We start from the raw sequence: 57,671 nt of genomic DNA on the forward strand, positions 1-57,671 counted from the left end.
TTCGCGCTACTCGACCAGCGTGGGTCTCGATACGCGCTTCGCGCTACTCGACCAGCGTGGCGCATCGCGCTGCTCGACCAGCGTCAGATCGAGTAGTCGACGACGACAGGGGTGTGATCCGACCATCGCTCGGCGTGCGACGCTGCCCGGTCGACCGAGTAGGCGGTGACCCGCTCGGCGAGGGCGGGCGTCGCGACCTGGTAGTCGATGCGCCAGCCGCTGTCGTTGTCGAACGCCTGACCGCGCCACGACCACCACGTGTACGGCCCGTCGACCTCGCCCGCGTGGCGGCGCCCCACGTCGACCCAGCCGAGGCCGGGGCCCGTCGAGCCGTCGACGCCCTCGACCGTGCTGCCGGCCTCGCCGAAGAATCGGTCGAAGTAGGCCCGCTCGCGGGGCAGAAACCCGGCGCGCTTGACGTTGCCCTTCCAGTTCTTGATGTCGAGCGGTCTGTGACCCACGTTGAGGTCGCCGACGACCACCGCGAACTCGCTGTGCTCGGTGATCTCGGGCAGCCGCTTCTCCATGCCGTCGAGAAACTTGTACTTCTCCACCTGTTTGGGCGTGCCGTCTTCGCCCGAGTGCACGTAGGCGCTCACGACGGTGACGATCTGCCCGTTGACCTCGTAGTCGGCCTCGAGCCAGCGCCCGGCGCTGTCGAACTCCTCGTCGCCGATGGTGACCCGGTGGATGTTCGCCCGGTCGCGCGACGCGATCGCCACCCCCGCACGACCCTTCGCCGTGGCGGCGTCGTGCAGAATGTTCCATTCGGGCCCGAGCAGCTGCTCGAGGTCTTCGGTCGACGCCCGCACCTCCTGCAGCGCGAGGATGTCGACACCGCGCCCGTCGAGCCACCCGGCCATGCCCTTGCGGAACGCGGCGCGCACGCCGTTCACGTTGACAGAGGCGACGCGCAGATTCTTGGAGCCGGAGACCATGCCCTCCACATTACCGGCCGCGGCCGACACTCTACTTCGGCGGCGGGGTGGCCGAGGAGGGGTCGATGACGGGCTCCTGCGGCTCGCGGGCGAGCTCGCGGTCGATGCGCCTGATCGCCCGCCGCAGGGTGCCCTTGCGCAGCCCGTGGGCGCGTTCCAGCTCGGTCGCCATCTGGGTGCGCTGGGCGAGAAGGGCCGTTCGGTGCGCTTCGGCTTCGGCCTGCAGGGCTTCGGCCTCTGCCTCTTCGGGGGTGAGGTTGCGCGGGTCGATGTGGGCATCCATCATGCTGACCTCGATCCACGAGGCGAAGATCAGCAGCACCTGGCAGATCAGGTTGAACCAGATCAGGATGCCGATGATCACGGCGAAGGAGGCGAGCAGCGGGTTGGAGGTCGCGCCGCCGAGCAGCGCCGAGCCCAGCACCTTCAGGATGCCCATCACGACGGCCCCGAGGGCGGCGCCCGGGGCGAGCTGCCGGAACGGAATCGGCACGCCCGACAACACCCGGTACACCCCGGCCAGCACCAGCGTGTCGAAGATGTACACCACCACGAGGCCGACGATGCGTGCGATGACCTGGCCGGCGACCGACGTCTGATCCCAGCCGAACAGGCCGAACACGAACCCGAGCGCCGAGCTCGAGGCGATCGACATCGCCGCCGAGATCAGCAGCAGAATGGCGAACGCGATGGCGAGGCCGAAGTCTTTCAGCTTCAGCAGCACGAAGTTGGTCTTCGGCCCGGGCAGGTTGAAGATCAGCCTGATCGCGCTGCGCGTCGACCCGAGAAAGCCCACGGCGGTGAAGATCAGGCCGGCGATGGCGATGACACCGGTCCAGCCGAGGGCGGGAGTTGCGCTGGTCAGGGCATCCGGTTTGATCGCGCCGTCGGGGCCGATCAGCCCCGGCACGCTCGTGTTCAACTGGGCGATGATGGCGTCTTGCAGCTGCGGGTTCGAGGCCAGCGCGAGACCGAAGATGGAGAACACGGCGGCGAGTGCCGCGAAGATCGCGAAGACCGCCTGGTAGCTCATGCCCGAGGCGAGCAGCGGCCCGCCGTTGGCGCCGTAGTTCTGAAAGACCCGCACCGGCTTCGAGTGCAGCACCCAGTCGATCAGGCCCTTGATGCCGGTGGGCTTCGTCGCGCGCTTCGCCTCGGCGTCTTCGGTCGCGACCTCGACGGCCTCGCTCGGCTTGGGGTCTTTGGCACTCTTCACAGGCGTTGTGCTCACGCCCTCAGCCTAGAGCCGGCCGGCCCCGGGCGTGCAGAAGGGCCGCACGGGTTGCGTGCGGCCCTTCTGGTGTGCAAATGTCAGCGCTTGCCGAACATGATGGCCTGCTTGACCTCGGCGATGGCCTGGGTCACCTGGATGCCTCGGGGGCACGCCTCAGAGCAGTTGAAGGTCGTACGGCAGCGCCACACGCCCTCTTTGTCGTTCAGAATGTCGAGACGCACCGACGAGGCCTCGTCGCGGGAGTCGAAGATGAAGCGGTGCGCGTTCACGATGGCCGCCGGGCCGAAGTACTGCCCGTCGGTCCAGAACACGGGGCACGACGAGGTGCACGCGGCGCACAGGATGCACTTGGTGGTGTCGTCGAAACGAGCGCGGTCGCTGGCCGACTGGATGCGCTCCTTCTCGGGCTTGTCTGACGCGATCAAGAAGGGCTGCACCTCGCGGTAGGAGGCGAAGAACGGCTCCATGTCGACCACGAGGTCTTTCTCGAGCGGCAGGCCCTTGATGGCCTCGACGTACACGGGCTTCGTGATGTCGAGGTCTTTCATGAGGGTCTTGCAGGCGAGACGGTTGCGGCCGTTGATGCGCATCGCATCCGAGCCGCAGACGCCGTGCGCGCACGAGCGACGGAAGGTCAGCGAACCGTCTTGTTCCCACTTGATCTTGTGCAGGGCATCCAGCACCCGGTCGGTGGGGTAGAGCTCGACGTCGAAGTCCTCCCAGCGCGGCTCTTCGTCGACCTCGGGGTTGAACCGGCGCACCATCATGGTGACGGTGAAGGTCGGGATGGGCGCCTCGGCCGGAGCCGGGGGAGAGTCCAGGGTTGCCGTACTCATGATTAGTACTTCCTCTCCATGGGCTGGTAGCGGGTGACCACTACCGGCTTCGTGTCTAGCTTGATGTGGTCGCCCGCATCGGTCGAGTGTGCGTCGCCGGTGAGGTAGGCCATCGTGTGCAGCATGTAGTTCTCGTCGTCGCGCTTCGGGAAGTCTTCGCGGAAGTGTCCGCCGCGACTCTCCTTGCGGTACATCGCCGAATAGACGAGCACCTCGGCCAGGTCGAGCAGGAAGCCGAGCTCGATGGCCTCGAGCAGGTCGGTGTTGAACCGCTTGCCCTTGTCTTGCACCATGACGTTCTTGTAGCGCTCGCGCAGGTCGGCGATGACCTTCGTCACCTCGATGAGCGAGGTCTCGGTGCGGTAGACCTGTGCATTGCGGTCCATCGAATCCTGCAGCTCCTTCCGCATGGTCGACATGCGCTCGGTGCCGTTCGAGGTGCGCAGCATCTCGACCAGGTCGCGGATGGGCTTCGCCGGGTCGTCGGGCAGCGGAACGAACTCCGCCGTCGCCGCGTACTCGACCGCATTGTTGCCGGCGCGCTTGCCGAAGACGTTGATGTCGAGCAGCGAGTTGGTGCCGAGGCGGTTCGAGCCGTGCACCGAGACGCAGGCGCACTCGCCGGCGGCGTAGAGGCCGGGCACGACGGTCGTGTTGTCGCTCAGCACTTCGGCGGCCACGTTGGTCGGGATGCCGCCCATCGCGTAGTGCGCGGTCGGCAGCACGGGCACGGGCTCGGTGTAGGGCTCGACGCCGAGATAGGTGCGGGCGAACTCGGTGATGTCGGGCAGCTTGGCGTCGATGACGGCCGGCTCGAGGTGGGTGATGTCGAGGTAGACGTAGTCTTTGTTCGGCCCGCCGCCCCGGCCTTCGCGGATCTCGGTGGCCATGCAGCGCGCGACGATGTCACGCGGGGCGAGGTCTTTGATGGTGGGGGCGTAGCGCTCCATGAAGCGCTCGCCCTCGCTGTTGCGCAGAATGGCGCCCTCACCACGTGCCGCTTCAGACAACAGGATGCCGAGGCCCGCCAGCCCCGTCGGGTGGAACTGGAAGAACTCCATGTCTTCGAGCGGCAGGCCCTTGCGCCAGATGATGCCGACGCCGTCGCCGGTCAGTGTGTGGGCGTTCGACGTGGTCTTGAAGATCTTGCCGAACCCGCCGGTCGCGAACACGATCGACTTGCCCTGGAAGACGTGCAGGTCGCCGGTGGCGAGCCCGTAGGCGACGACGGCCGAGGGGCGCTTGACGCCGTCGACCTCGACCATGACGAGGTCGAGCACGTAGTACTCGTTGAAGAAGTTGATGCCGTGCTTCACACAGTTCTGGTACAGGGTCTGCAGAATCATGTGGCCCGTGCGGTCGGCCGCGTAGCAGGCCCGGCGAACGGGCGCCTTGCCGTGGTCGCGGGTGTGCCCGCCGAAGCGGCGCTGGTCGATCTTGCCCTCGGGCGTGCGGTTGAACGGCAGGCCCATGTTCTCGAGGTCGTAGATCGCCTCGATGGCCTCTTTCGCCAGAATCTCCGCGGCATCCTGGTCGACCAGGTAGTCGCCGCCCTTGACGGTGTCGAAGGTGTGCCACTCCCAGTTGTCTTCTTCGACGTTCGCGAGGGCGGCGGCCATGCCGCCCTGCGCCGCGCCCGTGTGCGAGCGGGTGGGGTAGAGCTTGGAGATGACGGCGGTGCGCGCCTTCGGGCCGGCCTCGATGGCCGCCCGCATTCCGGCGCCACCGGCACCGACGATCACCACGTCGTGCTGGTGGTAGGTCACGCCGTCGACGACGGTGCCATCTGCATAGTCAGTCACTGGATCTGGTTCCTTGCGGTTGTGAGAACGTGCTTCGGTGCGTGTCGTTACGGCACGGGGCAGAACGAGAGAGCCTGGTCTGCCGGGATGAGGGTGCTGCACGGGTCGAAGGTGAAGACCACGAGCGTGCCGAGCACGATCAAGACGACGGCGGCGACGAGGATGCCCCCGAGCAGCACCCGGCGAACGACGCGGTTCGACGCGTAGTCGTTCACGATGGTGCGCATACCGTTCGAACCGTGGATCATCGCGAGCCACAGCATCACGACATCCCACCACTGCCAGAACGGCGTGGCGTACTTGCCGGCGACGAACGCGAAGTCGATCTCTTTGATGCCCTGGCCGAGAACCAGGTTCACGAAGAGGTGGCCGAAGATGAGGATGAGCAGCAGCACGCCGGAGAGGCGCATGTACAGCCAGCCCCACTTCTCCCAGTTGACGCGGCCCTTGCTGGAACGTACCCGCGGTGAGCGCGGTGCCTCGATGATCGTCGACATCACTGCCCCTCGGTGAAGACGTTGTGCAGGTGGATGGGAGCGAACCCGGCGGTGCCGATGACCCAGAGCGCGATGACGATCCAGAACATGACGCGCTGGTACTTCGCGCCCTTGCTCCAGAAGTCGATCAGGATGATGCGGATGCCGTTGAACGCGTGGAACATGATCGCGATCACGAGCGCCGTCTCGCCGAGGCCCATCAGCGGGTTCTTGTACGTGCTCATCACCGAGTCGTACGCCTCCGGGCTCACCCGGATCATCGCCGTGTCGAGAACGTGCACGAGCAGGAAGAAGTAGATGGCCACACCGGTGATGCGATGCAGAACCCACGACCACATGCCCGTGTTGCCGCGGTACAGCGTGCCGGCCGGCCGTTTCGACGAGCTTCTGGCGGTGGTGAGTGTCGATGCCGCTTCATTGGGCACGAGCAACCCCCTTTGGTTAAGGATGGGTTCGCTACCTGGCGCACATGCGCCGCGCCCGGTGCGAAATCTTCTTCAGCATAGTGTTCGCATCGTGAAATGTCTTGTAAGGGTGACCTAACTAAAACGAAGGCTAGCCTTTCTAGAGACGGGCCCGAGCCGTCCGTCTCGTGTCCAGTGTAGGCACGTCGAGCACCGACTCGTAGTGCTTGACCAACTCGCCGCAGACACTCGTCCACGTGCGCCCGAGCACCGCCCGCCGGCCTGCTTCGCCCATCCGCCGCCGCAGCGTGGGGCTCACCGCGAGGTCGGCCACCAGGTCGCGCATCTCGTCGGGGTCGTCGGGGTCGAAGAGGTAGCCGTTCTCGCCGTCGGCCACGAGGTCGATCGGTCCACCCGCGCGGGGCGCGATCACGGGCAGTCCGGCCGCGTGCGCCTCCTGCAGGGTCTGGCCGAAGGTCTCTTCTGTGCCGGTATGCAGAAAGACGTCGAAGCTCGCATAGGCCGCCGAGAGCGCGGCGCCGCCCAGACGACCGAGAAAGGTCACGGGCATCCCTTCTGTCACCGCCTTCACCTGGGCGAGCGCGGGCCCGTCGCCGACGAGGGCGATGTGGATGCCCGGCATGCCCCGAAGGGCGGCGAACCGTTCGAGCTGCTTCTCTGGCGCGATACGGCCCACGTACCCCACGACGATCTCGCCCCGGGGGCTGAGGCGCTCACGCAGCGCCTGTGCCTCGGGCAGGGCGCGGTTGCGCGGGTGGAAGGCCTCGAGGTCGACCCCCCTCGCCCAGTGCCGCAGGTGCTTGACGCCGAGCTTCTGCAGGTCATCCATCGACGCCGTCGACGGAACGAGAGTGAGCGTCGCCCCGTCGTGCACCCACTTGACGAAACGCCAGGCCAGCTTGGTGGCCGGGCCGAGGTGGTTTCGGCGCGCGTAGCCGGCGACGTCGGTCTGGAAGACGGCGACGGAGGGCACGCCCAGCCGGTTGGCCGACGCGATGCCCTGGGCGCCGAGCATGAAGGGGGAGGCGGCGTGCACCACGTCAGGAGCGAAGTCGGCGAGGATGCGCAGCACCTGCAGGTTCGGCAGGCCGACGGGAAACTCGCGGTAGGCGATGGCGGCGACCTGGTGCACGGTGAAGCCGCGGTAGTGCGGCGGGTTGCCCGAAGAGGGGCAGATGACGATGGCCTGGTGGCCGTTCGCGTGCAGGTGGTCGAGCACCTTGCAGACACTGTTGGTGACTCCGTTGACGGTGGGCAGAAAGCTCTCGGTGACAATCGCAACCCTCATGCTCGCCACGCTACGAAGGCACCATGAACGGGCGGTGACGTGACCACGTCGAAGGACAGAACAGCGAACGCATATAGGGTGGGTCGCATGCGCCAAGAGAACGATCTGATCGACCGTTACTACAGTGTGATTCCTGCCGGCGGCATCGGATCGCGACTGTGGCCCCTCTCCCGGGCCGACGCCCCGAAGTTCCTGCACGACCTCAGCGGTTCGGGCCAGAGCCTGCTGCGCGACACCTGGGACAGGCTGGCCCCGCTCGCCGGCGACCAGCGCATCATGGTCGTCACCGGCCGTGCCCACCGCGCCGCCGTCGAGAAGCAGCTGCCCGGTCTCACCGACGCGAACATCGTGCTCGAGAGCGAGCCGCGCGAGTCGACGGCCGCCATCGGGCTGGCCGCCGCCATTCTCGAGCGCCGCCAGCCGGGCGTCATCATCGGCTCGTTCGCGGCCGACCACGTGATCGGCGACCCGCAGCACTTCCGCCGGGTGGTGCGCCAGGCCCTCGTCACCGCCGACGCCGGGTACATCACCACCATCGGCATCATGCCCACCGAACCCGCCATCGGCTTCGGCTACATCCACGCCACCCGGCCGCTCGGCGTCGAGGGCGCCCCCGACGCGTGCTTCGTCGACAGCTTCGTCGAGAAGCCCGACCTCGAGACGGCTGAGACCTACCTCGCCGACGGCGGTTACATGTGGAACGCCGGCATGTTCATCTCGCGCGCCGACGTGCTGCTCGAGCAGATCGGCCGCTCGCGCCCCGAGCTGCTCGCCGGGCTGCTCGAACTCGCCGAGGCGTGGGACACCCCGCGCCGCGGCGTGGTGGTCGACCACGTGTGGCCCGAACTCGAGAAGATCGCGATCGACTACACCGTGGCCGAGCCGAGCGCCCTCGAAGGCAAGCTCGCCGTCGTTCCCGGCACCTTCACGTGGGACGACGTCGGCGACTTCGCCTCGATCGCCAAGCTGCACTCGGGTGGCCGCAAGTCGGAGCTCGCCATTCTCGGCAAGAACGCGCGCATCCTCTCCGACTCGTCGAGCGGGGTCGTCGTCTCGCACAGCGACCGGGTGATCAGCCTGATCGGCGTCGAAGACATCATCGTGGTCGACACCCCCGACGCGCTGCTGGTGACGACCAGTGCGCATGCCCAGCGGGTGAAGGCGGTCGTGGATGCCCTGCGGCTGTCGGGCTCGGGCGACGTACTGTAGGGCCCTCTCGCTACGCCCGCTTCAGCGCCGCTGGTTGAGTAGCGTGGCGCAGCCACGCGTATCGAAACCCGCGTCACGCGTATCGAAACCTGCGTCACGCCTATCGAAACCTGCGTCTCGCGCACGATTTTCGCGTGGACATTTCCGCGACATTTCGTGGCATCCCGTCTTTGTAACGCTTCGGGTGCAAACTCATTGTGGATACTCGGCGCGCACGTAACTTTCGGTAACGTGTACCTCCAACAGCACCTGACCCCCCAGGGCAGGGCAGCACTTTGGAGGACATCTTGAGCATCACCAAACGTCGTGTCGCCGCAGGCGGCCTGGCTACGGTCGCCAGCCTGGCGCTTCTCGCCGGCTGCGCGTCGGCGCCCGCCGCATCGACTGCAACGCCCACCGCATCGGCCGTCGCAGGCTTCAAGCCCTGCATGGTCTCCGACCTCGGCGGCTTCGACGACAAGTCGTTCAACCAGCTGGGCTACGAGGGCCTGCAGGAGGCCTCGGCCGCCCTCGGCGTCAAGCCGATCACGGTTCAGTCGAACGCAGAGACCGACTACGCGCCGAACATCGACAGCCTGATCTCGCAGAACTGCTCGCTGATCATCACGGTGGGCTTCGCCCTCTCGGCCGCCACCGTCACCGCTGCGCTGGCCAACCCCACCGTCGACTTCGCCATCATCGACGACGCGGCCGACAACGACTTCGACGGCAAGACCGACGCCCCGAACATCAAGCCGATCCTCTTCAACACCGCCCAAGCCGCATTCCTCGCGGGTTACGCCTCGGCCGACTACTCGACCGCCGGCAAGGTCGCCACCTACGGCGGCATGAACTACCCGACCGTCACCATCTTCATGGACGGCTTCGCGCAGGGCGTCGACTACTACAACAAGCAGAAGTCGAAGTCGGTGCAGGTGCTCGGCTACGACGAGGCCAACCCCGACGCCGCGACCTTCACCGGTGGCTTCGAGGCCAACGACACCGCCAAGACCACCGCGCAGAACTTCATCGACCAGGGTGCAGACGTTCTGCTGCCCGTCGGTGGCCCGATCTTCCAGAGCGCGGGCGCGGCGATCACCGACTCCGGCAAGACGGTCGCCCTGCTGGGTGCCGACGCCGACGTCTACGACACCTTCCCGACCTACGACAGCCTCTACTTCACCTCGGTGGAGAAGGGCATCAAGCAGGCCACCGCAGCGGTCGTGCAGAACGCCGGTACCGCGACCACGTTCGACACCACCACGTACATCGGTGACCTGTCGAACGACGGCGTCGGAATCGCCCCGTTCCACGACTTCCAGAGCAAGGTCAGCTCGGGTCTGCAGGGTGAACTCGACACGATCAAGGCCGGCATCATCGACGGCTCGATCCCGGTCAAGTCGTACCTCGCACCGTAACGCGCACCGGGCACGCACGCGCCCATGACACGAAACCGGGGGGCCAGTCGATCTGGCTCCCCGGCTTTCGTTAAGCGGCACGCTCGTCTCCCTGCCAACCCCTCAAGTAGATTGACACTATGAAGCTCGAACTGCGCGGCATCACCAAGCGTTTCGGGTCGCTCGTCGCGAACGACCACATCGACCTTGTTGTGAAGCCGGGTGAGATCCATGCCCTTCTCGGCGAGAACGGCGCGGGCAAATCCACCCTGATGAATGTCTTGTACGGCCTGTACCAGGCCGACGACGGCGAGATCCTCCTCGATGACGAGGTGCAGCATTTCGCCGGCCCCGGTGACGCGATGAACGCCGGCATCGGCATGGTGCACCAGCACTTCATGCTCATCCCGGTGTTCACCGTCGCCGAGAACGTGATGCTCGGCCACGAGCAGACGAAGGGCCTCGGCCGACTCGACCTGGCGGCCGCCCGCGCGAAGGTGCGCGAGATCGGTTCGCAGTTCGGGTTCGACGTCGACCCCGACGCCCTCGTCGAAGACCTGCCGGTTGGGGTGCAGCAGCGCGTCGAGATCATCAAGGCTCTCTCGCGCAACGCGCAGGTGCTCGTCTTCGACGAACCGACCGCCGTGCTCACGCCGCAGGAGACCGACGAGCTGATGGTCATCATGGGCCAGCTGCGCGACGCGGGCACCTCGATCGTGTTCATCACGCACAAGCTGCGCGAGGTGCGCGAGATCGCCGATCGCATCACGATCATCCGTCTCGGCAAGGTCGTCGGCGAGGCCGAGCCCACCGCCACCAACGCAGAACTCGCCTCGCTGATGGTCGGCCGCGCGGTCGAGCTCACCGTGCACAAGGAGATCGCCACCCCCGGTGAGCCAGCCCTGGTGGTGAAAGACCTGTCGGTGGTGGATGCCGTCGGCCAGCTCGTGGTCAACTCGGTGTCGTTCGAGGTGCGCCGCGGCGAGATCCTCGCCATCGCGGGCGTTCAGGGCAACGGGCAGACCGAGCTCTCCGAGGCCATCATCGGGCTGCAGGACGACGTGCGCGGCACCATCACGCTCGACGGCCGGTCGCTCGTGGGCCTCAGCGTGTCGAAGGTGCTCGACGCCGGCGTCGGGTTCGTTCCCGAAGACCGCAACGTCGACGGGCTCGTCGGGGAGTTCACGATCGCCGAGAACCTGATGCTCGACCGCAGTGACAACGAGCCGTTCGTGAAACGCGGGTCACTGCAGCTGACCTACCTCAACCAGTTCGCCGAAGAGAAGGCGAAGGAGTTCGATGTGCGTTCGCAGGGTATCCAGACCCCCGTCGGCCGCCTCTCGGGCGGCAACCAGCAGAAGGTCGTGCTGGCGCGCGAGCTGAGCCGCGACCTGCGGCTGTTCCTCGCCGCGCAGCCGACCCGCGGCATCGACGTCGGGTCGATCGAGTTCGTGCACAAGCGCATCGTCGAGACACGCGATGCCGGCGTACCCGTGATCGTCGTGTCGACCGAGCTCGACGAGGTCACCGCGCTCGCCGACCGCATCGCCGTGATGTACCGCGGCAGCATCGTGGGCATCGTGCCGGGCAACACCTCGCGCGACGTGCTCGGCCTGATGATGACGGGCGAAGTGCCCGCAGAGATCACCACCACAGACGAAATCGAAGGAGCCCTGCTGTGAGCAGCACTGCAGTAGCGTCGCCGGCCGCGCCGGGTTCGGGTTCGGGCTCACCGGCGTCGACCGCGGTGCCGCCGGCCCCCCGGTCGAACCAGATTCTGCGCGACATCATGGGTGGCAGCGTCGTCATCTCGATCCTCGCGGTGCTGCTCGCTCTCGTGGTGGGCGGCATTCTCATCGCCCTCACCGACGAGAACGTGCAGACCGCCTCGGTGTACTTCTTCTCGCGGCCCGGTGACACGTTCAACGCGATCTGGGTCGCTGTCTCGGGGGCCTACGGTGCACTGTTCCAGGGCGCCGTCTACAACTTCGGCGGCAACACCTTCGTCAAGCAGATCAAGCCCATCACCGACACCCTCACGTTCGCGACGCCGCTGATCGTCGCCGGTCTCGGCGTGGGCCTGGCGTTCCGCGCCGGCATGTTCAACATCGGCGGCCAGGGGCAGATGCTCATCGCGGCGGCCTGCTCGGGCTGGGTGGCCTACTCCTTTCCGCTGCCGTACGGCATCCACCTGCTCGCGGCGGTCGCCGCGGGCGTGGTGGGCGGCGCCGTGTGGGGCGGCATCGTCGGCGTGCTGAAGGCCCGCACCGGTGCGCACGAGGTCATCGTGACGATCATGCTGAACTACATCGCCGTGGGGCTCATCGCCTACCTGCTGCGCACCCCGGGGGCGCTGCAGGCCCCTGGCTCGTCGAACCCGAAGACCCCGGCCGACCTGCCCACCGCCGTCTACCCCGACCTGCTGGGCGGCGATTTCAACCTGCACGCCGGGCTGCTCGTGTCGATCGCCGCGACGGTGTTCGTGTGGTGGCTGCTGTCACGGTCGAGCCTCGGCTTCAAGTTCCGCGCGGTCGGCGTCAACCCGAACGCGGCACGGGTCGCCGGCATCAACGTCAAGCGCAGCTACATCTACGTCATGCTGCTCTCGGGCGGCCTCGTCGGCCTCGCGGGTGTGGCGCAGGTGCTCGGCACCGTCACATCGGGCTTCAGTTCGGGTATCGACGCGGGCATCGGCTTCGACGCCATCACGGTGGCGCTGCTCGGGCGCTCGAAGCCGTGGGGCATCTTCGTCGCGGGCATCCTGTTCGGCGCCTTCAAGGCCGGCGGGTTCGCCATGCAGGCCGGCCAGGGCATCCCGGTCGACATCGTGCTGGTGGTGCAGTCGCTGATCGTGCTCTTCATCGCCGCGCCGCCGCTGGTGCGCGCGGTGTTCCGCCTGCCGACGCCGGGGGTGGCCAAGAAGCCGAAGCCGCCCAAGACGCCCGCCGCGGCACCATCGGCCCCGACGGCCCAGGCGGCAGGGGCGGTGGCAAAATGAGCGGCACCGTCAACACTGGCCCCGGCGGCGCCGACACCGGCGTGCCGAACGTGACCCAGACGCTCGACGCCGGCGGGCCGCCCACAGCGACCCAGCACGAGCATCCCGACAGCTCGAACGGCCTCGAGACCACCATCGTCAAGAGCTGGAAGGCGCCCATCGGGTACGCCGTCTTCACGCTGATCGCGCTCGTGCTGTTCGTGATTCTGGGGCGCGACGGAACGTCGACGTTCTCACTGTCGACCGACAGCGACGCCATCCAGTTGCCCGACATCACGGTGCCGGCCAGGGCCACGGGCATCGTGGTGACCGTGCTGCTGCTGCTGATCACGGCCGCCGGATTCGCGCTTGTGCGAGCCAACCGCCGGGTGCCGTTGTGGCTCACCGCCATCCTCGGTGTGCTCTTCCTCGTCGCCTTCCTCACCTGGGTCGATGCGGGTGCGTCGCTGCCGGTGCAGGTGCCGGGGCTGCTCGTCGGAACCGTGTCGCTGTCGGTGCCGCTCATCTTCGGCGCGCTCGGCGGGGTCATCTCCGAGCGGGTCGGCGTGGTCAACGTGGCGATCGAGGGCCAGCTGCTCGGCGGCGCGTTCGTCGCGGCCGTGGTGGCGTCGATCACCGGCCTGCCGGTGGTCGGGCTGGTGGCAGCCGCGGTCGCCGGGGCGGTCGTGTCGTTCGTGCTGGCCGCGTTCGCGATCAAGTACCTCGTCGACCAGGTCATCGTGGGTGTCGTGCTCAACGTGCTCGTCATCGGGCTGACGAACTTCTTGTACTCGCAGGTGCTGTCGAAGAACGCCGAGCTGCTGAACTCTCCGCCGCGGTTCGACCGCATCAACATCCCCATCCTGAGCGAGATCCCGATCATCGGGCCGACCCTGTTCCGGCAGACGATCATCGTGTACCTGATGTACATCGCGGTGGCGGCGGTGTACTTCGCCCTGTTCCACACCAAGTGGGGGCTGCGCGTGCGGGCTGTGGGCGAGCATCCGCAGGCCGCCGACACCGTCGGCATCAGGGTCAACCCGACCAGGTTCTGGAACGTGCTGCTCGCCGGCGCGATCACCGGCCTCGGCGGGGCGTACTTCACGCTCGGTTCGGTGGGTGCGTTCAACAAGGAGATGACGGCTGGCGCCGGGTACATCGCCCTGGCGGCGGTGATCTTCGGGCAGTGGGATCCGATTCGGGCGACGCTCGCCGCCCTGCTGTTCGGCTTCGCGTCGAACCTGCAGAACGCGCTCGGCATCATCGGTTCGCCGGTGCCCAGCGAGTTCATGCTGATGCTGCCGTACCTGCTCACCATCTTCGCCGTCGCCGGCCTCGTCGGTCGTTCGCGCGGGCCCGCCGCCTCTGGCCGCCCCTACATAAAATCGTGACGAATGGAGTTGTGATGCTGGCCAGTGATGTCGACTGGGATGACCTGCGAGCCGTGGCGCTGCAGGCGATGTCGCACGCGTATGTGCCTTACTCGAAGTTTCCGGTGGGAGTTGCCGCGATCGTCGACGACGGCCGCATCATCTCGGGCTGCAACGTCGAGAACGCCTCGTACGGCCTGACGCTCTGCGCCGAGTGCGCCCTCGTGTCGGCCCTGCACATGACGGGCGGCGGCAAGCTCGTCGCCTTCACGTGCGTCGACGGGCAGGGCGGCGCCCTGATGCCGTGCGGGCGCTGCCGCCAGCTGCTCTACGAACACTCGGCCGAGGGGATGCTGCTCGAGACGGTCTCGGGCATCCGCACCATCGACGAGGTCATCCCCGACGCCTTCGGCCCGCGCACGCTCGTCGAGTACGCCGAGGCGACCGAGGGCGTCGCGTGAGCGCCGAAGCGCACGACATCATCGACCTGATCCGCACGAAGCGCGACAAGGGCATCCTGACCACGTCGCAGATCGACTGGATGATCGACGCCTACACGCGCGGCTACGTCGAAGACGCGCAGATGGCGGCCATGGCGATGGCCATCGTGCTGAACGGCATGGAGCGCCGCGAGGTGCGCGACCTGACCCTCGCGATGATCGCGAGCGGCGAGACCATGAGCTTCGACGGCCTCGGCAAGACCACGGTCGACAAGCACTCCACCGGCGGCGTGGGCGACAAGATCACCCTGCCGCTGATGCCCCTCGTGGCGTCGTTCGGCGTGGCCGTGCCGCAACTGTCGGGGCGTGGGCTCGGGCACACCGGCGGCACGCTCGACAAGCTCGAGAGCATCCCGGGCTGGCGCGCCGAGATCTCGAACGACGAGATGTTCGCCCAGCTGCGCGACGTCGGAGGCGTCATCTGCGCCGCCGGCAGCGGGCTGGCGCCAGCCGACAAGAAGCTCTACGCGCTGCGCGACATCACCGGCACGGTCGAGGCGATTCCGCTGATCGCGTCGTCGATCATGTCGAAGAAGATCGCCGAAGGCACGTCTGCCCTCGTGCTCGACGTGAAGTTCGGCTCGGGCGCCTTCATGCAAGACATCACGAAGTCGCGCGAGCTGGCGCAGACCATGGTCGACCTCGGCAACGACGCCGGGGTTCGAACCTCGGCGCTGCTCACCGACATGCACCGGCCGCTCGGCCTCGCCATCGGCAACGCAAACGAGGTGCGCGAGTCGGTGGAGGTGCTGGCCGGCGGAGGCCCGGCCGACATCGTCGAGCTGACCCTCGCGCTCGCCCGCGAGATGCTCGCCCAGGCGGGGCAGCCCGACGCCGACGTCGAGGGCGCGCTCGCCTCGGGGCGCGCGATGGACACCTGGCGCGCGGTGATCCGGGCGCAGGGCGGTGATCCCGACGCCGCACTGCCGGTGCCCCGCGAGACGCAGACGATCTACGCCGACTCGTCGGGGGTGCTGCTCGAGCAGCTGGCGCTGCCGTTCGGTATCGCGGCCTGGCGGCTCGGGGCGGGGCGGGCGCGGGCATCCGACCCGGTGCAGCACGCCGCGGGCATCGACCTGCACGCCAAGGCGGGTGACACTGTCGAGGCCGGCCAGCCGCTGTTCACCCTGAGCGCTGACGAGCCGGCACGGTTCGAGCGTGCACTCGAGGCCCTCGACGGCGCGTACGCCATCGGCCCGGCCGACGAGTACCGCCCCCGCGGCCCCCTCGTGGCCGAGCGCATCTCGTAACCGGCCGCCGCCGGTTGAGTAGCCCGCGCAGCGAGCGTATCGAAACCCGACGTCGGCGACCCGGCGCTGGTCGAGTAACCCGCACAGCAAGCATATCGAAGCCCGAGGCCGGCGGCGGGGTTTCGATACGCCCCTTCGGGGCTACTCAACCGGCGGCGGGGGTGCCGATGCGCTTCAGGGCGTCGACGATGAGGGCCCAGAACCGCGGATGATCGAGGGCGGTCGCGACCTGGCTGGTGCACCCCGGCGGCGCGGGGGCGCGGAAGTCGGCCACGGTCATCCCGAGCGTCAGCGTGCCGGTGAGTTCGACGTCGAGCGGGGTCTTGCGCACGCTCATCACGCTCGGGTCGATGACGTAGGCCACCGCGCACGGGTCGTGCACCGGGGGATACTCGAAGCCCTGGTGGTGCCGGTAGGTCTCGCCGAAGAACTCGAGCAGCTCGCCCACGAACCGGGCCGGGGGTGTGCCGACGGCCTCGATCGCCTCGACCACCTCGGGCGTCGCGAGGGCCTGGTGGGTGAGATCGAGCCCGACCATGGTGAGCGGCCAGGCCTCGTTGAAGACGATGTGCGCCGCCTCGGGGTCGATGATGATGTTGAACTCGCTCGTGGCGCTCCAGTTGCCGCCGGCGTACGCTCCGCCCATCAGCACCACCTCGCGCACCCGTTCGGCGATGCGCGGCTCTTTGCGCACGGCCATCGCGATGTTCGTGAGACCACCGGTGGGCACCAGCGTCACCTCGCCGGGCTCGTGCGCCATCACCGTGTCGATGATGAGGTCGATCGCATGCCGCGGGTCGAGGGCCAGCGTGGGCTCAGGCAGCACAGGCCCATCGAGGCCGGAGTCGCCGTGGATGTCGCCGGCGACCTCGATCGGCCGCACCAGGGGGCGGGATGCGCCCGCCGCGAACGGCACGCCGGTGATGCCGGCGACCCGCGCCACCGAGAGCGCGTTGCGCGTCACCTTCTCGAGCGTCTGATTGCCCACCACCGTGGTGACGGCGAGCAGGTCGATGTCGGGGCTGCCGTGCGCCAGCAGCAGGGCGATCGCATCGTCGTGGCCGGGGTCGCAGTCGAGAATGATCTTGCGTGACATTCAGCAAGCGTAAGGGGCGTTCCGATAGATTGTGTGAGGCACAGCACCTGCGCCGCGAAGAGGCTGTCGGCCTCGCTTTATGGAGGTTCTCCCGATGTCTGCAGCCGAAGAATACTTTCTCTCCTCGACCGATGTGAGCATCAGCGGGCTGCCGAAGATCTCGCTGCACGACCACCTCGACGGTGGCCTCCGCCCCGGCACCATCATCGAACTGGCCGACGCCATCGGGCTCGAACTGCCCGAGACCGACGAGGGCGCGCTCGCCGACTGGTTCGAGAACAGCGCCGACTCGGGGTCGCTGGTGTCGTACCTGAAGACGTTCGATGTCACCACCGCCGTCATGCAGACCCGCGAGGGGCTGAGCAGGGTCGCCCGCGAATTCGTTCTCGACCTCGCCCTCGACGGGGTGATCTACGGCGAGGTGCGCTGGGCGCCCGAGCAGCACCTGGCCGGCGGTCTGACGCTCGACGAGGTCGTCGACGCCGTGCAGGCGGGCATCGAGGAGGGCATCGACCAGGCCCAGGCTGGCGGCTACGGGCCCGCGGGGCAGATCATCCGGGTCGGCCAGCTGGTCACCGCGATGCGGCACGCCGACAGGGCCCTCGAGATCGCCGAACTGGCCGTGCGGCACCGCGAACGCGGCGTGGTCGGGTTCGACATCGCCGGGGCCGAGCTCGGCTTTCCGGCCGGCAACCACCGCGCCGCGTTCGACTACCTCGCCCAGAACTACCTGCCCACGACGGTGCACGCCGGCGAGGCAGACGGGCTCGAGAGCATCCGGGGCGCGTTGTTCGACGGCCGCGCGCTGCGGCTCGGGCACGGGGTGCGCCTCGCCGAAGACATCACGATCGCGCGGCAAGACGACGAGAACACCTACGTGACGCTGGGTCGCCTGTCGCAGTGGGTGAAAGATCGCGAGATCGCCCTCGAACTCTCGCCGTCGTCGAACCTGCAGACGGGGGCCATCTCGGCCTGGGGCGATGAGCTGGGCGATCATCCGTTCGACCTGCTCTACCAGCTGGGCTTCAAGGTCACCGTGAACACCGACAACCGGCTGATGAGCAACACCAGCATCAGCCGCGAACTCGCGCTGCTCGCCGACACGTTCGACTACGAGCTCTCAGACCTCGAAGTCTTTCAGCAGAACGCCGCGGCGGCCGCCTTCCTGCCGCTCGAAGACCGTGAGGAGCTCGCCGAGATCATCTCGGAGGGCTTCGAAGACGCGTAGACGGGCAGCCGGATGCTCGACCTCCCCGAATCGGCGATCACCCTCGGCGCCACCGCCGTCGACTGGCGGCAGGCCGTGCTGCTCGCCGGCGACGCCCTGGTGGCCTCGGGCGCGGCGACCGCGTCGTACGGCGAACGCATGGTGGCCATGGTCGAAGAGTTCGGTGCCTACATCGTCATTGCGCCGGGGCTTGCGCTCGCACACGCACGACCGGGCGACGACGTTCTGAAGGCGGGGATGGCGGTGGTGACGCTGGCCGAACCGGTGGTCTTCGGGCATCCGTACAACGACCCGGTGTCGGTGGTGCTGGGGCTCGCGGTTCTGACCGCCGACGAGCACGTGACCGGAATCGCCGAGCTGGCGAACATCTTCAACGACTCGAGTGTGATCTCGACGATCGCGGCCGCCACGAGCGCCGGCGAGGTTCGGGCGGCGTTCGGCATCGAGGGGGCGTCGTGAAGATCGTGGCGATCTGCGGGGCCGGGGTGGGAACATCCGGAATCCTCAAGGTGAACGCCGAGCGCGCTCTCGCGCGACTCGACATCGAGGCCGACGTGACGGCGACCGACCTGGCGAGCCTGCCCGTGGCGGGGGCCGACGCGCAGGTGATTCTCACGTCGCCCGAGTTCGTCGAGGCGATCGGCAAGACGAACGCCGACGTCGTGGTGGTTCAGAACTACTTCGATGTCGACGAGCTCGAGGCGAAGCTCGAGGCCGCGCTGGGCTGAGCGGGCGGCGGTGGCGCGTGCCGGGGCCCGGGTGGGCCCGCGCTGGGTGCCCCGCCGGTGCGCGCAGGGCTGGATGCCCGGCCTACTGCGCGCGCTGGGCTGGATGCCCGGCCTACTGCGCGCGCTGGGCGATGGCCAGGTCGGTCTCGATGTGGGCGGCGGTGGCCTGCAGAGCGGGCAGGCAGGTCGCGCGCAGCGACGCGCTGGTGCCCGATGAGGCCGCGGTCGACACGTTGACGGCCGCGACCACCGTTCCAGCGGCGTCGTGGATGGGCGCGGCGATCGAGCGCAGCCCGGGTTCGAGCTCCTGGTCGGCCAGCGCCCAGCCCTGGGCGCGCACGCGGTCGAGCTCGGCGAGCAGGGCCTGCTCCGACCCGACGGTGCGGCTGGTGAGTGCCTGCAGCTTCAGGTCGTGCAGATAGTCGGCGAGGGCGTCGGGGGCGAGGCCGGCGAGCAGTACCCGGCCCATCGAGGTGGCGTAGGCCGGCAGCCGGGTGCCGAGGTTGATGCCGACCGTCATGATGCGGTGGGTCGGCACGCGCACCACGTACACGATGTCTGACCCGTCGAGAATGGCGGCCGACGTCGACTCGCCGATCTGCCGAGACAGGTCTTCGAGCAGCGGCTGCGCGATCTGCGGCAGGGTCAGGCCCGACAGGTAACTGAAGCCGAGCTCGAGCACGCGGGCCGTGAGCGCGAAGGTCTTGCCGTCGGTGCGCACGTAGCCCAGTTCGATGAGGGTCATCAGAAAGCGCCGGGTGGTCGCCCGGGTCAGGCCGCTGGCCCGCGCGATGTCGCTCAGCGTCATCACCGGGTTGTCTTCGCCGAACACGCGGATGACCGCCAGCCCCCGCGCGAGCGACTGCACGAATCCGCTGCTCGGGCCGGGCAGGGCGTCGCTCACGAGACCAGCTCGCGCATGCCGGCCTCCAGGGCGGCGAGGCGGCCCGCGACGGCTTTCTTGCGCTTCGCCAGCGACCCTTTCGTGCTCGACACATCGATGTACACCTTCAGCTTCGGCTCGGTGCCGCTCGGGCGAACCATCACGCGGTCGCCGTCGACGGTGCGGATGCGCAGGATGTTGCTCGGCGGCAGGCCGGTCGGCCCGGCCGACCCCGCGGCGAGGTCGTCGACGCTCGCGACGGCGATGCCGCCGATGGCGGCCGGGGGCGAGGAGCGCAGGGCCGCCATGAGGGCGCGGATGCGGCCGAGGTCGGTGACCCGCAGGGAGACCTGAGTCGAGTCGAAGTGCCCGAACCGTTCGCTGAACCGGTCGAGCTGGTCGGCGATCGTGTAGCCGTCGACGGCGAGGTCGCTTGCCAGTGAGAGAAAGGCGATGGCGGCCGAGATGCCGTCTTTGTCGCGCACGGTGCCGGGGTTCACGAGGTAGCCCAGGGCCTCCTCGTAGCCGAAGATCAGGCCGGGCACCCGCGACACCCACTTGAAGCCGGTGAGCGTCTCGCGAAAGCCGAGCCCATAGGCGGCGGCGACGGCCGCCAGCGCCGGCGACGACACCACCGAGCAGGCCAGCGTCGGGCGCGCTGTCGTGCGGGCGGTATCTCCCAGCCGCGCCGCCCCGGGCGTGGTCGCAGCCTCGGCCGCGCGCCAGCCCAGCAGCATGCCCACCTGGTTGCCTGTGAGGCGGCGGTAGCCCTCTGGCCGGGTCGTGTCGGGGATGGCGATGGCCAGACGGTCGGCGTCGGGATCGTTGGCGATGATGAGGTGGGCTCCCACCGACCGCGCCGTCTCGTAGGCGAGGTCGAGAGCCCCAGGCTCCTCGGGGTTCGGGAATGCGACCGTCGGAAACCGGGCATCCGGTTCGATCTGCGCGGTCACCAGGTCGGGCTCGATGAACCCGGCCGCCCCCAGTACCCGGCTGAACGTCTGCCAGCCCACCCCGTGCATCGCGGTGTAGACCACGCGGGGCTGGGCGCCGATCTCGGCGGGTGGCAGCCAGCCCACCGCCGCCGTCTGCGTCACGTAGGCATCGATGAGGCTCTCGGCCGCCGTCTCGTAGTCGGCCGAGCGGGCGAGTTCGTTCACCGGAGTCGTCGTCGCGACGCGCACGATCTGGGCCTCGATCTCGGCGTCGGCCGGAGCGACGATCTGCGCACCCTCGTCTGCGCCGCCGAGATAGACCTTGTAGCCGTTGTCGTTCGGCGGGTTGTGCGACGCGGTCACCATGATTCCGGCGCTCGCGTCGAGGTGCCGAACGGCGAAGGCCACGAGCGGTGTCGGCAGCTCGCGGGGAAGCAGTGTCACGGCCAGCCCCGCGCCGGCCAGCAGTTCTGCCGAATCGCGGGCGAAGACAGCGGAGTTCTTGCGCCCGTCGTAACCGACGACGACCGACGGCGTGCTGCCGGCGGCCGCCCTCGCCTGGAGGTAGGCGCCGAGCCCGGCGGCGGCCTGGGCGACCACCACCCGGTTCATGCGCGTCGGCCCTGCGGCGATCTCGCCGCGCAGCCCGGCCGTACCGAACGTCAGACGGCCGTCGAACCGCGTGCGCAGCGCGGCCAGCGCCTGCTGCGGGTCGGTGGCCGGGCTCGCGCCGGCGCTACCGGCGCCCGCGGCGTCGAGCATGGCGCCGAGCTCGGCTCGCGTCTCCTCGTCGGGGTCTTGAGCGAGCCACGCGCGCACGCGGGCGAAGAGCTCCTCGTCAGAACCGGCCGGCGACGGCGATGTCGACTCCGCCCCACCGGGCTCGGTCTGGCCCGTGGGCAGCCCGCCTGCGTTCGCCCCGACAGCGTTCGGCTGACTTGCGTTCGCCCCGCCCGCGCGCGCTCTGCCTGCGTTCGTTCCGGCCGTTGTCACAGGGCCGCCACGATGCGTGCCAGCAGCGCGCTGATGACGGGTTCGGCCGACCGGCCGGCCTCGATGACCTCGGCGTGCGAGAGCGGGGTCGACGAGATTCCGGCCGCGAGGTTGGTGATGAGCGACATGCCCAGCACCTCCATGCCGGCCTCCCGGGCGGCGATCGCCTCGAGCGCCGTCGACATGCCCACGATGTGGCCGCCGATGGTCTTGGCCATCTGCACCTCGGCCGGGGTCTCGTAGTGCGGGCCGCGGAACTGCACGTAGACGCCTTCGTCGAGTGATGCATCCACCCCCTTCGCCACGTCGCGCAGGCGCTTCGAGTAGAGGTCGGTGAGGTCGATGAAGGTCGCGCCCTCGAGCGGCGAGTCGGCGGTGAGGTTGATGTGATCGCTGATCAGCACGGGCTGGCCCGGGCTCCACGTTTCGCGGATTCCGCCCGCGCCGTTGGTCAGAATCATGACGGATGCCCCGGCCGCCGCAGCCGTTCGAACGCTGTGCACCACCCGGCGCACCCCATGGCTCTCGTAGTAGTGCGTGCGCGCACCGATCACCAGCGCGTGCGTGCCGTTCGGCAGCCGCACCGAGCGCAGCGAACCGACGTGCCCCACCACGGCCGGAGCGCTGAAACCGACGATCTCGGTCGCCGGAATCGTGGCGACGGTCTCGCCGATGAGGTCGGCCGCCTTCGCCCAGCCGCTGCCGAGCGTCAATGCGATGTCGTGCTTCGCGATGCCCGACTTCTCAGCGATCTGGCCGGCCGCTTCTCGCGCGATCTCGAACGGCGAGATGTCGGGCAGGTCGAGGGGATTGGTTGCTTCAGAAGACATTCCACCACTTTAGTTACTGGCGCCTGCGAGCAATCGGCCAAAACTGGCAACCTGTGCAGTTTGGCCGCAAACCCCGGCTGGGGAAGAATGGTGGCCATGGCCTATGAATTCGAGCGCAAGCAGAGAATCACCGTTCTGGGCGGTGGGCCTGGCGGGTATGAGGCCGCCATCGCCGGAGCCCAACTGGGTGCCGATGTCACCCTCGTCGAGCGGGTCGGGGTGGGCGGGGCGGCCGTGCTCACCGACGTCGTTCCCTCGAAGACACTGATCGCGACGGCCGAGGCGACGAACGCCATCGGTGAGGCAGCTGATCTGGGTGTGCAGTTCTTCAGTCGAACCGAGTCCGGCCGGCCTGTCAGGCCCGATGTGGCGGTGAACATCGGCGCCGTCAACAAGCGCCTGCTCGGTCTCGCACGCCAGCAGAGCGAAGACATGAAGTCCACGCTCATCCGTTCGGGCGTGCGCATCGTGCAGGGCGAGGGGCGACTGGATGGCCGCGACGCCGTCATCGTCTCGACCGGCCCCGGCTCCAACGGCGTCGACTTCGACCGTATCGAGGGCGACACCATCGTGGTGTCGGTCGGCGCGAGCCCCCGCCTGCTGGCCAGCGCCATGCCCGACGGCGAACGCATCTTCACCTGGACCCAGCTCTATACGCTCGAGGCCATCCCCGAGCACCTGATCGTGGTCGGATCGGGTGTCACGGGCGCCGAGTTCGCGTCGGCCTACACCGCGCTCGGTTCGAAGGTCACCCTGATCTCGAGCCGTGACCAGGTTCTGCCGGGCGAAGACGCCGACGCCGCAGCCGTGATCGAGAATGTCTTTCGTCGCAACGGCATGACCGTTCTGTCGAAGTCGCGCGCCGACTCCGTCGTGAATACGGGCGACGGCGTCGTGGCGACGCTCTCCGACGGACGCGTCGTCGAGGGATCGCACTGCCTGATGGCGGTCGGTGCCATTCCGAACACCGCCGGCATCGGCCTCGAAGACGCGGGGGTGCAGCTCACCGAGTCGGGCCACATCCGCGTCAACCGGGTGGCGCGCACCAGCGTGCCGAGCATCTACGCGGCGGGCGACTGCACGACCTTCCTCCCGCTCGCCTCCGTCGCCTCGATGCAGGGGCGCACCGCCGTCTTCCACGCCATGGGTGACGCCGTGAATCCCACCGAGATTCGCAACGTGGCCTCGAACATCTTCACGCAGCCCGAGATCGCGACCGTCGGCTGGACCCAGCGGCAGATCGAGGAGGGCATCGCGCAGGGCGACATCTACAAGCTGCCCCTCTCTGAGAACCCGCGCGCCAAGATGATGGGCATCAAAGACGGCTTCGTGAAGCTGTTCGCGCGAACCGGGTCTGGCACCGTGATCGGCGGGGTCATCGTGGCCCCGAAGGCGAGCGAGCTGATCTTCCCGATCGCGCTCGCCGTCGAGCACCGGCTCACGGTCGACCAGCTCTCGCGCGCATTCTCGGTGTACCCGTCGTTGAGCGGGTCGATCACCGACGCGGCGCGTGCCATGCACATCGTGCTCTGAGTCCGCGACTCCGCTCTCCCCAGTCAGGCCGCTCGTGGGTTATCCACAGGCGGTCTTCACCTTACATTTCATGAGTTATTCTCGCGTGTGACCGGCCTTCGCCCCCTCGGAGGCCGGTCACCACGAAAGGATGACCATGACCTCCCCACGACCCGCCCGTCCCGTGATCGGCCTCGTCGCTGCCCTCACCGCGGCCTTCACCCTCCCGCTGGCCGGCCTCGGCGCAGTGCCCGCCCTGGCGGCCCCGGTGGTGGCCGACTGGTTCGCCGCGCTCCCGACGGGTTCGGCGCCCGAGGCGATTCTGGCCGGTGCCGATCACGCCCTCTACACGGTGAACAGCGGTAGCGACTCCGTCTCGAAGGTGGGCGCCGACGGGTCTGTCGATGCCGCCTTCCGGTCGAATCTGCCAGCCGGTTCGCTGCCGCAGAGCATCGCTCAGGATGCCCGGGGCAGACTCTATGTGACGAGCCTGACCCTCAGCGCGCTGTACCGGCTCGACCCTGTCACGGGCCAGACCGACACGGCGTTCTCGGCCGCTCTCGGTCACGCCCTCGACGGCCGGCACCCCATCGCCGTCGCCACGGATTCCTCGGGCCAGGTCTTCACCCTCAACTCGGGCGACGAAACCGTCTCGCGCCTCTCGCCCGACGGAGTCGAGCTCGACCGCATCGCGCTCTCTCCCACGGCGGAATCGCAGTCGCTCGGCTTCGCCGATGACGGCCAGCTCTACGTCGTGAACGCGGGAGATCACACCGTCTCGCGCATCAGCCTCGACCCCGCCGGGCATGCGGTGGTCGTGCCGTCGTGGGCCGTGCTTGCGCCGGCCCTGCACCCGCTGGCACTGGCGTTCGACCACCACGACTTCGTCTACACCGTCAGCTCGGTCGGCGACACGGTCTCGAAGATCGACCTCACACTGCCGCCGGGCCGAAACGTGGTGGCGAACACGGTCGATGCGGGAGCCCGGCCGTTCGCCATCACAAGCGACCCGGCCGGCAACGTCTACACGACCGACCTCGGCACGAACACGGTCTCGCTCTATGCCGCCGACGGGTCGGTGCACAGCGAGGTCGTCGCTCTGGGCGGCACGCCGTTCGCCGAGTCGATCGATGCGGCCGACGACGGCGCGGTGTACCTGGCCAATTCCGACACCAGTTCGGTGGCGCGCGTCGACCTGGTGGCACGCATCGTCTCGGCGGCGCCTGACGCCACCGCGACGGTGGGCAGCCACTACAGCCACACGGTCGTGGCCACCGGCCTCGATCCGCTCCGATACGTCGGCATCGGCACAATGCCGCCGGGCCTCGCGCTCGACTCCGCGACGGGCGTGCTCTCGGGTGACCCGGCGGGCGCGGGCACCTATGACGTCGACCTTCTCGCCGTCAACGCGATCGGGCAGTCCGCCCCGCAGCACGTCAGGCTGACGGTGTCGCTGCCGGCCGGGAGCACCGGCTGCTGGTTCTGGAGGGAAGCCTGTGGCCTCTGACGGAGGGCGGCCCATCTCCGGCGCAGGGCGAGCCGCCTGGGGCGGCGGCCCGGCCATCTCGGGCGAAAGACGTGCCGGCTGGAGCGCCGAGCGGGCCACCTCGGGCGCGTCAGTCGTCGAGCAGCCCGCGGATGTCATCGGCGCTCAGCGCGGTGCTGAAGGCCGCATCATCGTCGAGCACGGCGTCGAAGAGGCGGGCCTTCTGCTCCTTCAGCGCCATCACCTTCTCTTCGATGGTGTCTTGGGCGACCATCCGGTACACGTTCACGCTGCTCTTCTGCCCGATGCGGTGCGTGCGGTCGACGGCCTGCGACTCGGTCGCCGGGTTCCACCACGGGTCGAGCAGAAAGACGTAGTCGGCCTCGGTGAGGTTGAGTCCGAACCCGCCCGCCTTCAGACTGATCAGAAACACCGATGCCGTTCCGGTCTTGAACCGCTCGATGACCTCCGGCCGCCGGCGGGTCGAACCGTCGAGATACTCGTAGCTGATGCCGGCGGCATCCAGTCGCGTGGCCGCCCGCGAGAGGAACGACGTGAACTGGCTGAAGACCAGGGCTCGATGGCCTTCGACGACCACGTCATCGAGCTGCTCGACGAGCGCGTCGAGCTTCGCCGACGGGATGCCTTCGTATTTCGCATCGATGAGCGACGCGTCGAGGCTCAGCAGGCGCAGCAGCGTCAGCGACCGGAAGACGATCAACCGGTTGCGGTCGAGATCTTCGATCAGCCCGAGCAGCTTCTGGCGCTCGCGCTGGAAATAGGTGTCGTACACCGCGCGATGCGATGGGGTGAGCGCGATGTTCAGAACCTGCTCCTGCTTCGCAGGCAGTTCCGGCGCCACGAGCTCCTTGGTGCGCCGCAGGAGAAAGGGCCTGATGCGCCGGCGCAGGGTCGGCAGCACCTCGGCGTCGTGTCCGCGCTCCACCGGCCGCACGAACGTCTCGGTGAATTTGCGCGACGAGGCGAACAGGCCGGGCGCCACGATGTCGAACAGCGCCCACAACTCCATGAGGTTGTTCTCGAGCGGCGTTCCCGTGATGGCGAGCTTGAAGGGGGCGTCGAAGTCTTTGGCGCAGCGGTGCAGCTTCGACGTGTGGTTCTTCACGAACTGGGCTTCGTCGAGAATGAGCCCCGACCAGTCGAGCTTCTGGTAGGCGTCGGCGTCGAGACGGAAGAGGGTGTAACTCGTCACGACGACATCGGCGCCGGCCGCCAGCTCGGCGAGCGTCGTACTGGCCTTCGCCTGCGTGGCCGTCACCGAGCGCACGACGAGCCCGGGCGTGAACCGCTGCGCCTCGAGCACCCAGTTGCCCACCACCGACGTCGGCGCCACCACCAGGAACGGCGCTCCGCTCGCGGCCCGCGCCGAGCTGGCCTCGCCCGGCGAGCCGGCCCCGCCCGCCCCGCTCGTACCGCCGCCCGCGCGTTGTGCCTCACGGGCGTGCTCGACGAGCGCCAGAGTCTGCAGTGTCTTGCCGAGCCCCATGTCGTCGGCCAGCACCCCGCCGAGCCCGTAGCGATACAGAAAGGCGAGCCACCGGTATCCGTCGAGCTGGTAGGGCCGAAGCGTCGCGTCGACCCCCTCCGGCACCGGGATGTCTGCACCCAGGCTCCCGCGCGAACGCAGCGGGCCGCCACCCTCCCTGCCCCCTCCAGCGCCGGCATCTCCGTTTGCGCTGGCCTGCACGTCTGCGCTGGCCTCCACCTCTCCGCTGGCCTCCACGTCACCGCTGGCATCCCCGTCGGCGACACCACCCTCGGCGCCGCCGGCCACCCCCTCGAGCTCGCGCAGCTCCCGCAGCCCCGCAACCGCCTCCCGCCACGCCACCGCCTGCACGGTCTCTTCGGCCAGGTCTTCGAAATCGCTCCAGAGCTCGGTCTGGTAGCGGCTGATGCGCACGCCGGTCTGCCACTCGTCGAGGTTCGACGCCTCCTCGAGCAGCTCGCGCAGCCGTTCGAACACCGGGTGATCGAGCGTCAGATAGGTCTTGTCGACCATCAGCAGCTTCTTCTGCTTGCGCGTCAGCGCCTTCAACAGCGGCGCAAACGGAATGCGGTACCCGTTCAGGTTGATGACCACACCGAGATCGAACCAGTCGCGTTTTTCGCTCTCGACGGTCGTCACCGTCAGCTCGGGTTCGCCCGTCAGCTCCCGGTACTCGGGCCGCTTCCCGGTCGACTCCAGCCGCACGCCCGGCGTCAGCTCGAGCGCCGGAAGCACCTTGTCGGTGAAGACCGCCGCCTCATACCCCTGCAGCACCAGGCCCGTCATCGCCTCCACGTCGGCGTCGACCGTCGTCTCGTCGACGAACCCCTGCAGCACCCGCAGCGCGGCCGCCCTGATGCGACGCTCGGCGACCACGTCGCGGTCGGCGAAGTAGGGCCCCGCGCCCGTGCCGCCAGCCCCGTCCGCCCCACCGAATCCGTTCGCCCCACGTGCCCGATCCGACTCGTCGGCCACGGTTGCGCGGCCCGGCCCCTGTACTGCACCAGAACCGGTCACGCCGTCGCCCCCGCGACCGTCATCGCCCTCGACTCCGCCCAGCGCGAACCGCACCGGCTGAGCGCCGCCGTACTCCCACAGCCACTCCAGCTGCAGCACGTTCTTCGGCCGGAATCGGCACGCCACCACCAACACAGGCACGACCACCGCCGGCAGCTGCACCGTCTCGTCGGCCGCCACCACGTCGATCGCCCGCGTCAGCGGAGCGTAGTAGCGCTCGAAGAACTCCCCGACCTCCTGCGCCGGAACCGCCACGGGCGCCGCAGACTCCAGCAGGGCACGCACCTCGGCCGTCAGCCGTGGCGGCGTTTCAACGCCGTTGTCGACCCCCTTGTCGACGCCGTCGACCGCAGCCGCCTCGAGGCGGCCGAACGTGATGAGACCGCTCGCCCCGAGTTCGTACGCGTACACGCCGTGGTCGCCGATCGCTCCCGCCGCTCCGGCCTGGTGGTCGACCCCGTCGATCGTGACCACCGGCGTCAGCACGAGCCCGCCCTCGAACCCCGATCCTTGGCCGGCGGCCACCCCGCCCGACGCCTCGCGCGTCGCCTCGAGCCGAACCCGCGCCCTCGACGCGAGCCGCACGACGGTGCTCTTCTTCGATCCGCGCAGCGGGATGCCCAGCTCCTCCGCCTCGTCGAGCAGGTTCCACAGCAGCGGGCTCGCGAAGTCGTCGAGATACAGCCAGTCGGTCTCCTGGCCCGAGTACAGCTCTTTCGTGGCCCGGTGCAACGCCGCGAACTGCGCGAACCAGCGCAGGTGCGCCGGATCGAGGTTCAGGCGATTGACCTGGTGCGCGAAGCTCGGCCAACTCACGTTCGCCTTGACGAACGTGCCTGCGTGATTGCGAACGACAGGTCGCACCCCGAGCCGCCGCGGCGGATTGTCGGCACCGATGCCCGCTCCGCGTGCGCCGTCGCCTCCTGTGCCGGCGTCAGCGCTGCGGCCAGCACCGCGCGCGCCTTCATCGGGTCGCGGCTTCGCCGTCTGCGACAGCGGACCTCGCCACTGCTCCCGGGTGCGCGGCACGAACTCCCGCACCTCGAACTGCAACCCCATCGGCGTCGGGGCGGCCGACGATCCCCGCGACCCGATTCCGCCGCCGGATGCCCGTTCCGAACCGCCCTCCGAGTGCCCGGCCTGCTCCACCAGCCCGCCCACCGCCGCTCGCCAGTCGAGGGGCTTCGTGGGCTCAGGTCGTCGCGGCGCCGGCGGATACCACGCCTCGACCCCCTCGCCCGCCACCCGGCCTCCGCGCCCCTCGGCCCCGTCTCCCTCCCTGCCCGCAGCATTCCGCCGGGTGTCGCCCGTTCCGCGCGCCCCACCACCTGGGCCGTGCAGGCCGTCTCGGCCGCCGTCTCCCTCCCCGCCCGCACCGCCACCGGCGCGGTCATCCACCCCCGCCGCACCGACCCGCGGGATCCGCGGCAGCGCATCGCGCGGCTCGAACCGCGAGTCGAAGCGTCGTACCGGCGCCTGCGCCCTCGCCACAGGCGGCACCGCGCCCACCCCCTGCCCACTGCGGCTGCCCCCGTCGCCACCCACGTGTGCATCATCCGTTCCCGGGGCCGCCGACGCGCGACCTGCGCCGCTCACGTCGCGCCACGGCGCCACAACGTCGCGCGCGGGCGTCAGGCCGTCGACCTCGTCGTCGAGCAGGTGCCGGGCGTTGCCGGCGAGCAGTGTCGCAGCCACGTGCTTGCAGTTCAGCGACACCGGGCACGAGCAGTAGGCGTCGGTCTCGACCCGCATACGCCCGCCCCGCTCGGTGAGCGTGATGCGGCAGTGATACGGCTGAGCACCCGAACCTTGAACGACGCCCTCGAGCAGCAGGCTCTCGCTGTTCCACAGCACGTCGCGCACGTCGTCGTCGCGAGAGTACTCCCGCCCGCGCTCGAACGCCGCCCGGCCGACAAGCCGCACGATGTCGGCCACGTCGACCAGCGGATACGCATCAGACGACATGCCTCAATGCTCTCACGCACCCCCGACGCACCGGCCGGCAGCCAACCGGATCACCTCGCTTCTGCGCCGTCGGTGACCCATCGCTGTTGCGTAACCACACCACGCCGCCCGCAGCCGCGCGCCCACACCCGCGCGCCCGCAGCCGCGGCGCACCGCCACTCCTACGCCGCGTGGTCAGCGATCTCGAGCAACTGGTGCCCCGACGAAACCGTCGACCCCACGGTCGCATCGATGGCGCCGATCACGCCGTCTTTGTGAGCCTGGATCGGCTGCTCCATCTTCATCGCCTCGAGCACCAGAATCAGGTCGCCCTTGACGACCTTGTCGCCTTCGGCGACGGCCAGCTTGACGATGGTGGCCTGCATCGGCGCCTTCACCGCGTTGCCGGTCGACGAGCGACCGGAGCTGCCACTCGTGCGTCGCCGCGGGGGAGCCCCGAGCGAGGCGACCGACCCGCCGCTGCCGCCGACACCGGCAGACGTCAGCAGGCGCTCGGGCAGAACGACCTCGATGCGTTTGCCGTCGACCTCCACCACCACCGTGCTCCGGGCCGGTGCAGGAGCCGAGTCTTCGAGCGAGCCGCTCCACGGTTCGATGGTGTTGTCGAACTCGGTCTCGATCCACCGGGTGTAGACGCTGAACGGTTGTCCGGCATCCGGAGCGAACGCCTTGTCGCGCACGATCGCGCGGTGGAACGGCAGCACGGTCGGCAGGCCGGCGACCTCGAACTCGTCGAGGGCGCGGCGTGAGCGCTCGAGCGCCTCCTCGCGCGTGGCCCCGGTGACGACGAGCTTGGCGAGCAACGAGTCGAACGAGCCAGAGATGACGTCGCCTGCGCCGACCCCGGTGTCGATGCGGATGCCCGGCCCACCGGGCGCCTTGAACACGTGAATCGGGCCGGGGCTCGGCAGAAACCCGCGACCGGCGTCTTCGCCGTTGATTCTGAACTCGAACGAGTGGCCCCGGGGCGCCGGGTCGTCGTACGAGAGGATTCCGCCCTCGGCCAGCCGGAACTGCTCGCGCACGAGGTCGATGCCGGTCACCTCTTCAGACACCGGATGCTCGACCTGTAGCCGCGTGTTCACCTCGAGGAACGACACCGTTCCGTCGACCGCGACCAGGAACTCGCAGGTTCCGGCGCCGACGTAGCCGACCTCGCGCAGAATGGCCTTCGAGGCCCGGTACAGCTCGGTGTTCTGCTCGTCGGTGAGGTACGGCGCCGGAGCCTCTTCGACCAGCTTCTGGTGCCGACGCTGCAGCGAGCAGTCGCGGGTGGAGACGACCACCACGTTGCCGTGCGCGTCGGCGAGGCACTGGGTCTCGACGTGGCGCGGTTTGTCGAGGTACTTCTCGACGAAGCACTCGCCTCGGCCGAAGGCGGTGATGGCCTCGCGGGTCGCCGACTCGAACAGCTCGGGGATCTCCTCGACGGTGCGGGCGACCTTGAGGCCCCGGCCGCCGCCGCCGAATGCGGCCTTGATGGCCACGGGCAGGCCGTACTGGGCCACGAACTCGAGCACCTCATCGGCGCCCGACACGGGGTCGATGGTGCCGGGAGCGAGCGGCGCGCCTACCCGCTCGGCGATGTGGCGGGCCGAGACCTTGTCGCCCAGCAGTTCGATCGCGTCGGGGGAGGGGCCGATCCAGGTGAGCCCCGCGTCGATCACGGCCTGGGCGAAGCTGGCGTTCTCGGCCAGAAAGCCGTAGCCCGGATGCACCGCATCTGCCCCCGACCGCTTGGCGACTGAGAGGATCTTCTCGATGACGAGGTACGTCTCGGCGCTCGTGGTGCCGCCGAGGGCGTACGCCTCGTCGGCCAACTGCACGTGCAGCGCCTCGCGATCCTGGTCGGCGTAGACGGCCACCGACGCGATTCCTGAGTCGCGTGCCGCCCGGATCACCCGCACTGCGATCTCGCCGCGGTTGGCAATCAGAACTTTCGTTATTCGGGGCATAGTCACTTAGCCTATTCGCAGGCGAGAGCATCCCTTTGGTATGTGCGCACAAAAATGGATGCTCGAACGGCGCGAAACCCTACAACACCGCTCGCTCACCGACGTCGTATGCCCGGCTCGGCATGCGACGCTCGCCCCTGCCTCAGCCCTGGAAGTCGCTGTGGCTGACGCCGAGCCCGCCGAACAGTCGGCGCACAACGGGCAACGACATGCCGATGACGGCCGACGGCGCCCCTGTGACGCTCGTGATGAAGGGGGCGGCGAGCCCGTCGATCGTGAAGGCCCCGGCAACCTCGAGAGGTTCGCCCGACGCGATGTAGACGTCGATCTCGCGGTCGCTGATGTCGGCCGCGAACTCGACCACTGCCGAGTCGACCGCGCCCGCCGCGGGGTGACCGCCCGATGCCGCCCCGGGTCTCACTGCGGCGGCCGGGGCTGCGGTGGTCGAGAGGCGGTGGTCGATCATCCAGTGCCCGCTGAACAGCACGCCCGAGTGGCCGCGCTGCCGGCGCCAGCGATCGCGGGCGACGTGGGGCAGGTGCGGTTTGCCGTAGATGGCGCCGTCGAATTCGAAGGCCGAGTCGCCGCCCAGAATGAAGCCATCGATCGGCTCATCACCGGGGCGAGCGTCGAGCACAGCCTCGGCCTTGAGCCGGGCCAGCAGGGCCACGAGGTCGGCCGCCGTGAGCGGGCCGTCGGCCTGCTCGGCTGCCAGCACGGCCGCCTCTTCGTCGACGTGCGACGGAACGACCACCGGCTCGATTCCCACCTGCCGCAGCAGCGCGAGCCGGGCGGGCGACGTCGAGGCGAGATAGAGGCGCATACCCGAAAGCCTAACGAGCGCCGCCGGCGGCGCTTCATCCCGCACTCGCCCCACACCCCACCCACCCCCTCCACCGCCCGCGTGTGCGATGCTGGCCTGATGGGCGAACTGCTGGCAACCACGGTCGAACTCGAGGTCACCAACGTGGCGCACGGCGGCGTCAGCGTCGCCCGGCTCGACGGCCGCGTGGTCTTCGTCGCCGACACCCTGCCCGGCGAGACGGTGCTCGCGCGCATCTCGTCTGACGACCACGCGTCGTTCTGGCGGGCCGAGACCGTCGAGGTGCTCGACGCGTCGCCGCACCGCCGCCCGCACGTGTGGCAGGCGGCGAGCATCGAGCGCGATCCGGATGCCCGGGCGGGCGGTGCCGAGTTCGGACACATCGAGCTGCCGTGGCAGCGCGAACTCAAGCGGCAGGTGATCGTCGATTCACTGCAACGGTTCGGGCGGCTCGGTGACGAGCATCCGGCACTCGGGGTGACCGTCGAACCGGTCGCGGGCGATGACGCGGCGAACGGACTCGGCTGGCGCACCCGGGTGAGCCTGCACGTCGACGCCGACGGAATCGTCGGACCGTACGCGGCCAGGTCGCACAAGGTTGTGGCCGTGCCCGACCTGCCCCTGGCCATTGCGGCGGTCGAGTATGCCGCGCCGCTCGACGAACGCGTCTTCGGCGCCGACAGTGTCGACGTCATCTCTGACGGCCGCCGTGGAGCCCGTGTGGTGGTGCGCGCCGACGAGCCGGTTCGCGGCCGGCCCGCCGACACCCGCGCCCCTGCCACAGGCGGCCGTTCGGGCGGGCGCCCACCTCGGTCGGCTCCCGGCTCGCGCGCCGACAGAACCGGCGCACGGTCATCCGCACACCGCCCGCCGGTGGGCAAACCGATCGTGGAGCGGGTCGGTGAGCGCGAGTTCAGGCTCGACGAACTCGGCTTCTGGCAGGTGCACCACGGCGCTGCTGCGACCCTGACCGCCGCCGTGCAGCAGCAACTGCTGGCCGAGGCGTTCGACGAAGCCGCGCCGAATCTCGACCTGTACGGCGGAGTCGGGCTGCTCGCCGCCGCCGTGGCCGACCGGTTCGGCCCCCAGACCCGCATCGAGACCGTCGAGAGCGATGCGGGCGCCACGGCCAACGCGCGGCACAACCTCGGTGATCTCGGTCACGCCACCGCTGTGACGGCGCGCGTCGAACGGTACCTCTCGGGTGTGTTGCGCGATGTGACGCAGGCCGAACGCGACGCATTCCGCCGAGCATCCGTCGTCATCGACCCGCCCCGCGCCGGCGCCGGAAAGCAGGTCGTACAGGGCCTGCTCGACCTGCGGCCCGCCCAGGTCGTGTACGTCGCGTGCGACCCGGTGGCGTTCTCGCGCGACCTCGGGCAGCTCTCGGCCGGGGGCTACGAGCTGCGGTCGCTGCGCGCGTTCGACCTGTTTCCGCACACCCACCACGTGGAGGCCGTGGGCGTGCTGACACCCCGGTAGGCACGCGGGCGCCGCCTGACCAAATACGATGGGCTTGTCGCACGCACGCACGCACGCAACGCACGCATCGCAACGCAGAGCACGCACCGCCGTCAGCGCGGCTCACACGACAGAGGAGGGGGCAGCTCGTGACCGACCAGCCCGCCCCCACAGACGCCCAGGTGCGGGTCGCGATCGTCGACGATCACGAGTCGGTGCTGCTCGGCATCCGCGCCGCCTGCCTCGAGGCCGGCTACGAGGTCGTCGCCACCGGGGCGAGCGTGGATGCTCTGCTCACCGCCATCGGCCGACAGCCCGTCGGCGTGGTGGTCATGGACCTGAGCCTCGGCGACGGCTCGTCGGTCACCGACAACGTCACGCGGGTGCGGGCACTGGGCGCCGAGGTGCTGATCCACAGCATCGCCGACCGCTCGGCGAGCATTCGCGAGGCGCTCGCCGCGGGGGCGGCCGGGGTGATTCCGAAGACCAGCGCGACCCGCATCGTGATGGCCGCCATCGCCACCGTCGCCCGGGGCGAGGTGCTCAACAATCTCGAATGGGCCAGCGCGATCGACGCCGACCAGGAGTTCGCCCGGGCGCAGCTCGGTCGACGCGAACAGGATGTTCTGCACCTCTACGCCTCGGGCCTGCCGCTGAAGGCGGTGGCCGCGCAGCTCGGCATCGCGCCGTCGACCGCCCGCGAGTACCTGGGCCGGGTGCGGGCGAAGTACGTGGAGGTCGGACGACCGGCGCCCACGAAGGTCGACCTGCTGCGCCGCGCCGTCGAAGACGGCATTCTCGTGATCGACGACGTTCGCCATGGCTCGAAATAGGCGGCACGCCTCCGCTGCGCCGGGTGCGAGCGCGCCCGCGGCAACCATGACGACCGCTGCAACCGCTGCAACCACGACAACCGCCGCACCCGCCACAGACCCCACCGCAGTTCCGGCCGAACTCGAATCGACCCTCACCCGCCTGCGCGGCGCTCTCAGCCGCTCGACCGTCGAGCGCATCCTCACCCGCGCGGCGGCAGTGTTCGGGCTGCTGTTCTCGCTGCAGGCGATTCCGCTGGTGACCGCGTCGCAGAGCTACGTCGATCCGGTCTGGCTCGAGTTCGAGCCGGGCATCCTGCTGCTCTCGCTGGTCGTCGTCGTCATCGCGGCCATTCTGCAGCGCGGGGTTCGCGCCTCGATGATCGCCTTCGCCGCCCTCTATTTCGTCGCCTTCGTGTGCTGGCCGCTGTGCGTGCCGAACGTCACGCGCGCCACGGGAACCCAGCCGTGGCTCTGGTCGCTCATCGCCGTGGCCATGGCCTACGTCGCAGTCGCGCTGCCCGTTCTGTGGGCGGGCGTCTACATCGTCGCCGTCACCGCCGTCTACGTGTTCGTGCACATCCTGCCCGCCGGCGGCTCGGGCACACTCAAGGGCAGCCTCCTCGATGCCGTCTACGTTCTGCTGATCGGCGCCTTCATGCTGATGCTGATGGCCACGCTGCGGCGTGCCGCGAACCGAGTGGATGCCGCCCAGTCGACCGCGATGCAGCAGTACGCGCGGGCCGCCCTCGGCCACGCCACCGAGGTCGAGCGCACCAAGATCGACGCTTTCGTGCACGACTCCGTGCTCACCACCCTCATCACCGCGGCCCGCGCCGAGACGGCGACCGAGCGCCACGCGGCCGCCGTGCTCGCCGCCGAGGCCCTCGAGACGCTGCAGGAGGCGCCTGGGGCCTTCGATCCCGATGCCGACGTCAGCCAGGCCGAATTCGCGCGCCGGCTGGCCGACGCCGTGCTGCTGCTGAGCCCTCGGGTGAGCTTCTCGGCCCAGACCCTGCCGCAGCACACGCTGCCCGGCATCGTCGCCGACGCGTTGTTCACCGCCGCCGTGCAGGCCGTCATCAACAGCCTGCAGCACGCGGGCGACGTCGACGGCGCGATCGAGGTCATGCGAACGGTCTCGGTGCACGCCGAGGGCGACGAGGTGACCGTGCAGGTCTCCGACACCGGCCTGGGCTTCGACGTCGATGCGGTGCCGAAGGAGCGCCTCGGCCTGCGCGTGTCGATCAGGCAGCGGGTGGAGTCGGTGGGCGGCACCGCCGTGGTGCACTCACTGGCGGGCAGTGGCACGACGGTGCTCATCGGCTCGGGGCAACCCGCGACCCGGCCTCTGGGGTCGACCGCATGATCTCCCCGCCGCGCGCCCTCATCACCCTGCTCGCCGCGCTCTTCTCGGCGTACCATCTGGTGCTCGGGCTGAACTCGATGCAGTACCCCGCCTCGCCCGTACCGGTCATCGTCGCCATGGTGCTGTATGCCGGCGCCACCGTGATGAGCCTCTGGCCTACGAGCCCCCTGGCGATGCCGATGTGGATGGCCGCCCTCAACTTCGGCGTCTGCCTGGTGGTGTCGATCCTGGTGTTCTCGCAGCTCGACGGCCACGTGTTCAACGGATACGCGACGTGGTCGGTGGCCGCCGTCGGAACCCTGCTCACCATCACGGCCGTGCGCCAGCAGGCTGCGATCGCCTGGCTCGGCGTCGCGGCTCTCGCTGTCGCCGTCGACGTGTGGGGCGGGCCAATCACGGTGACCACCACCGGGGTGATCGGCAGTGCCGTGTGGGTCGGCGTCGCGCACGCCCTCACCCGCGCAACGGCCCGGGCGGCCCGGGATGCCCGGCTGTTCGGCCTCGCCGAACGCGACGCCGCGGCCTGGCACGCCACCCAGGAGGCCCAGCTCACCGAGGGGCGGCACCGCCTCGACCAGATGAACCGCGTCGCCGGACCGATGCTGCACCACATCATCGAGAGCGACGGCGTGCTGAGCGCCGAAGACCGCCGCGAGTGCCTGCACCTCGAGGGCGCCATCCGCGACGAGATCCGCGGCCGTCACCTGCTGAACGAAGAGGTGCGCACAGAGGTGCTGGCGGCACGGCGGCGCGGAATCGACGTGACGTTGCTCGACGACGGCGGGCTGGATGACCTGACCGACCGTGATCGCAACCGCATCCAGTCGCGGCTCGCCGACGAGATCGCCCGGTCGCAGGTCGACAGGCTGATCGTGCGAACGGGTGTCGACGACAGCACTGCGGCCGTGACCGTCGTCGGCCTCACCGTCAGCGACGACGGAAGCGCCGCGGCGCTCGGGTCGGAGGCCACCGAAGACGAGGTCGCCCAGTTCACCGAGATCGCCCGGGAATGAATAGCGACATCGCCCGGGAATGACTGGCCAGAGCGCCTCGGAATCAATCCGCAGAGCGCCGGGAGACGAAAAAACTGGGGGCCGGCGAATCGCCAACCCCCAGCTGTATTTTCGAGACGGGACGCTAACCCGAATAGCGCCCTGCCTCGCCCCCAAGCATTCGCTCACTTACCCTAAGACAGCGAATGTTTGGCGATGTAACTCAAAGAGAGACACCTAGCACAACCAATAGTGCTCCTAGTTAGCCTGTGTGAATAGTCGGCACTTTGGGGGACACGAGATGTCGCGCTGGCGCGCTAGCCCTGCCAGGTGCGGACGGCCGGGTTCAGCTCCGTGCGCAGGTCGCGCTGGCTGCGCTGCCACCGAGACTGCCCCGCCGGTCGCTCGACCCGCAGCGAATCGTGCTCCTCGAGCAGCATGCCGCGCACCACGGCCGAGACGGCGGCCAGCTCGGTGGCGGTCACATTCGTGGTCGTTACGACAACGGGTTCGTCGGCAGATGTCTCGTCGGTCATCCCGCAAATCTACAGGTGCGGCCCGGTCGACGCGTCGCTCGTGCCTGTCGCCGAGCCCCGGCCCGGGGCCGGATCTGCCTCAGTCGCCGACCAGTTCGTCTGTCGGCAGCCCGAGGAGCTGGTTGAGTTGCCCCGTGACATCGGTCTTCGATGCGACGGTCAGGCACACCATCTCGTAGGCACAGGTCGGGTGTTCGCGCGACATCTGCGCCGCGGCGGACGCATACGTGGGCATCGCGCGGGTCGAGAACGAATGATGCCCGGGGGTGAGGCACACAGCGCGCCAGCGCGCCACCGACTTCCTTGCTCTCATCAGAAGCCTCTCGGTCAGAATGCCCTGCGCGCCCGTCGGCGCGCTCGGCATCACTCAGTTGCGAACTCCTTCCAATTATCGCCCCTTATAACGAATCGTGCACGTTTCTCGTCTGTGGCGCCCGGGCGCCCGCTAATCGGCGTATGCGGCCGTTCTGTTCGGCTGGCCCTGCAGCAGGTCGAGGGCCTGGCGCAACCGGGTGCTCGAGGTGTGAACGGTGTAGGGAAAATAGACGACTTCGACGCCCACCTTGGCGAACTCCTCCTCGAGGCGCTGCCCCTTCTCGGTGCCACGCCAGTCGTCGCCCTTGAAGAACACGTCGAACTGCACATCGCGCCAGGTCGCCAGCTTGTCAGAGAGCACTTCGGCGCGAGCCTCGTCGACGTAGCTGATGTGGCTCACGATCTCGAGCCGCTCTGCCAGCGGCACGACGGGCTGGATGCCCTTGTTCGCGAGCAGCATCTCGTCAGAGACGACCCCGGCGATGAGGTAGTCGCAGCTGGCTTTGGCGTGTTTGAGAATGTTGAGATGGCCGACGTGGAACAGGTCGAACGCTCCGGCGGCATAACCGACTTTTGGGCTCACTTGACTACTTCGGGTTAGTCGAACGCGCGCGAGGCGGGGCTCGATGCGGAGATCGCCCGGCGCTCTAGGAAAGCGGGTCGGTGCGACAGTGGATTCCGCAACGGTACCGTGTCGTCTTCATCGTGTGAAGCCCCCGAACGCGCTACACGCGCGAGGTCCACGGGCAGACGCCTGGGCGCCCGCCCGTGGGTTCGCAGATCAGAACAGGCCGACCTTCTTCAACCCGGTCGACTGGCCGGTCGCCGCCGCGACATCGGCAGGTAGGGGCACCGCCGTGCTTGCGGCAGACGTGATGGCGCTCAGCATCGACGAGACAGACAGCGCCGACGGCGTCTCCTGGTTCACCCAACCCGAATTCTTCGCTTTGAGCGCGGCCACCGTGTCGAACCTAGTGAAGGTGTTGGTGCCGGTACCCCAGGCGACCAACGTCGCCTGGCTGAGCGTGGTGCGGTGGTTGAAGAGGTTACCAGAGATGGTGATGTTCATCTGATCGGCGGTTCTACCTGTCTTCGAATCCCACGCGAAGACCTGGAAGCCCTGCCAGGTGCCGAACACGTTGTTCGAGATCTGGATGTTCTTCACGATCCACGTGACGGTCGGGTCGGGAATGGGCTGCCTGGGATCCTGCGCATGCCACGACGGGTCGGCCTGCCGGCGCTCGTCTTGAACGATGCGGATGCCCATCTGGCCCTCTTTGTCGAACTTGTTGTTGAACACCTTCAGATCGCTGGTGTCGATGATGTAGAGACCATAGGGATTGTTCGACACGTCGTTGCCCGCGACGATGCCGTTCGCCGACAACTCGAGTTCGATACCCGCCTGGGTGTTGTTGAGCGAGGTGTTGTTGGTCACGGTGACGTCGTACGACGACTCGTCGAACCACAGACCCGTACCGAAGTTGTTGCTGGTGTCGTTGTTCGTGAACGTGAAGTCGCGCGACCGGGCGATCTTCGCCCCACCGGCCTCGGGCTCGGTCTTGAACCGCTGGTTGTTGTTGACGGTGAAGACCGAATTCTTGATGGTCGAGTGGTACGACGTCGTCGCGACGATGCCGAGCATGCCGTTGCGCTGGAATGTCACGTGATCGATGAGCATGTTGTCGTTCCAGGCGCGGATGCCGATCATGGCGTTGTCTTCGATGACGAGGTTGCGGGCGGTCAGGTTGTCGTTGTAGAGACCGACCGCGCCCTGCTGGTCGTAGGTGGTCGCATAGCGGTGCACGCCGAAGCCCTGCAGCACCGTGCCGGGCCCGTTGACGACGATGGCCGTGCCGAGGTCGCTGACGCGTACGGTCTTGCTCGTCGGGTCGGTGCCGATGGTGATCGTCTTCGACGAGGGATCAGGGAAGAATGTGCCCGAGGTCACGGCGGCGGCCGAGCCGACCTGGGTCAGCAGAACGTCATTGACGAAGACCTGGTCGGGCCGGCCCGCCATCGGATACGCGGCGTCGACGAAGCGCGGATTGTCGGTGACCCCCAGCAGGGAACGTGCGGGAAAGAACGACCAGCTCGTCTTCCACGTCGAGCCCGACTTGGTCCACGACGTGACCTGGCTGCTTCCGTCGAACCACACCGCCTCCTTCGGATACGACTGGATCGTCAGCTTCTTCTCTGCCGGCACGGTGACGGACTCGTGGTAGGCGCCCGCCCGCAAGACGATCGTCTGACCGCTCGACGCTTTCGCGATCGCGGCGGCGACGGTCTTCATCGGTTTGGCCAGGGTGCCGGCGTTCGAGTCGCTGCCCCCCGACACCGCGACGATGATGGCGTTCGACGGCACCGCGTAGGCGGTCGTGCCCACGTCGGCCGAGCCCTTGCCCGACGAGGTCGAGCCGGTCGGCGCAGGAGTCGGCGTCGGTGTGGGCGTCGGGGTCGTCGGCGACGCCGCCGACCCGTCGGTGGAGCTTGCTCCCGTGGTGACGGTGAAGTTGTCGAAGGCGGTGGTCACCTTCGCCGTGTTCGATGCGCCGGCGTACTCGAAGACGCCGACCGAACCGGCAGCCAGGATTCGACTGCTCGACGTGTCGGAGATCACGCTCTGCCAGCCCGGCTTCGTCGAGCCTGCCTGCCAGGCGCGGGCCGCGACCTCGACGCTGCTGCCCGTACCGACGGCCTGGAACTCCACGGAGATCGATGTCGCTTTGATGGCGGTGAACGGCAGCGGAACCCGGGAGAGCGCGGTGTCGACACCGCCCGCGGTGCGAGAGATCTGCAGGGCGACATTTCCGCTGGAACCCACCTGCACGGTGGCGCGGTACAGGTTTCCATTGGACTGCCGGCGCAGCTCCAGGGCCGGGTAGATGGTGATCGGCGAGGCGGGTACCAGGATCGTGCCGACCATGTTGACGTTCTGTCCGGAGACCGAACCGAGTGTCGCAGAGGCGATCTTGGTCGGCGCGAGCCCCGTTATCTTGGCGGTTCCCGACCCCACACTGAAGGTGGCGGCACCCGAGGTCGAGTACGTTCCGCCCGGGCTCGCAGCGCCCCAGCCCGATGACGTGGTGCGTGAGAAGGTGTCGGTGGCCACCACGACGGCGGTGGCGCTGGCGGCGACCGGAAGGGCGACCGCCGCTCCGGCGAGAACCGCGACGGCAGCCAGGATGCTTGCGGGTTTCGACAGGCGGCGAAAAACGGGTCGACTAGCGTGACGGGGCACGGGGCGCTCCTCGGGGTCGGGTGGTGCGTCGGGTGGCGACCAGCCGGCACAATCAAGCCAGGGTGCGGCGCGTGCTCAACGATCGGGTATCGGGTGACGTCATCGTACACCCCCGTTTGGGGGTAGTCGAATTCGGGGCCGATGAGGCGACATGCGGCTTGCGAAGGGAGTGCGCTTAGTCTTGGGAGTATGGCACACGCGAGCGAGGTCCCGCCAGCCCGGGTCGTGGCCGGGCGCGGAGCCTTCACGGTGCGAGGGCTTCCTCCTTTCGGCGAGCGTGACCCGCGACGCATCGTGCGGTTCATCGCCGCCCTGTCGCTCGTGCTGATCGCTCTCGAAATCCTGCTTCCCGCGGGTACGCAGGTGGGCTTCATCGTCTCGCTCGTGCTTGCGCCGGTCTGGATTCCTGCAGTCGGCTCGTTCCGTGGCGGCTGGTGGATCGTGGGCCTGGGGCTGTTCGCCGCCGCGATGGGCGTGTGGCTGAGTATGGCCAACGTGGCCTCTGAGAACACCGGGTCGCTTCTGCTCGCGGTGACGACCATCTCGCAGGTCGGCCTGGTGTTGACCATCGGTCTGATGTTCTGGGCACGACGGGTGCTGGGCGAGGCCAATATGGCGTTCTGGTTCGGTATCGGCCTGGCCCTGGGTGTTTCGCCCACGACGACGATGTTCCATCTCAATCCATGGAAGTTCGGCTACTTCCTGCCGGTGACCGTCATCACCCTCGCGGTGGCGTTCAAGATCGGCAAGCGATGGCTCGAGATTTTGGTTCTGGCGATCATCACGGTCATCACGCTGTTCAGCGATTCACGTTCTGCCTTCGGCCTGCTGCTGCTTGCCCTCGTGCTGGTGTGCTTCCAGGCGATCCCCGCACGGGCTGGGCGCCGTCTGGCGGCGCTGCGGGTCATCGTGGGTGTTGCTGCGCTCGCCGCCGTCATCTTCAACATCGGGCAGACCCTGGTGCTCGACGGCTACCTCGGCCAGTCTGCTCAGGCACGATCGGTCGAGCAGATCGATACCTCGGGGTCGCTGTTGCTGGGCGGCCGGCCAGAACTGGCCGCGACGTGGGCGCTGATGCAGCACCAGCCCTGGGGATACGGCGCCGGAGCACTGCCGAGCCAGATCGATGTCAACGTCGCCAAGACGGGCATGGCATCGATCAACTACTCACCCAACAACGGCTACGTCGAGGTCTACATGTTCGGTGATCGCATCGAGCTGCATTCGGGGTTCGGCGATCTGTGGGCGCACTTCGGGTTCGCCGGTCTGGCGTTTGCCGCCGTGGTCATCCTGGTTCTGCTCGGCGGCCTCGCCACCCGCATCGCCAGTCGAACGGCGAGCGGTCTGACCATCTTCATCGTGGCCACCAGCCTGTGGGGATTCGCCTTCAGCCCGCTGCTGAGCCTATCGCACACCCTCGCTCTCGCCGTCGCTCTCACGGCCCCTCCGGTCGTGCGCCGGATACGCTCGAGGCGCGCAGCCTCCGTCACCGCTTCTGTGCCGTCTTCAGGCGAGCTCCCAGCCGGTGATGTACTATCGCGACGCGATGCGCGTGGCGTTTCGTCTGAGTGAAAGAGGATTGACATGGTCGACGAAGACGACGGCGCTGCTGCCGACGAGCCCTCGAGGTCGACGTCGACCCATGCCCGTGCGATGAAGAGGCGTCAAGGCGTCATCGGCGTGGTGGTCGCGGCCATCATCGTGGTGCTCATCGTGGTCGTCGTCTCGGTCTCCATCGCGCAGGGCGGGTCGACGGGCACCGATCAGAGCTCCGACCAGATCCCCCCCGTCGTCACCGGTTCGGGCGCCCCGTCGGGAGACGCGTCGTCGGTGAGCCCGTCCGATCCGGCCTCCTCCGACCCCGGCGCCGTGCCGACCGCCCCGGTCGAGGCTGCACCGGTTCCGATCGACTCACCCGCGACGTCGATTCCCGGGCTGACGTTCGCCATCTCCAGCATGCAGTCGGTGGAGGGCACCGCCACCGCCGTGGGCGAGGTCGCTGGTCCGTCCATCCAGTTCACCGTCACGGCCACCAACACGACGGGCGATCCGATCTCTCTCGAGACCACCGTGGTCAACGTGACCTACGGCGATGCCCAGACGCCCGCCGACTCGCTCAGTACGGGAACCGTGCCCATTCCGCCCGTCGTCGAAGCAGGAGCGAGCGCGGCCGGAACGTACATCTTCAACGTGCCGCTCGACCAGCGCGGCGATCTGCGGGTGTCGGTCGACTACCAGGTCGGCACGCCCATCGTCGTGTTCGAAGGCGCCGGCCCGCAGTAGCCGGCCCCGTAGTACACCCGTACGGGTCACAACGGAGTGCCAGATCGGGTCGAAACAAGAAATTCCCCTGAACAAACCCCGTTTGGGGGGCTGCGAACTGGCCCCGCGTTGATTTACTCTCGCCTTATCACCGTGAACCCCGAACGTTCACCGTACCGAATGAATGAGGCACCCCCATGGGGAAAAAGGCGCCCCTGCGCCGGTGCATGGTTGTCCTAGCAACCGTCGCCGCAGTTGTATTGAGTTCTCTGACCATCGCACAGTCGGCGTCAGCCGACACTGCGCCGACAGATCCGACGTCACCATCGTCTCCGGCGACGGTGTCGGCCGATGGTCTGCCGACCGTGCAGATCAATGGCGTCGTGTGGTCGCAGGTCATCATCGGCAATACCGTCTTCGCGGGCGGGGAGTTCACACAGGCGCAGCCCGCGGGTGCTGCTGCGGGGGTGAACACGGTCTCGCGCACCAACCTGCTGTCGTACGACCTGACGACGGGTGTGCTGAACACCTCGTTCAATCCCGTGCTGAACGGCAAGGTCAAGTCGGTCGCAGCATCTCCTGACGGCACCCGCCTGTACATCGGCGGATCGTTCACGACCGTCAACGGCACGAACCGTTACCGGGTCGCCGCCCTGAACCCGACCACCGGCGCCGTGATCACGTCATTCGCGCCCGTCGTGAACAGCACCGTCTCGGTCGTCGCAGCCACGAACTCGGTCGTGTACGTGGGAGGTGCGATCTCCGGTATCAACAAAGACGTGCGTAACGGTGCCGCCGCGGTCTCTGCTGCCACCGGAGCGACCCTTCCGTGGAACCCGAATGCCCAAGGCGGCGCTGTGACGTCGTTCGCCATCTCACCCGACGGCAGCAAGGTCGTCGTCGGCGGAAACTTCACCACACTCGGCGGCTCGGGCAGCCCGGGTTACGGCCTCGGAATGGTCGACAACGTGAACGGTGCGCTCATCACCCCCTTCTCGGTGAACAATCTGATCAGAAACGGCGGCACCCAGGCTTCGATCACCAGTCTCTCGTCCGACGCGAACTACTTCTACGGTTCGGGCTACGTCTTCGGCGCCGGCGGCAACCTCGAGGGCAGCTTCAAGGCCGACTGGGCGACCGGCACCATCCAGTGGGTCGAAGACTGCCACGGTGACACCTACTCGCAGGCGTCGAACGGCACTGCCCTCTACGTGGCCGGGCACCCGCACTACTGCGGCAACATCGGCGGATTCCCGCAGACCGACCCGGTCTGGACCTTCCACCGGGCGATCGCGTTCAGCCTGGCGACGACCGGTACGATCACGGCCGACCCCTACGGCTACTACAACTACGCCGGCACCCCGTCGCCGACCCTCCTGAACTGGAACCCCGACATCAACGCCGGTACCTACACCGGTGCCAGCCAGGGTCCGTGGAGCGTCGCTGCCAACAGCAACTACGTCGTCTACGGCGGCGAATTCACGCAGGTGAACGGTGTGCGCCAGCAGGGCCTCGTCCGCTTCGCCGTGCGCGCCATCGCACCGAACAAACAGGGTCCGATCTACTCGGGTTCGACGTTCAAGCCGTCGGTCGTCTCGCTCCAGGCCGGTACCGCACGAGTCAGCTGGCTCGCCAACGCCGACCGCGACAACGGCAACCTCACCTACGCCGTCTATCGCAACGGCAACACGACGACCCCCGTGTACACGACCACCCAGACGTCGTCGACGTGGAACCGCCCCAACATGGGCTTCATCGACACCGGTCTGACGCCGGGCGCCACGGCGAGTTACCGCATCCGGGCCACAGATCCGCTCGGCAACACCGTCATCGGAGACTCGGTCTCTGTCACCGTCACGAGTGCCACCGACAGCGCCTACACGAGCGTTGTGAAGCAGGATGCCGCATCCAGCTTCTGGCGTCTCGGTGAGGCGAGCGGAACATCCGTCTACGACTGGGCCGGCTTCAACGACCAGGTCGCCGGAACCGGCGTGACCCGCGGCACCCCCGGTGCCATCGGGAGCGACACCAACACCGCATCGACCTTCTCTGGAGACTCGAACGGGCTCAGCGCGACGCAGACCGCCGTCGCTGGTCCGCAGACCTTCTCGATCGAGGCCTGGTTCAACACCACGACGACGGCCGGCGGCAAGATCGTCGGCTTCGGCAACACGAACTCCGGCACGTCGAGCAGCTACGACCGGCACATCTACATGGACCCGTCGGGACGCGTGAACTTCGGTGTCTACAACGGCAACACCCAGGTGCTGTCGAGCCCGACCACCCTGAACGATGGGCAGTGGCACCAGGTGGTCGGAACGCTGACATCGACCGGAATGGCGTTCTTCGTCGACGGCATCCGCGTCGGCTTCCGGTCAGACACGACCTCGGCGCAGCCCTACAACGGCTACTGGAGGATCGGCGGCGACTCGTCATGGAACGGCAATGCCTGGTTCGCCGGTGCGATCGACGATGTGTCGATCTACCCCACGGCGCTGACCAAGCAGCAGGTCGACTCGCACTGGGTCGCCTCGGGCCGCACGTCGAAGCTCCCGCAGCCCCCTGCCGACAGCTACGGCAACCGCATCTTCACCGATGCACCGAGCCTGTACTGGCGTCTCGACGAGGCCAGCGGCAGCACCGCGGCCGATGCGATCGGCAGCGGCACGACGGGCAACTACTTCGGTGGCTACACGCAGGGCGTCGCTGGAGCCCTTGCGGGCAACCCCGACACCGCGACGTCGTTCGACGGATCGTCGGGCGGCGTGAGCAGCTCGACCCAGTTCAACGACCCCGAGGTGTACTCGCTCGAAGCCTGGTTCAACACGTCGACCACCGTCGGCGGCAAGATCATCGGATTCGGTTCGAGCCCCTCCGGCAATTCGGGCAGCTACGACCGGCACATCTACATGCAGGATGATGGCCGCCTCGTCTTCGGCACCTACACCGGCCAGCTGAACACCATCACGTCGAACGCCTCGTACAACAACGGCGCCTGGCACCATGTCGTGGCCAGTCAGGGCAGTGACGGACTGAAGCTGTACGTCGACGGCGCCCTGGTCGGCACCAACCCCCAGACCCAGGCACAGAGCTACTCCGGCTACTGGCGCATCGGTGGAGACACCACGTGGGGCTCGTCGAGTGCGTTCTTCAACGGAACCATCGATGAGGCTGCGGTCTACGACACCGTGCTGACGCCAGCGACGGTCAGCCAGCACTACGCCCTCGGCTCGGCGGGCGTGATCAACGCGGCTCCCACCGCGTCGTTCACCTCGCAGGTCTCGAACCTGTCGGTTGCCTTCGACGCTTCGGCTTCGACGGACTCCGACGGCACCGTGGCCGGGTACGCCTGGGACTTCGGCGACGGAGCGACCGACACCTCGAAGACGCCCACCCACGTCTACTCCGCAGCCGGCACCTACACGGTGACTCTGACGGTCACAGACAACAAGGGAGCCACGGGAGTCTTCACGAACACCGTGACGACGGTGGCGCCGCGCGTGAACGTCGCGCCCACCGCGTCGTTCACCAACGCGATCGACCATCTCGTACTGACGGTCGACGGAACCGGCTCTGCCGATTCCGACGGCACGGTGACGGGATACCTCTGGAACTTCGGTGACGGATCGAGCGCCACCACGGCCACCGCGACCCACACCTACGCCACTCCGGGAACCCGCACGGTCACCCTGACCGTCACCGACAACGATGGCGCCACGGGAACCTCCACGACCTCGGTGACGGCCGTGGCCAACCCGCCGGCGAACATTCCGCCCACCGCGGCCTTCACGTCGACCAACACCGACCTGACCGCGAGTTTCGATGCGTCGGACTCGGCAGACGCCGACGGAACGATCGCGTCGTACTCCTGGAACTTCGGTGACGGAACCTCTGGCACCGGAAAGAGTGTGACCCACGCCTACGGCACGGCCGGTACGTACTCGGTGGTTCTGACCGTCACCGACAATAAGGGCGCCAAGGGAACCTCGACCGGCTCGGTCGCGGTGACGGCCCCTGCACCGGTGAATGTGGCCCCGACCGCTGCATTCACCCGCACCGCGACCAACCTGTCGGTTGCGCTCGACGGGTCTGGCTCTTCAGACCCCGACGGAACCATCGCCTCGTACGCCTGGGACTTCGGAGACGGATCGACGGGAACCGGCAAGACGATCACCCACTCGTACGCCCAGGCGGGCACCTACACGGTGTCGCTGGTCGTCACCGACAACAAGGGAGCCACCGGCAACGCGACCTCCACGGTGACCGCCACCGCCCCGGCAGCCATGCCGTTCGCGCTGGATTCCTTCAGCCGCACGGTGGTCAACGGCTTCGGCACCGCCGAGACCGGAGGGGCGTGGACGAAGAATGGTCCGGCGACGAACCTCTCGGTGAAGAACGGCAGCGGAACGATCGCGATGCCCACGGCGGGCACCCAGTCGGGCGCCACGCTCGACAGCGTCTCGCAGACCAACACCGACATGCGCGTCATGTTCAGCCTCGACAAGGCGGCGACGGGCGGCGGAACCACGCTGTCGGCCACCGGCCGCAAGACGGGTACGAACAACGAGTACCGGTCGATCATCCACCTGAAGAGCAACGGCACGGTGGCCGTCGGGCTCGTCGCCCTGAAGGGCTCTGCCACATCCGTCATCCTCGCCAACGAGGTGCAGGTGCCGGGCTCGACAACGGTGATCGCCGGAACGTCGATCAGTGTTCGGATGCAGGTCACAGGTACCAACCCGACGACGATCAGCGCGAAGGCGTGGATCTCGGGAACGCCTGAGCCCGCCGCCTGGACGGTGACGGCGACCGACAGCTACGCGGCCCTGCAGGCTCCCGGCGGCATCGGAGTCTACGGATACGTCTCTGGCAGCGCCACCAACGCCCCGCAGGTGCTGACGGTGCAGGAACTCAGTGCCTTCAAGCCGTAACCAGCGTGCTGCAGATGCGGGTTCGTTCGTCGTGCAACAGTCGTTTCCGACTCCGCGACCGACGACGAACCCGTATCTCATCATGCTCGGGCAGAGCATCGGGAAGCTGCCGGGCGTGGAGCATCGCACGTTCTCGTGGAAGAACGTGCTGCTGCGGCGTTTCGATGTCTTCCATGTGCACTGGCCCGAGATTCTCGTCTACGGCCACAGCCCGCTGAAGGCGAGGGTGCGGCAACTCTTCACCGCGCTGCTACTGCTCAAGCTGTCGGCCACTCGAACGCCGATCGTTCGCACGCTGCACAACCTGGAGCTGCCGAGCGACGCGTCGCGGCTGCAGCGCTTTCTGCTGCTGCGCATGGAGAAGCAGACGGCCCTGTGGATCTGTCTCAACGAAGACACGCCGCAGCGACCGGATCGTGACTACGACACGATTCCGCACGGTCACTACCGGGATTGGTTCGGAAAGTACGACTGGCCCGAAGCCATTGCGGGTCGAGTCTCCTACTTCGGCATGATCCGCAGATACAAGGGTGTCGATTCACTCGTCGGGGCCTTCCACGACCTCGCCGGCGACGTCAGCCTGCGTGTGGCCGGCAGCCCGAGTTCGACCGAGCTCGCCGACGGCCTGGCCCGGCTGGCCAACGACGACCCCCGGGTGCAGCTCGACCTGCACTTCTTGACCGAAGAAGAGATCGTCGAGGTCGTTCGAACGGCCCAGCTGGTTGTGCTTCCGTACCGCGAGATGCACAACTCCGGAGGCGTTCTCACGGCCCTCTCACTCGATCGTGCGGTGCTCGTGCCCGCGAACGAGGTGAACACCCGCCTGTCGGTCGAGGTCGGTGCCGGCTGGGTGCACCAGTACGAGGGGGAGCTCACGGCGGCCGACATCAAGCTGGCACTGGACTCGATCACCGCTCACGCCGAGGCCGCACCCTCACCCGACCTCACGCGGCGCAACTGGGCCGATGCAGGCGTTCGCCACTATGCGGCCTACCTTCGGGCCGTCGAGCTGCTCGCCCTGCGTCGGCGCACACCGTGGGGGCCGAAACGATGAGCTCAATCGGCTTCGACGCGACGGTACTCGCGATAGGTGTAGCCCCACGCGCCGCCCACCATGCCGGCACCGCGCGCGAGGGTGCGCAGCCCGCGTGCGCGGAAGTCGAGCCGGTTCGTCAGGAGCCCGGCGACGATTCGGGCCAGGCCGCCGGCGGCACGGATGAGGCCGCGTACGGTGAGGCGCAGGCGCACCAGCCAGCGTTCCGAGCCCGCCTCGGCGAGCATGAGCGAGGTGAGGCTCCAGCTGTTGCCGCTGCTGAAGGCGCGGCGCACCACCCACCGTCGGGTGAGGCGAGCGCGCGGCACGACGTCGACGACGCGCGCTTCGTTCGACCAGAGCATTTGGCCGCCGTGCGCCACGATCTGTCTCGTGAAGAGGGTGTCTTCGCCACCGGAGACGCCGAGGCCCGCGTCGAAGCTCAGACCGAAGGCGCGAATCTGGCGCAGGTCGAGCAGCAGGTTGTTGGTCGCCGCCACGTCGAGACTGTCACCCGTGGCATGACCGACGCGCACAAAGAAGCGGCCTGCCGCGATGAACGCGCTCGGCTGAACCTCGAACTCGGATGCGACGGGTCCGGCGACGGCAGCGCAGCCGGTGCGGGCCTGCAGGTCGAGCATCGACGCCAGCCAGGCTTCAGACGGCCTCTCGTCGTCGTCGATGAAGACCAGCAGGTCACTGTCGCGCGATTCGTCGAGGGCCCGATTGCGGGCCGCGGTGATGCCCGCGATGGGTTCGTGAACGTAGTGCACGACGATGCCCGGCGCGCGCCTCGCCGCCGAAGCGGCCTCTGCGGCGTTCTGCACCACCCCACGCGCCGACGCGTTCGGCTCGTTGTCGATGACCAGCACCCGCGCATCCGCCCGGTCGCGTACGCTGGCGGCCTGGTCGAGAAGCAGCGGCAGCACCTCGGCGATGTCTGCCGGCCGGTTGAACGTCAGAACGGCAATGGTCAACGAGACGGCGTTCGGGGTCGTGGTCATCACCTGTGAAGATTATCCCGTACTCGACAGAATCGACGCGACATGACCGTGAATGATTTCAGGGGCCTGGCCATCATCGTGGTGAACTACGGCTCGAGCGCCCTGCTGCAGGCCAATCTCGCTCCGCTCACCCGGCGGCAGCCCGCGCTGACCGTGGTCGTCGTAGACAACTACTCGACCGACAGCGAACGCGCCAGGCTCGCCGAACTGGCGGACCGTGAGGGATGGCACACCGTTCTGCCGACCGGCAACACCGGCTTCGGCGGTGGTATGAACCGTGGCGTGCTGCGCGCTGAGCAGCTCGGCGCGACGCACCTGCTGCTTCTGAACCCCGACGCTGAGATCGCCGAGGCGGCGATCGACGCGCTGCTGAGCGCCAGCAAGGCGAGCCCCGACACTCTGTTCGCGCCGCAGATTCTGCGGCCAGACGGCTCGGTGTGGTTCGCCGGATCAGATCTGTACCTGAACGACGGGCGTATCCGCTCGGCGCGGCGCCGCATTCCCTCGGCGCTCGCCGACATCCAGCCGTGGCTGAGCGGCGCGTGCCTGCTGCTCTCGATCGAACTGTGGCGGCTCGCCGAAGGCTTCGACGAGGAGTACTTCCTCTACTGGGAAGACGTCGACTTCTCCCGGCGTGTGGTGGCCGCCGGCGGGCGCATCGCGGTGCTCACCAAGGCCCTCGCGGTGCATGCCGAGGGCGGTACTCAGCACTCGGGCGGCAAGAGCCACTCGGGTGAGCCGAAATCGAATGTGTATTACTACTACAACATCCGCAATCGCCTACTCTACGCGGTGCGGCATCTCGACACAGCGAGTCTTGAGCACTGGCGGCGGCTGACCGTGCCGGTTGCGTGGGAGGTTCTGCTGCAGGGCGGGCGCCGCCAGTTCACCAGCTCGCTGTCGCCCCTGGTCGCGGCCTACTGCGGGGTCAGGGATGGCCGCCGAATGGTTCGAGACGAGCTCAAGCTGCGTCGACGCACCACGTACACCACCGACTGAGTACGCGTCGGGTCGCGGTCAGGCGCTGACGGCCTGCTCGCTCTCGGCGTTCGCCCGGCGACGTGTGAGGTCGCGCGACACGTACCAGAGGTTCGGCAGGAATTGGCACAGCAGCACCGAGATCGTCGAGCCGAGCACCGGACCGCCCGCGCCGATCAGGCCGATGAAGAGCCAGGACAGCCCGAGATTCAGGGGCACCATGATCAGAATCGGCACCACCTGGAAGACGAGACCGCGCTTGTCGGTCATGTACATTCCCACCGGGTACTTCGCCGCCTGCAGGCCCACGAAGAGCACCCACGGAATGATGACCCAGGGGTCGAGCGAGATCTTGCCGCCCGAGACGAAGACGGTGAGCCACGGTGAGAGCACCGCGAGCGCCCCGCCCAGCACCAGGCCGCCACCCAGAAACCACAGGGTCGGGATGACCGGCGATTCGATGCGGCCGGCGGCGCGTGCCTTGGCGTAGATGGGCCACATCGCCAGGCCCGCGGCGGCGGTCGTCTGAAGCACGATCTGAAAGAGCTGCGACGACAGGTTGTACTGCGCCAGCTGGTCGACGGTGCCGATCTGGCTGAGCAGCAGCCGGCCGGTCTGCAGGGCGATGGGCAGAGCGATCATCTGCAGCAGCATGGGCCAGGCGAGCCCGATGGCAGAGACGCCCCGGTACGAGCGGATGTGCGGAATCTGCCGGATGGCGGCACCGATCTGGGGCTTCAGAACGCGCGCCGCGAGAAAGAGGCAGATCACCGACACCAGGGCGTTGCCGGCGTACGAGATCACCGCGAGGTAGGTGCCGGCCGGAACAGCCAGCAGCACCAGTGCGCCGATCGCCAGGAACATGAACGGCGCGACCACAGACTGGCTCGCCACCTGCACGTTCGTCTTGCCGAGCCCGACGAGAACCCGTTGGCCGACGGTGAGGGGTATCACAAGGCCGAAGATGGCGAGACAGGCGAAGGCCGCCAGGCTGCCGCCGTCGGCGATCAGACCCTTGCCGAGCAGCACCGGCCACCAGCCGAAGGCAGTGATGACGACGCCGACCGCGATCATGATGGCGCCGGAGACGATCAGGATGCGGAAGGCCGTCGTGATGGTGCGTCTGACGAAGTCGTCGGTGCGCGGCGAAGCCGATCCGGCCACCGCGTTGATGACGACGGCTGCGATGCCCAGGTCGGCGAACGGCAGCAGTGTGGGAAAGCTCGAGAGCAGGCCGTACTGCGCGTATGCCGCCGTGCCGAACGAGTGGATGATCATCCGGCTCGTCACGATGCCGAGGATGCCCGAGATGGCCATCACGGCGACCTTCGCCACGGCAGTGCTGCCGACAGAGGCCATCATTCCGCGGCGCTTGGGCAGCGTCTCGGCAGCGGTCATGGTGTCAGCGGTCATCCTGTGAACACCCTCGTGAGGTCGGAGATGGTCGGCACGCGGGAGAACAGCCAGCCGTCAGCCGAGATTCGGCCATCTGTTCTGGGCAGGCTCGCCACGATGTCTGACGGCCTGCGCTGTTCGTCGATGGCCCGGATGATCTGCTTCGCCAACTCGTCGGCAGAGCCCGCGTCGGCCACGACATAGTGCTTGTTGCCGACCAGCCATTCGGCGAGCCCGGTCTGCTCGGTGGTGACGATGCTGAGGCCGTGCGAGAGGCCTTCCACGATGGGCAGGCCGACCTGTTCGCGCCAGGTGGGCGTCGGCTGCGACGGCAGAACGAGCACGCGGGCCTCATCGAGGCGGTCATGGATGCGGCCTCGCGCCGGGTCGATCTCCACCTCGATTCCGGGCCAGATGGCGGCCGTCGTCAGAACGTCGCTCTTCAACGCGCCCTTGCCCATGATCAGCAGGCTGGCTTCGGGGCGCGCCTCACGCACCAGCGGCCAGGCGTCGAGCAGAACCCGGATGCCCTTGCGTTCGCTGAACGCACCCAGGAACACCACGCGGCCGTCGATGCGGCGCTGCTCGTTCGACGCCGGCCAGGGCGCGGGCAGGGCGGGGATGACCATCGCGCTCGAGCGCAGGCCGACCTCACCGAGAACCGTCTCGTAGGTCTCCTGGGCCGCACTCGTTCCGAAGGCGACCCGGTCGACCCGACGCCACACGAATCGCGCCAGAACCCGCTCGATGCGGCGGCGAACCCTCGTTCGAAACCTGGTGCCCGCAACGCGTGAGAACGGATCGGCGTTGTCGATGGCGTAGGTGACCACGCTGGTGCGCGGTTTGCCCAGCAGGCGGCGCCACGCCAGTGCAGCGATCGCGAGCACCGAGGTCATCAGACTGTCGAGCATCAGGGGTTCGTTGATCTCGAGCGTGGTCACTCGCGATCGAGCGAGCAGCAGCGCGCCCCTGACCGGCCCGGTTCTGATCAGATCGAGCCCGGTCGTGAGTGCGTCGTCGAAGTCGTACCGCTTCTCGCTGTAGAGGATCGTCGCCGGGGCGAGATCATGGGCTCGTTCGAGGTGGGCGCTTCTGATGGATCGGTAGAGGCGCACGCGAGGCAAGGTGACCCGCCGCGCGTGCGCCCGGTGCACATGGCTCACGGTACGGGCCTCAGAACCGGCTCTCTGTCGGGAGTGCTGTCGACGGTCTCCACCTCGACGGGGCCGAGGGCGCCCGACAGCCGGTCGATCGTGTCGTCGGTGTCAGCGGCATCGTCGTGCGTCGCCGTCGTGGCGGTGACGTCGCGGCCGTAGTAGACACCGCGGGCCTTCGGGCGGGTCTGGTTGATCACGACGCCGATGGTGCGGGCGCGAACGGCCGCCAGGGCACCGAGCGTGTCGCTGAGCTTCTGGCGTGTAGTGGAGTTGTACAGGCAGACCACCACGGCGCCATCGGTCATGTGGGTGAGGGTGAGGGCATCCGAAGCCGGCAGAATCGGCGGGGTGTCGACGATCACGAAGTCGTAGTCGGCCTTCACCGTGGCCATCAGGCGCGCCATGGCAGTGGAGCCGAGCAGCTGGTTCGGGTTGGGCGGAACCACACCGGAGGCCAGGATGTCGACGTTCGGGGCCCAAGGCTGGATCACGTCGCTCAGCTGGGCAGAGCCGACGAGAACGCTGGTGAGTCCGGCTGCTCCTTCGATCTGCGCGTAGGTCGCGATACTCGGGCGGCGCAGGTCGGCGTCGACGATCAGCGTGCGCAGCGAGCGCTCGGCCATCGCCAGGGCGATGTTGATCGCCATGGTGGTCTTTCCCTCACCCGGGGATGCGCTGGTGACGGTGATCGATCTGATCGCATTGTCGACGTCGGCGAACTCGAGGTTCGTGCGCACGCGGCGGTAGTCTTCGGCCATCAGGCTGTGCGGGGCGAGTCGCATCGTGATGCCACTGGCCTGTGGCGAACGACGGCGCTTGCGCTCGACGTTGCCGATCACGGGCACGTCGCTGATGCGTTCGACGTCGCGGTCGGTTCTGATGCGCGTGTCGAACAGCGTGCGGCCGATCGAGTAGAGCACGCCCGCAACGATGCCGAGCGCCACACCACTGATCTCGATCAGCCGACGGTTCGGCGCGATCGGGTTCGCGGCGACCTGGGCCGGCGTCACGATGTCCATCGAGATCGACGAGGTCGATCCGGCCAGCTGCGGGGCCATCGACGTGGCGACGGTCGTCAGCGATCGGCTCACCGCATTGGCGATGTCGGCGGCACGCTGGGCGTTGCCGTCTGTCACCGTGATGTCGATGATCACGGTGTTCAGGGCCGGGCTCGCCGAGATCGACTTGGCCAGCCGAGTCGGCGTGGTGTCGAGCCCGAGCTGGTCGATGACGGGCGTCAAGACCTTCGGTGTCGTGGCCAGCTGGGCATACGACTGCACCAGATTCTGCGTGTACGTCGAACCTTGAACCAGTTCACTCGTCGTCGCGCCCTGCGTCGACGAGACGAATACGCCGCTGGTCGACTGGAAGCTGTCGGGCAGGCTCTGGCCGTAGAGGTAGGCTCCGGCGCCGCCGAGCACTCCGAGGAGAACGATCACGACCCAGCGCTTGCGCAGGGCCTTCCAATAGTCGTGGGGATCCATTTTGCTTTCTTCCTCGGTCAGTTCGTGAAGGGGGTCGCGCTCGGAGCGACCACTGGGCTGTTCGCCTCGGTGGCTCGCCGAGCTGGTTGGGTGCCGTGATCGGGTCGTTCTCGCAACGCGAGCTGGTGCATCACCAGCGCTACGGTCACCCGGTAGGTCTCGGGGGAGTGGCGTCTCATCGCCACGAGGCGGTCGCTCTCGGCGTCGCGGCGCACGTCGGGCCACGCCTTCGCGATCTCTTCGAGGCCGTCGGCCAGCGCCGCCGGGTCACCCGGTCGCACGGCACGCGACGACTGGTAGCCTCCCGCGGCTTCGCGCAGGCCCGAGGTGTTGCTGACGATCACGGCTCGGGCGGCCAGTACTGCCTCGACGGCCGTGTTTCCGAACGGTTCGTCGAACCGCGATGGTACGACGACGACATCGCACTGCTCGACGCGAGGCCAGATGTCGGCCTCGAAGCCGCGCATCCGAACAGAATCGGTGAGCTCGAGCTCGGCGATCTGGCGGCGCAACTGCTCTTCGTACCACTCGTACCCCGTGAAGACGGCCCCGACGATCTCGAGACTGGCCCTCTGGCCGCGTGCGCGCAGCAGGCCGAGGGCCGCGATGGCCACGTCGACCCCTTTGCGGTCGGAGAGCCGGCCCACGTAGAGGATGCGCAGGCCGTCGTCGAGGGTGGGTCGCGCAACGCTCGGGGAGACCGGGCCGACTACGCCGTTGTAGACGACCTGGGTGCGTTGCGCGAGTCTGGGAAAGGTCCTGGCGAGAACGGCCACACTGTAGCGGCTGTTCGCGATGACCCGGCTGGCGAAGAGCAGCGGCAGGTTGAGGGCGAAGTTCACCGCTCGCGAGGCAGACCCCTCGGCCTCGTGGATGTGGCTGAGAACCGGGCGCCGCATGACGAAGCCGACAGCGATCCAGAGGGGGATCGTCACCGTGTTGACGTAGATCACGTCGGGGCGCACCTTCTTCACCAGGGCGCGTTCGGCGCGGAATCCGGAGCCCAGCGCCTTCACCAGTCTGAACAGTCCCGCCGGGCGCAGCATGCTCTTGCGCAGCACAGGTGTCTCGCAGAGCACGACGTCGGCGCCGATGTCTGACAGCACGTCGGCGAGCGGCCCGCTGACCGGCAGCGCCACGAAGGCGCGGCCGCCGGCCTGCAGAACGGCCGCGACGCTCTCGATGAGCACGCGGTCAGACCCGTAGAGTTCGCCACTCGGGTGCGCGAACAGAACGGTGGTGCCGTCGAGCCACTCCCCGGTGTTGTGACCAGCGCTCATGCGAGGCGTTCCATATCGCGGAACCATTTGCGGCTCGCCAGCAGGAGGTGCCCCGCGTTCGCCACAAACATGAGCGCGTAGACCACGAAGAACACCGGCGGTGCACCGAGCAGCACGAAGATCAGGCACAGGAATCCGTAGTCGGTCGGAATCACGAGCAGCGAACGGATGATCGTGCTGCGCCCGCTCTGAACGGCCTCCTGAGTGCGCTGCTCGTGCACGCGCTTCAGCTGGTCGTTCAGAATCATCGCGAAGAACGACACGCACGCCACGATCGAGTAGCCGATCGGAATCAGCAGAAGAGCGGGCGAGCTGAAGTCGAAGTGCAGGAACATCGTGATCAGAACCGCGAGGTGCAGCGAGGCGATCTTCAGCGAATCGACGACGTGGTCGAGCCACTCGCCCGAGAGCGACCCGCCGCCACGGAGCCGAGCGACCTGGCCGTCGGCCGAGTCGAAGGCGTACCCGATGGCCAGCAGCAGCCACACCACCAACCCGGTGTACCAGGCCAGCGGGAGCGTTGCGAGCAGAATGATGCCGGTGAACGTGAACACGGCGCTGATCGCGGTCACATTGTTCGGCGTCAGACCGGCACGGAAGGCCCATGCGGCGAGATAGCGCCCTACCTTGCGGTTGACGTAGATGGAGTACGCGGGCGCCCCCCGGGCGGCCTTCTTCTGGGCCGAAGCAAGGCGGGCGACAGTCTCGCGGTACGTCTCACGCGGCCGTGTCGTCGTCTGCGGCCGGCCGTCGATCATGAGTTC

General features: G+C 68.1%; 46 protein-coding genes (1 of these 46 running past the window's edge). 21 read left to right on the forward strand and 25 right to left on the reverse strand.

Translation table 11 applies throughout. From position 1 onward, the window contains the following. Window positions 1–83: 83 nt before the first annotated feature. From V3W46_RS10750 to V3W46_RS10780, 7 genes are all read right to left on the reverse strand, one after another. On the reverse strand, window positions 84–938 hold the full coding sequence (locus tag V3W46_RS10750) for an exodeoxyribonuclease III (protein ID WP_331783112.1): 855 nt from the start codon (window positions 936–938) through the stop codon (window positions 84–86). Window positions 939–969: 31 nt separating this feature from the next. Next, the gene (locus V3W46_RS10755; RefSeq protein WP_331783113.1) at window positions 970–2,169 is read right to left on the reverse strand and encodes a YihY/virulence factor BrkB family protein; all 1,200 of its coding nucleotides are present in this window, start codon (window positions 2,167–2,169) and stop codon (window positions 970–972) included. A gap of 80 nt (window positions 2,170–2,249) precedes the next feature. Beyond that, entirely contained in the window at window positions 2,250–3,008 is a 759-nt protein-coding gene (locus tag V3W46_RS10760) for a succinate dehydrogenase iron-sulfur subunit (RefSeq protein WP_331783114.1), read from the reverse strand. Between the two features lie 2 nt (window positions 3,009–3,010). Continuing rightward, window positions 3,011–4,810, reverse strand: coding sequence for a succinate dehydrogenase flavoprotein subunit (gene sdhA, locus V3W46_RS10765; protein ID WP_331783115.1), 1,800 nt, complete (start codon window positions 4,808–4,810; stop codon window positions 3,011–3,013). A gap of 47 nt (window positions 4,811–4,857) precedes the next feature. Then, entirely contained in the window at window positions 4,858–5,307 is a 450-nt protein-coding gene (locus V3W46_RS10770; protein WP_331783116.1) for a succinate dehydrogenase hydrophobic membrane anchor subunit, read from the reverse strand. Then, the gene (gene sdhC, locus V3W46_RS10775) at window positions 5,307–5,732 is read right to left on the reverse strand and encodes a succinate dehydrogenase, cytochrome b556 subunit (protein WP_331783117.1); all 426 of its coding nucleotides are present in this window, start codon (window positions 5,730–5,732) and stop codon (window positions 5,307–5,309) included. Before sdhC ends, V3W46_RS10770 begins: the two co-directional genes overlap by 1 nt. Before the next feature lie 139 nt (window positions 5,733–5,871). Further along, window positions 5,872–7,020 carry a glycosyltransferase family 4 protein gene (locus V3W46_RS10780; RefSeq protein WP_331783118.1) on the reverse strand — a complete coding sequence of 383 codons (1,149 nt, stop codon included), beginning with the start codon at window positions 7,018–7,020 and terminating at the stop codon, window positions 5,872–5,874. Between the two features lie 87 nt (window positions 7,021–7,107). On the opposite strand from V3W46_RS10780, the gene V3W46_RS10785 reads away from it, so the two are divergent. The 7 genes from V3W46_RS10785 to V3W46_RS10815 all read left to right on the forward strand — a co-directional run bounded on the left by V3W46_RS10785 (window position 7,108) and on the right by V3W46_RS10815 (window position 15,702). Then, window positions 7,108–8,229 (forward strand): mannose-1-phosphate guanylyltransferase, encoded by a 1,122-nt coding sequence (locus V3W46_RS10785; RefSeq protein ID WP_331783119.1) that lies wholly within the window; start codon window positions 7,108–7,110, stop codon window positions 8,227–8,229. Between the two features lie 287 nt (window positions 8,230–8,516). Then, window positions 8,517–9,626 (forward strand): BMP family lipoprotein, encoded by a 1,110-nt coding sequence (locus V3W46_RS10790; protein WP_331783120.1) that lies wholly within the window; start codon window positions 8,517–8,519, stop codon window positions 9,624–9,626. A 119-nt stretch (window positions 9,627–9,745) separates the two neighbouring features. Beyond that, window positions 9,746–11,287, forward strand: a complete 1,542-nt coding sequence (locus V3W46_RS10795) for an ABC transporter ATP-binding protein (RefSeq protein WP_331783121.1) — start codon at window positions 9,746–9,748, stop codon at window positions 11,285–11,287. 107 nt (window positions 11,288–11,394) lie between these two features. Beyond that, window positions 11,395–12,603, forward strand: a complete 1,209-nt coding sequence (locus V3W46_RS10800) for an ABC transporter permease (RefSeq protein WP_331783221.1) — start codon at window positions 11,395–11,397, stop codon at window positions 12,601–12,603. After that, complete coding sequence (locus V3W46_RS10805; RefSeq protein WP_331783122.1) at window positions 12,600–13,973, forward strand: ABC transporter permease; 1,374 nt, start codon at window positions 12,600–12,602, stop codon at window positions 13,971–13,973. Before V3W46_RS10800 ends, V3W46_RS10805 begins: the two co-directional genes overlap by 4 nt. 14 nt (window positions 13,974–13,987) lie before the next feature. Further along, window positions 13,988–14,413, forward strand: coding sequence for a cytidine deaminase (locus V3W46_RS10810; RefSeq protein ID WP_331783222.1), 426 nt, complete (start codon window positions 13,988–13,990; stop codon window positions 14,411–14,413). Beyond that, window positions 14,410–15,702, forward strand: a complete 1,293-nt coding sequence (locus V3W46_RS10815; protein WP_331783123.1) for a thymidine phosphorylase — start codon at window positions 14,410–14,412, stop codon at window positions 15,700–15,702. The genes V3W46_RS10810 and V3W46_RS10815 overlap by 4 nt, the downstream gene beginning before the upstream one ends. A 145-nt stretch (window positions 15,703–15,847) precedes the next feature. Here V3W46_RS10815 and uriH read toward each other — a convergent pair whose 3' ends face one another. After that, window positions 15,848–16,798 (reverse strand): uridine-preferring nucleoside hydrolase UriH, encoded by a 951-nt coding sequence (gene uriH / locus V3W46_RS10820; RefSeq protein ID WP_331783124.1) that lies wholly within the window; start codon window positions 16,796–16,798, stop codon window positions 15,848–15,850. A gap of 94 nt (window positions 16,799–16,892) precedes the next feature. On the opposite strand from uriH, the gene V3W46_RS10825 reads away from it, so the two are divergent. Genes V3W46_RS10825 through V3W46_RS10835 form a run of 3 tightly spaced genes read left to right on the forward strand, consistent with a single transcriptional unit; the run spans window position 16,893 to window position 18,754 of the window. Then, window positions 16,893–18,026: an adenosine deaminase gene (locus V3W46_RS10825; protein ID WP_331783125.1), complete on the forward strand. Its 1,134-nt coding sequence runs from the start codon at window positions 16,893–16,895 to the stop codon at window positions 18,024–18,026. A gap of 12 nt (window positions 18,027–18,038) precedes the next feature. After that, on the forward strand, window positions 18,039–18,485 hold the full coding sequence (locus V3W46_RS10830; protein WP_331783126.1) for a PTS sugar transporter subunit IIA: 447 nt from the start codon (window positions 18,039–18,041) through the stop codon (window positions 18,483–18,485). Continuing rightward, complete coding sequence (locus V3W46_RS10835) at window positions 18,482–18,754, forward strand: PTS sugar transporter subunit IIB (protein ID WP_331783127.1); 273 nt, start codon at window positions 18,482–18,484, stop codon at window positions 18,752–18,754. The genes V3W46_RS10830 and V3W46_RS10835 overlap by 4 nt, the downstream gene beginning before the upstream one ends. 112 nt (window positions 18,755–18,866) lie before the next feature. Here V3W46_RS10835 and V3W46_RS10840 read toward each other — a convergent pair whose 3' ends face one another. The 3 genes from V3W46_RS10840 to V3W46_RS10850 all read right to left on the reverse strand — a co-directional run bounded on the left by V3W46_RS10840 (window position 18,867) and on the right by V3W46_RS10850 (window position 22,395). Further along, window positions 18,867–19,658 carry an IclR family transcriptional regulator domain-containing protein gene (locus tag V3W46_RS10840; protein ID WP_331783128.1) on the reverse strand — a complete coding sequence of 264 codons (792 nt, stop codon included), beginning with the start codon at window positions 19,656–19,658 and terminating at the stop codon, window positions 18,867–18,869. Then, window positions 19,655–21,391, reverse strand: coding sequence for a phospho-sugar mutase (locus V3W46_RS10845; RefSeq protein ID WP_331783223.1), 1,737 nt, complete (start codon window positions 21,389–21,391; stop codon window positions 19,655–19,657). Before V3W46_RS10845 ends, V3W46_RS10840 begins: the two co-directional genes overlap by 4 nt. A 170-nt stretch (window positions 21,392–21,561) precedes the next feature. Further along, complete coding sequence (locus V3W46_RS10850; protein WP_331783129.1) at window positions 21,562–22,395, reverse strand: purine-nucleoside phosphorylase; 834 nt, start codon at window positions 22,393–22,395, stop codon at window positions 21,562–21,564. A 96-nt stretch (window positions 22,396–22,491) separates the two neighbouring features. On the opposite strand from V3W46_RS10850, the gene V3W46_RS10855 reads away from it, so the two are divergent. Beyond that, window positions 22,492–23,928, forward strand: a complete 1,437-nt coding sequence (locus V3W46_RS10855) for an NAD(P)H-quinone dehydrogenase (RefSeq protein WP_331783130.1) — start codon at window positions 22,492–22,494, stop codon at window positions 23,926–23,928. Between the two features lie 136 nt (window positions 23,929–24,064). Next, window positions 24,065–25,414 carry a putative Ig domain-containing protein gene (locus V3W46_RS10860; RefSeq protein ID WP_331783131.1) on the forward strand — a complete coding sequence of 450 codons (1,350 nt, stop codon included), beginning with the start codon at window positions 24,065–24,067 and terminating at the stop codon, window positions 25,412–25,414. Window positions 25,415–25,523: 109 nt separating this feature from the next. Here V3W46_RS10860 and V3W46_RS10865 read toward each other — a convergent pair whose 3' ends face one another. The 3 genes from V3W46_RS10865 to V3W46_RS10875 form a co-directional block, all read right to left on the reverse strand. Next, window positions 25,524–29,882, reverse strand: coding sequence for a DEAD/DEAH box helicase (locus tag V3W46_RS10865; RefSeq protein WP_331783132.1), 4,359 nt, complete (start codon window positions 29,880–29,882; stop codon window positions 25,524–25,526). Window positions 29,883–30,043: 161 nt separating this feature from the next. Continuing rightward, a complete protein-coding gene (locus tag V3W46_RS10870; protein WP_331783133.1) occupies window positions 30,044–31,837 on the reverse strand; it encodes an acetyl/propionyl/methylcrotonyl-CoA carboxylase subunit alpha in 1,794 nt (597 codons plus the stop codon). Window positions 31,838–31,979: 142 nt separating this feature from the next. Then, window positions 31,980–32,660, reverse strand: a complete 681-nt coding sequence (locus tag V3W46_RS10875) for a Maf family protein (protein WP_331783134.1) — start codon at window positions 32,658–32,660, stop codon at window positions 31,980–31,982. A 99-nt stretch (window positions 32,661–32,759) separates the two neighbouring features. On the opposite strand from V3W46_RS10875, the gene V3W46_RS10880 reads away from it, so the two are divergent. The 4 genes from V3W46_RS10880 (at window position 32,760) to V3W46_RS10895 (ending at window position 37,315) form a co-directional block, all read left to right on the forward strand. Continuing rightward, window positions 32,760–34,142 (forward strand): class I SAM-dependent RNA methyltransferase, encoded by a 1,383-nt coding sequence (locus V3W46_RS10880; protein ID WP_331783135.1) that lies wholly within the window; start codon window positions 32,760–32,762, stop codon window positions 34,140–34,142. Between the two features lie 128 nt (window positions 34,143–34,270). Beyond that, the gene (locus tag V3W46_RS10885) at window positions 34,271–34,954 is read left to right on the forward strand and encodes a response regulator transcription factor (RefSeq protein ID WP_331783136.1); all 684 of its coding nucleotides are present in this window, start codon (window positions 34,271–34,273) and stop codon (window positions 34,952–34,954) included. A gap of 46 nt (window positions 34,955–35,000) precedes the next feature. Continuing rightward, a complete protein-coding gene (locus V3W46_RS10890) occupies window positions 35,001–36,302 on the forward strand; it encodes a sensor histidine kinase (protein ID WP_331783137.1) in 1,302 nt (433 codons plus the stop codon). After that, the gene (locus V3W46_RS10895) at window positions 36,299–37,315 is read left to right on the forward strand and encodes a hypothetical protein (protein ID WP_331783138.1); all 1,017 of its coding nucleotides are present in this window, start codon (window positions 36,299–36,301) and stop codon (window positions 37,313–37,315) included. The genes V3W46_RS10890 and V3W46_RS10895 overlap by 4 nt, the downstream gene beginning before the upstream one ends. A 296-nt stretch (window positions 37,316–37,611) precedes the next feature. On the opposite strand, the gene V3W46_RS10900 is transcribed toward V3W46_RS10895, so the two are convergent. The 4 genes from V3W46_RS10900 to V3W46_RS10915 form a co-directional block, all read right to left on the reverse strand. Next, window positions 37,612–37,830: an acyl-CoA carboxylase epsilon subunit gene (locus V3W46_RS10900; protein ID WP_331783139.1), complete on the reverse strand. Its 219-nt coding sequence runs from the start codon at window positions 37,828–37,830 to the stop codon at window positions 37,612–37,614. Window positions 37,831–37,909: 79 nt separating this feature from the next. Then, window positions 37,910–38,143, reverse strand: a complete 234-nt coding sequence (locus V3W46_RS10905; protein WP_331783140.1) for a hypothetical protein — start codon at window positions 38,141–38,143, stop codon at window positions 37,910–37,912. 132 nt (window positions 38,144–38,275) lie between these two features. Continuing rightward, complete coding sequence (locus tag V3W46_RS10910; RefSeq protein ID WP_331783141.1) at window positions 38,276–38,728, reverse strand: adenylyltransferase/cytidyltransferase family protein; 453 nt, start codon at window positions 38,726–38,728, stop codon at window positions 38,276–38,278. 198 nt (window positions 38,729–38,926) lie between these two features. After that, window positions 38,927–41,383: a right-handed parallel beta-helix repeat-containing protein gene (locus V3W46_RS10915; RefSeq protein WP_331783142.1), complete on the reverse strand. Its 2,457-nt coding sequence runs from the start codon at window positions 41,381–41,383 to the stop codon at window positions 38,927–38,929. 189 nt (window positions 41,384–41,572) lie between these two features. Here V3W46_RS10915 and V3W46_RS10920 point away from each other — a divergent pair, with 189 nt between their 5' ends. The 4 genes from V3W46_RS10920 to V3W46_RS10935 all read left to right on the forward strand — a co-directional run bounded on the left by V3W46_RS10920 (window position 41,573) and on the right by V3W46_RS10935 (window position 49,630). Next, on the forward strand, window positions 41,573–42,955 hold the full coding sequence (locus V3W46_RS10920) for an O-antigen ligase family protein (RefSeq protein ID WP_331783143.1): 1,383 nt from the start codon (window positions 41,573–41,575) through the stop codon (window positions 42,953–42,955). Window positions 42,956–42,967: 12 nt separating this feature from the next. Next, a complete protein-coding gene (locus V3W46_RS10925; protein ID WP_331783144.1) occupies window positions 42,968–43,666 on the forward strand; it encodes a hypothetical protein in 699 nt (232 codons plus the stop codon). Between the two features lie 206 nt (window positions 43,667–43,872). Next, a complete protein-coding gene (locus tag V3W46_RS10930; protein WP_331783145.1) occupies window positions 43,873–48,576 on the forward strand; it encodes a PKD domain-containing protein in 4,704 nt (1,567 codons plus the stop codon). After that, window positions 48,560–49,630: a glycosyl transferase gene (locus V3W46_RS10935; RefSeq protein ID WP_331783146.1), complete on the forward strand. Its 1,071-nt coding sequence runs from the start codon at window positions 48,560–48,562 to the stop codon at window positions 49,628–49,630. Before V3W46_RS10930 ends, V3W46_RS10935 begins: the two co-directional genes overlap by 17 nt. A 2-nt stretch (window positions 49,631–49,632) precedes the next feature. Here V3W46_RS10935 and V3W46_RS10940 read toward each other — a convergent pair whose 3' ends face one another. Further along, a complete protein-coding gene (locus tag V3W46_RS10940; protein ID WP_331783224.1) occupies window positions 49,633–50,613 on the reverse strand; it encodes a glycosyltransferase family 2 protein in 981 nt (326 codons plus the stop codon). A 42-nt stretch (window positions 50,614–50,655) separates the two neighbouring features. Here V3W46_RS10940 and V3W46_RS10945 point away from each other — a divergent pair, with 42 nt between their 5' ends. Continuing rightward, complete coding sequence (locus tag V3W46_RS10945; protein ID WP_331783147.1) at window positions 50,656–51,612, forward strand: glycosyltransferase family 2 protein; 957 nt, start codon at window positions 50,656–50,658, stop codon at window positions 51,610–51,612. A gap of 18 nt (window positions 51,613–51,630) precedes the next feature. Here V3W46_RS10945 and V3W46_RS10950 read toward each other — a convergent pair whose 3' ends face one another. The 6 genes in view from V3W46_RS10950 to V3W46_RS10975 are tightly spaced (at most 44 nt apart) and all read right to left on the reverse strand, a layout consistent with a single transcriptional unit that may run on beyond the window. Then, entirely contained in the window at window positions 51,631–53,004 is a 1,374-nt protein-coding gene (locus V3W46_RS10950; RefSeq protein WP_331783148.1) for a polysaccharide biosynthesis protein, read from the reverse strand. After that, on the reverse strand, window positions 53,001–54,101 hold the full coding sequence (locus V3W46_RS10955) for a glycosyltransferase (protein ID WP_331783149.1): 1,101 nt from the start codon (window positions 54,099–54,101) through the stop codon (window positions 53,001–53,003). The genes V3W46_RS10950 and V3W46_RS10955 overlap by 4 nt, the downstream gene beginning before the upstream one ends. A 44-nt stretch (window positions 54,102–54,145) precedes the next feature. Further along, window positions 54,146–55,627: a polysaccharide biosynthesis tyrosine autokinase gene (locus tag V3W46_RS10960; RefSeq protein WP_331783150.1), complete on the reverse strand. Its 1,482-nt coding sequence runs from the start codon at window positions 55,625–55,627 to the stop codon at window positions 54,146–54,148. A gap of 17 nt (window positions 55,628–55,644) precedes the next feature. Further along, window positions 55,645–56,907, reverse strand: coding sequence for a glycosyltransferase (locus tag V3W46_RS10965; protein WP_331783151.1), 1,263 nt, complete (start codon window positions 56,905–56,907; stop codon window positions 55,645–55,647). Beyond that, window positions 56,904–57,665 carry a CDP-alcohol phosphatidyltransferase family protein gene (locus V3W46_RS10970; protein ID WP_331783152.1) on the reverse strand — a complete coding sequence of 254 codons (762 nt, stop codon included), beginning with the start codon at window positions 57,663–57,665 and terminating at the stop codon, window positions 56,904–56,906. The genes V3W46_RS10965 and V3W46_RS10970 overlap by 4 nt, the downstream gene beginning before the upstream one ends. Beyond that, window positions 57,662–57,671 carry the final stretch of a DUF1972 domain-containing protein gene (locus V3W46_RS10975; protein ID WP_331783153.1) on the reverse strand. Its footprint extends 1,232 nt past the window's final position, so 10 of the gene's 1,242 nt are visible here — the last part of the coding sequence; the start codon falls outside the window, past its right edge; the stop codon is at window positions 57,662–57,664. The genes V3W46_RS10970 and V3W46_RS10975 overlap by 4 nt, the downstream gene beginning before the upstream one ends.

This window comes from Subtercola sp. YIM 133946, from assembly GCF_036553535.1.
GTDB lineage: Bacteria > Actinomycetota > Actinomycetes > Actinomycetales > Microbacteriaceae > Subtercola.

Bases quoted from the DNA above. Each gene is read 5' to 3' on its own strand.
- V3W46_RS10770 (WP_331783116.1), bottom strand. From the start codon at position 5,307: ATGTCGACGATCATCGAGGCACCGCGCTCACCGCGGGTACGTTCCAGC.
- V3W46_RS10870 (WP_331783133.1), bottom strand. From the start codon at position 31,837: ATGCCCCGAATAACGAAAGTTCTGATTGCCAACCGCGGCGAGATCGCA.
- V3W46_RS10810 (WP_331783222.1), top strand. From the start codon at position 13,988: ATGCTGGCCAGTGATGTCGACTGGGATGACCTGCGAGCCGTGGCGCTG.
- V3W46_RS10920 (WP_331783143.1), top strand. From the start codon at position 41,573: ATGGCACACGCGAGCGAGGTCCCGCCAGCCCGGGTCGTGGCCGGGCGC.
- V3W46_RS10895 (WP_331783138.1), top strand. From the start codon at position 36,299: ATGATCTCCCCGCCGCGCGCCCTCATCACCCTGCTCGCCGCGCTCTTC.
- V3W46_RS10925 (WP_331783144.1), top strand. From the start codon at position 42,968: ATGGTCGACGAAGACGACGGCGCTGCTGCCGACGAGCCCTCGAGGTCG.
- V3W46_RS10905 (WP_331783140.1), bottom strand. From the start codon at position 38,143: ATGAGAGCAAGGAAGTCGGTGGCGCGCTGGCGCGCTGTGTGCCTCACC.
- V3W46_RS10855 (WP_331783130.1), top strand. From the start codon at position 22,492: ATGGCCTATGAATTCGAGCGCAAGCAGAGAATCACCGTTCTGGGCGGT.
- V3W46_RS10960 (WP_331783150.1), bottom strand. From the start codon at position 55,627: ATGGATCCCCACGACTATTGGAAGGCCCTGCGCAAGCGCTGGGTCGTG.
- V3W46_RS10780 (WP_331783118.1), bottom strand. From the start codon at position 7,020: ATGAGGGTTGCGATTGTCACCGAGAGCTTTCTGCCCACCGTCAACGGA.
- V3W46_RS10970 (WP_331783152.1), bottom strand. From the start codon at position 57,665: ATGATCGACGGCCGGCCGCAGACGACGACACGGCCGCGTGAGACGTAC.
- V3W46_RS10880 (WP_331783135.1), top strand. From the start codon at position 32,760: ATGGGCGAACTGCTGGCAACCACGGTCGAACTCGAGGTCACCAACGTG.
- V3W46_RS10945 (WP_331783147.1), top strand. From the start codon at position 50,656: ATGACCGTGAATGATTTCAGGGGCCTGGCCATCATCGTGGTGAACTAC.
- V3W46_RS10875 (WP_331783134.1), bottom strand. From the start codon at position 32,660: ATGCGCCTCTATCTCGCCTCGACGTCGCCCGCCCGGCTCGCGCTGCTG.
- V3W46_RS10950 (WP_331783148.1), bottom strand. From the start codon at position 53,004: ATGACCGCTGACACCATGACCGCTGCCGAGACGCTGCCCAAGCGCCGC.
- V3W46_RS10930 (WP_331783145.1), top strand. From the start codon at position 43,873: ATGGTTGTCCTAGCAACCGTCGCCGCAGTTGTATTGAGTTCTCTGACC.
- V3W46_RS10850 (WP_331783129.1), bottom strand. From the start codon at position 22,395: ATGTCTTCTGAAGCAACCAATCCCCTCGACCTGCCCGACATCTCGCCG.
- V3W46_RS10965 (WP_331783151.1), bottom strand. From the start codon at position 56,907: ATGAGCGCTGGTCACAACACCGGGGAGTGGCTCGACGGCACCACCGTT.
- V3W46_RS10805 (WP_331783122.1), top strand. From the start codon at position 12,600: ATGAGCGGCACCGTCAACACTGGCCCCGGCGGCGCCGACACCGGCGTG.
- V3W46_RS10890 (WP_331783137.1), top strand. From the start codon at position 35,001: ATGACGACCGCTGCAACCGCTGCAACCACGACAACCGCCGCACCCGCC.
- V3W46_RS10860 (WP_331783131.1), top strand. From the start codon at position 24,065: ATGACCTCCCCACGACCCGCCCGTCCCGTGATCGGCCTCGTCGCTGCC.
- V3W46_RS10940 (WP_331783224.1), bottom strand. From the start codon at position 50,613: ATGACCACGACCCCGAACGCCGTCTCGTTGACCATTGCCGTTCTGACG.
- V3W46_RS10825 (WP_331783125.1), top strand. From the start codon at position 16,893: ATGTCTGCAGCCGAAGAATACTTTCTCTCCTCGACCGATGTGAGCATC.
- V3W46_RS10785 (WP_331783119.1), top strand. From the start codon at position 7,108: ATGCGCCAAGAGAACGATCTGATCGACCGTTACTACAGTGTGATTCCT.
- V3W46_RS10865 (WP_331783132.1), bottom strand. From the start codon at position 29,882: ATGTCGTCTGATGCGTATCCGCTGGTCGACGTGGCCGACATCGTGCGG.
- V3W46_RS10795 (WP_331783121.1), top strand. From the start codon at position 9,746: ATGAAGCTCGAACTGCGCGGCATCACCAAGCGTTTCGGGTCGCTCGTC.
- V3W46_RS10750 (WP_331783112.1), bottom strand. From the start codon at position 938: ATGGTCTCCGGCTCCAAGAATCTGCGCGTCGCCTCTGTCAACGTGAAC.
- V3W46_RS10760 (WP_331783114.1), bottom strand. From the start codon at position 3,008: ATGAGTACGGCAACCCTGGACTCTCCCCCGGCTCCGGCCGAGGCGCCC.
- V3W46_RS10900 (WP_331783139.1), bottom strand. From the start codon at position 37,830: ATGACCGACGAGACATCTGCCGACGAACCCGTTGTCGTAACGACCACG.
- V3W46_RS10830 (WP_331783126.1), top strand. From the start codon at position 18,039: ATGCTCGACCTCCCCGAATCGGCGATCACCCTCGGCGCCACCGCCGTC.
- uriH (WP_331783124.1), bottom strand. From the start codon at position 16,798: ATGTCACGCAAGATCATTCTCGACTGCGACCCCGGCCACGACGATGCG.
- V3W46_RS10800 (WP_331783221.1), top strand. From the start codon at position 11,395: ATGGGTGGCAGCGTCGTCATCTCGATCCTCGCGGTGCTGCTCGCTCTC.